Below are 56,362 nucleotides of genomic sequence, written 5' to 3' on the forward strand. Positions count from 1 at the left end.
CAGCCCGTCGGGATCCAGCTCATGACCAACGAGGCGTGCTTCGACCTCGGCGTGCCGTTCATCGCCGGTGGCTTCAAGCTCTCCACCCTGTTCTACTGGTCCGTCGAGCCCGGGCACACGCCCTGCCGACTCTGCCTGGAGCTGCACCGCGACGACGACCTGCGCGGACGCGACGAGTGGGTCCGCAGCGGGCTACGGCTGGAGGCCGACCCGGTGAACCGCACCACCGGGCCGGTGGCGCAACTGCTGTCCGGGCTCATCGCGCTGGAGGCGCAGCGCTACCTCGCCCGGACGGAGGAGCCGGTCGCCGGTGGCACGTACCAGACGATCGAGATCGGCGACCGCATGCGCGTCGACGCGACCGGCTGGGAGCGGCACCCCGACTGCGCGTTGTGCCACCGGAGCGCGGACGGTGGCCGGTGACCGCGCCCACCGCCGAGCGGTTCGCCACGCTGACCGTGGTGCCCGACGGCGACGTCTACATCGTCGGCAGCCTGCACTCGGCGGAGTACCTCGCCGTGCCGGAGATCGGCGCGACGGTCATCGGCTGGTTGCAGGCGGGCGAGAGCATCGAGCGGTGCGCCGCCCGCGCCGAGGAACTCGCCGGCGAGCCGGTGGACGTCGCCGACTTCGTCGACACGCTGGTCGAGCACGGCCTGCTCACGGAGGCGGGCGACGACGCCACCGACGGCGCGGGCGACACCGGGTCGGCCGCCGCCGGCTGGCGGGTCGTCGGTCGGGTCCTCTTCCATCCCGTCGGCTGGGCCGTCCACGCGACGCTGGCCGTCGCCGCCGTCCTGCTGCTGGTCGCCCGCCCGCAGCTGCGCCCCCACTACACCGACCTGGTGCCCACCCGGTCGGCGCTGTCCAGCCTGCTGCTCGTCTCGCTCGTCACCGTCGCCTGCATCCTCGTGCACGAGGCGGGACATGTCGCCGCCGCGGCCCGCCTCGGCCTGCGCAGCTCGCTATCGGTCAGCCGGCGGCTCTACTTCGTGGTGTTCCAGGCCGACCTGACCCGGCTGTGGAGCGTGCCGCGCCGCCAGCGTTTCGGGCCGCTCCTGGCCGGGATGGCGCTGGACGCCGGGACCCTGGGGGCGTTCCTGATCGCGCAGGAACTCCTCGCCCCGAGGCTCGACCCGACCGTCGTGCAACTACTCCGCACGCTCGTGCTCGTGCAGATCAGCGGAATCCTCATCCAGACGTGGATATTCATGCGGACGGACCTGTACGCGCTGTTCGCCGCCGCCACGAGCAGTCGGAATCTGTGGGTGCTGAAAGGGGCGGTGCTGCGCCGCTGGCTACGCCGGGACACCGCGGCCGACCGCGCCACGCTGAGCGACGCCACCGCGCGGGAATTGCGCTGGGCGAAGCTGTTCGTCTGTCTCTACGTGCCCGGTCTGGTCTACGCACTCGGATATCTCGCGTATTTCGGGATACCCGGATCGTTGCGCATTCTCGGAATGGCGATCGGCGCGATCCGCGACCCTGGCCTGACCACCCTGGCGGGCTGGTCCGGCGTGGCGGCGCTGGTCTTCGTCTTCCTGCCCGCCTCGCTCGCCCTCGGTGGCGCGGCCCGCAGCGGCCTGCGGCTGTTGCGCACGGCGGCGCGACGGCGCGCGCCCGTCGCCTCCGACGCCTAGCAGCCGGGCTCACCCACCAGGAGTACGCCGCCCGTGCCGCCCGCGCCGGGTCGGGCAACGGCTCACGGGTGTGCGCCGGGATCCTCGCCTGACCGCAGGCCGTCGAGGATCCCGGCGTCACCGCCGTCCGCGACCGACCGTCACGCCCGGCCGGGAACGAGTTCGCGGACCAGCTGCCGCACCCGGTCACGGATGTCGTCACGGATGGGGCGCACCGCCTCGACGCCCTTGCCGGCCGGGTCCTCGAGCTTCCAGTCCTCGTAGCGCTTGCCCGGGAAGACCGGGCAGGCGTCGCCGCAGCCCATCGTGACGATGACGTCGGAGGACTGCGCCGTCTCGTACTCCAGCAGCTTGGGGGTCTGGTCGGTGATGTCGATGCCGACCTCCCGCATCGCCTCCACCGCGGCGGGGTTGACCGTCTCGGCGGGGGCGGAGCCGGCGCTGCGCACCTCGACGGCGTCCCCGGCGAGGTGGCGCAGCCACCCGGCGGCCATCTGGGAACGGCCGGCGTTGTGGACGCAGACGAACAGGACGCTGGGCTTGTCGCTCATTTCTCGGGCTCCTTGTCGGCGGTGACGATCAGGTGGGCGGCGGGACGGAGGATCCGGTGCGGTCGCATCACCGCACCGCCGACGGCGCGGTGACGGCGGGGAAGAGCCGACGCCGCAGGCCGAGGCTGACGTAGACCAGCGCGACCAGCACCGGCACCTCGATCAGCGGGCCGACCACACCGGCGAGGGCCTGGCCGCTGGTCACCCCGAACGTGCCGATGGCCACGGCGATCGCCAGTTCGAAGTTGTTGCCGGCGGCGGTGAACGCGAGGGTGGTGGTCCGCTCGTAGTTCAGCCCGATCGCCCGGCCCAGCGCGTACGAGCCGGCCCACATCACGGCGAAGTAGACCAGCAGCGGCACCGCGATCAGCGCCACGTCCCAGGGGCGGGAGGTGATGGCGTCGCCCTGGAGGGCGAAGAGGATGACGATGGTGAACAGCAGGCCGTACAGGGCGACGGGGCCGATCTTCGGCAGGAAGCTCGCCTCGTACCACTGGCGGCCCTTGGCCCGCTCCCCGAGCCGGCGGGTCAGGTAACCGGCGAGCAGCGGGATCCCCAGGAAGATCAGGACGTTGACGGCGATGTCCCAACCGGAGACGGTCAGTTCGGCGCCGGGCAGGTCGAGCCACTGCGGCAGCAGGGTCAGGTAGAACCAGCCGAGCAGGCCGAACGCGAGGACCTGGAACACCGAGTTGAGGGCGACCAGCACCGCGGCGGCCTCCCGGTCACCGCACGCCAGGTCGTTCCAGATGATCACCATGGCGATGCAGCGGGCCAGCCCGACGATGATCAGGCCGGTGCGGTACTCGGGCCGGTCGGCCAGGAAGATCCACGCCAGGGCGAACATCAGCGCGGGGCCGACGATCCAGTTGAGCAGCAGCGAGGAGAACAGCAGCCGCCGGTCACCGGTGACGGTGTCCAGGCGGTCGTAGCGCACCTTGGCCAGCACCGGGTACATCATGATCAGCAGGCCGAGGGCGATCGGCAGGGAGATGCCACCGATCTTCACCGCCTCCAGGGCGCTGTTCAGGCCGGGAACGAGACGGCCGAGCAGCAGGCCGGCCACCATCGCCAGGCCGATCCAGATCGGCAGGAACTGGTCGAGGCGGGACAGCCGGGCCATCACCGGGGACGTCCCGACCCCGCGCTGGTCGATGTCGGTCATGGGCACTCCCTGCGCGCCTCGGCCCGGGCCCGGGCACGTCCGGCCAGGTCGGCCAGGTGACCGGCTGCGGCTTCGAGCACCTCGGGCACCAGGCGGTAGTAGGTGAACCGGCCGTACGGTTCGCTGACCACGAGGCCAGCTTCGCGCAGCAACCGCAGGTGGTTGGAGATGTTCGGCTGCTTGGCCCCGGTGTCCTCCACCAGGTGGCAGGTGCAGGCAGGGCCGTCGGCGAGCAGCGCGACGATCTGCGCCCGCAACGGGTCCGCCAGCAGCCTGATCACATCAGGCGACGGTGATATCAGCACACCATGATGAAAGCACGGCGTGCCGCCCCCGTCCACACCGGGGGCAGGTCACCTGTGGGCTGGCCCGGGCACGCCGCCGGCGCTCGACAGGCCGGCCGGCGCGACCCTCGCGGATCAGGCTCCCCACGCCGTCGGCACAACGGGTCACCGAGGTCGTCGCGTACCGGCGACCGCCTCGCTGCCGGCCGGCGGTCGCTACGGGGTGGGACTCGACAGGGCCGCCGGCGGCAGGTCCGGCACCAGCCGGAACCCGGTGACCAGGCGCGGCTGGAGCGTGATCACGTGGTTCGGCGTGCCCACCCACGGGTGCAGCAACTGCCGGTACCGGTCGGCCAGGGCGGACTCGCCGACCCGGGTCGCCAACCCCGTCACGACCACGCTCCAGCCGGTGCGGCTCGCCACGTCGATCTCGTCGGCCTCGTACGCGATCACGATCCCCCGGGCCCGGCCGACCTCCGTCGACACCGACGAGTCGTCGTGGGTGCCGAACACGACAAGACCGTCGATCACCACGTGGTTGACGGGGCGGATGGCGGGCAGCGCCCGCTGGGTGAAGACCACCCGGCCCACCGCCACCGAGGCCAGCAGGCGCAGCGCATCGGACCGGGACAACTCCCGCAGGGTGCGTCGGTCCTCCACGCCGGTTCCTCCTCGGCCGCTCCGGTGTGCGATCAGCAGGTCAGAGCCACGATGCCGACGCTCACTCCGGCCCGGGTAGGGCCTAAGGTCCCGCGTCACCCGGGCCTGTGCCCCGGCCGGCACCCCGGCGGTCCGGGACGGCACCGTAACCCGATCGGCCACGGTCGTGCGGCCCCGATCCGGGGGGACCTTCCGCGCTGCCGCGACGGGGTTTCCCCGGGTCACGCTCAACCATGATCTCGGTACGCCAGGCGGCCTTCGACATCTTCCGCTCGCACCACCTCACCACCGTGTTCGGCAACCCCGGGTCGACGGAGCTGCCGATGCTGGCCGACTTCCCCACCGACTTCCGCTACGTCCTCGGTCTCCAGGAGGGCGTGGTGGTCGGGATGGCCGACGGGTACGCCCAGGCCACCGGTCGCCCCGTCCTGGTCAACCTGCACAGCGCTCCGGGCGTGGCGACCGCCATGGGGGCACTGGTCAACGCGGCGGCCGCCCGCAGCCCGCTGGTGCTGACCGCCGGTCAGCAGGTGCGCGCCCTGCTGACCGGCCCGGCGATGCTGACCAATCCCGAGCCGACGGTGCTGCCCCGCCCGCTGGTCAAGTGGAGCGTCGAGCCACCACGGCCGCAGGACGTGCCGGCCGCGCTCGCCCGGGCGGCGCACCTGGCCGCGCTGCCGCCGCGCGGCCCGGTGCTGGTCTCGCTGCCCATGGACGACTGGGCCGCCGAGGTCGACGAGGACGACGTACGGTCGCTCGCCGCGCGGCGGGTGGCCGTCAGCGCCGTGCCCTCCGCGCAGGTGCTCGCCGGGCTGGCCACCCGGATCACCGCCGCCCGCTCCCCGGTGCTGCTGGTCGGGGCGGGACTGGACAGCCCGGCGGGCTGGGCGGCGGCGGTGGCGGTGGCCGAGCGGTGCCGGCTGCCGGTGTACTGGGCCCCGCTGGAGCCGCGCTGCGGGTTCCCGACCACCCACCCGGCCTTCCAGGGGGTGCTGCCGCCGAGCCGGGCGCGGGTCGGCAAGGCCCTGGAGGGCCACGACCTGATCCTGGTGGCCGGCGCCACCGCCTTCCGCTGGTACCCGTACGTGCCGGGGCAGCTGCTCGGTGGCGAGGCGGAGCTGGTGCTGCTGACCGACGACCCGGACGAGGCGGCCCGGGCCGAACTCGGGGAGGCGGTGCTGACCGATCCGGTGGCGGCGCTCGCCGGGCTGGCCGACGAGGTCGCGGCGGCGGGGCGTCCGGCCCCCGCACCGGGGCCCCGACCCGAACCGGTCGACCTGACCCGGCGGCCGATGACCACGGCAGCCGCGTACGCGACGATCGCCCGGGTGCTGCCGGCCGAGGCCGCGCTGGTCTGCGAGGCGGTGTCGAGCATGCGGGACTGCCAGGACCAGATCCGCATCGCCCGGCCCGGTGGGTACTACAGCCCGGCGGGGGCGAGCCTCGGCTTCGGCGTCCCGGCGGCCATCGGGGTGCGGCTGGCCCGACCCGACCGGCCGGTGCTGGCGGTGGTCGGTGACGGCGCGTTCCAGTACGCCGTGCCCGCGCTGTGGAGCGCCGTCCGCTATCAGGTGGGGCTGACGGTGGTCGTGCTGCGCAACGACCGGTACGCGGTGCTGGAGGACTACCGCGACCTCCTCGGGCTGGCCGGGGTGCCGGGACTGCAGGTGCCCGGCATCGACACGGTGGCGCTGGCCCGGGGCTACGGGGTGACGGCGCTGCGGGTGGAGGGAGCCGACAAGCTGGCCACCGCGTTGCGGGACAGCCTCGCCCGGCCGGGGCCGACGCTGATCGAGGTGCCGGTGGGCGGCTGCTCCGGGAGCCACTGGTGAGGGGGGACGAGGCCGCCGCGCCCGCCCCGATCCGGCAGCGCCGCGGCGCGCGGGCCGATCAGCCGGTCGTCTACTCCTGCTCCGGGTGTTCCAGCGCCGCGCAGACCGCCAACGCGCTGGCGCTCGGGCTGGACCGCCTGGGTGAGGCCGAGATGTCGTGCATCGCCGGGCTCGGCGGTGACGTGGCGCCGCTGCTGCGCCTGGCCCACTCCGGCCGGCCGATCGTCGCGCTCGACGGCTGCCCGCTGGTGTGCGTCGTCGCCACGCTGCGCCGCCACGGGCTGGCCCCCGACGCCCACGTGGTCCTCAGCGAGCACGGCGTACGCAAGCGCCGGCACGCCGACCCCGACGGCGAGGACGTCCACCGGCTGCTGCCGCTGGCGGTCGAGGCCGCGCGGTCGACCCGGCGGGCCGGCGGCGGCCCGGCGGACTCCGGCGCGACGCCGGTGGCGGGCGAGCGGCACACCGGCCCGCCACCGCCCTGACCGTCGTCGCGTCCGTCGGCTACGAGGCCGACTGCCCCGCGGCGACCTCCTCGATCCAGCCCAGCGCCGCGATCGCGGTGGGGAAGCCGCACGTGGTGATGGCGGCGAGCGCGACCGCGCGGACCTCGTCGAGGGTCGCCCCGTGCTGCAGGGCCTTGCGCACGTTGGAGCGCACCGCCCCCTCGGCCTCCGCGCCGATCGCCATCGCCAGCTTGATCAGCCGGTCGGTCCGGTCGTCGAACGGATTGCGCTCGCGCACCGTGCGCGCCAGCGCGCCCTGGGCCTGCGCGACGTCCGGGAAGCGCTCCAGGAACTGCACGTAGATGCCGGGCAGGTAGTCCTCGTCCATCTTGCCTCCAGTACCGATCATGCCCATACCGTAGTCAGGACGTCGGCACCGCCACGCCCTGACCACGGTACGGGCAGCACGGTCAGCGCCTCGACGACACCGGGTGGCGGGCGGCGTCGCGGACCGCCGCCGGGGTCGGCTGCGGCGCCGGCGGCGCGCCGCGCCGGCTGCGGTAGACCACGTACGGCCGCCACAGGTACGCCAGCGGCGCCGACCAGACGTGCACCAGCCGGGTGAACGGCCAGAGCGCCAGGAACAGGAACCCGCCGATGGCGTGCAGCTGGTAGACCAGCGGCGCACCGGTCATCAGCTCGGTGTGCGGCTGGAACCAGAAGATCCCCCGGAACCAGACCGCGATGCTCTCCCGGTAGTCGTACCCGTCGCCGAGCAGGTTGGTGCCGACCGTGGCGGTCATGCCGAGCGCCACCATCGCGGCCAGCGCCACGTACAGGACCTTGTCCATGGTGGTGGTGACCCGCCGGACCCGGCCGTTGACCAGCCGGCGGGCGATCAGCAGCAGCAGGCCGAGCACCAGCATCAGACCGGTCACCGTGCCGCCCCACACCGCGGTCAGGTGGTAGAGGTGCTCGCTGATCCCGATCCGCTCGGTGACCGACGCCGGCACCAGCAGGCCCATGGCGTGTCCGCCGATGACCCCGAACGCGCCGAGGTGGAACAGGGGCGAGCCGAGACGCAGCAGCCGGCTCTCCAGGAGCTGGCTGGTGTGCGTGGTCCAACCGAACTGGTCGTGCCGCCACCGCCAGACGTGGCCGGCGACGAACACCGCCAGGCACAGGTACGGCAGGACGATCCAGACGAGGATGTTCATCGCGCAGCCTCCGACGAGGAGCAGACGGGGTACGGGGCGAGGCTCGCCCCGTGCAGATCGGGGCCGTGCCCGAGCGACTCCAGGCCGACGGTCTCCACCGGCGGCCCGTCGACGGCGAGCGCGGCGACGGCGGCCCGGTCGGCGTCGGTGAGTTCGGGCAGCACGGCGCAGACGGCGTCGAGCAGCAGCCGGTACGGGGTGCCCGACTCCGCCAGCGCGCTGCGCAGCAGCTCGATGCCCTGGCGGTGCTGGCGCAGCGGCGCCTCGCCGTCGCCGGGCCCGACGGTGGCGGCGAACTCCAGCACCACCGGCAGCAGGTCCGGCAGCTCGCCGTCGGCCAGCCGCAGACCGTGCGCGCGGTAGCGCTGCTTGAGCACGAGCAGCGCCATGCCGCGCTTGCGGGTGTCGCCGTGCAGGTGGTACGTGAGGTAGAGCCCGCTGCGGCGGCGCAGGTCGAAGGTCTGCACGTAGTGCCGCTGCGCCTCGATCGGCGTGCTGGCGAGCAACCAGTCCAGGAACTCGTCCACCTGCCGCCGCGCCGGGTCGTACCCGATCGCGGCGGCGGCCGCGCGCAGTTCCTCGCCGGCGCCGAGCAGGTCGTCGTCGGGGTAGGTGAGCAGCACCGAGGCGAGCTGGAAGATGCGGGCCCGGTCCGCGGGTGAGGCGTTCACGACCGGCTCCGCAGCGGGTTGATGGTCAGCCCGCGCCGACCGTCCGCGCGTCGGGACAACAGCCCCGGCCGGCCGGGGCGTACCTCGTCGCCGGCGACCAGGTGGAAGCTCTGCACGGTGGCCTCCGCGCTCATGCCCGGACCTCCTTCGCAGTCGAGCGAGCAGCCTTCCTGCGTGGCGGCCTGCGCCTCCAACGCGGCGGCGTCCTTGCGGTACGCCTTCGGGATGACGTACCGCTCGTCGTACTTGGCGATGGCCAGCAGCCGGTACATCGCCTCGACCTGCTCGGCGGTCATGCCGATGCCGGCCAGCAGTTCCTCGGCGACGGTGCCGTCGAGGGTCCGCAGCCGCATGTAGGAGCGCATGACGGCCAGCTTCATCAGCACCCCGGCCGCCGCCTCGGCGTCGCCCGCGGTGAACAGCTCGGCGAGGTACTCCACCGGGATGCGCAGGTCGCGGATGGTGTGGAAGACGTCGTCGGCGTCGGTGTCGTCGCGGCCGGCGGCGCCGACCGCGTCCAGCACCGGCGACAGCGGCGGGACGTACCAGACCATCGGCAGCGTGCGGTACTCCGGGTGCAGCGGCAGGGCGATCCGGTACTCGCTGATCAGCTTCCACACCGGCGAGCGTCGGGCCGCGTCCAGCCACTCCTGCGGCATGCCGGCGTCGCGGGCGGCCTGCTGCACCGCCGGGTCCTCCGGGTCGAGGAACACGGCGCGCTGCGCGTCGAGCAGGTCGTGCTCGTCGGGCACCGACGCGGCGGCGAGCACGGCGTCCTCGTCGTAGAAGACGATGCCCAGGTAGCGCAGTCGACCGACGCAGGTCTCCGAGCAGATGGTGGGCTGCCCGGCCTCGATGCGGGGGAAGCACAGGGTGCACTTCTCCGCCTTGCCGGTGGCGTGGTTGACGTACACCTTCTTGTACGGGCACGCCGACACGCACATCCGCCAGCCCCGGCACTTGTCCTGGTCGACGAGGACGATGCCGTCCTCGGCCCGCTTGTACATCGCCCCGGACGGGCACGCCGACACGCACGCCGGGTTGAGGCAGTGCTCGCAGATGCGCGGCAGGTGGAACATGAAGGTCTTCTCGAACTCGAACTTCACCTTTGCCGCGGCCTCGGCGGGCATCCGGGCGATGTTGGGGTCGGCCCCGGCGTGCTCGTGCGCCCCGCCCAGGCTGTCCTCCCAGTTGGCGCCCCAGGTGACGGCCATCGGCTCGCCGGTCAGCGCCGAGTGGGGCCGCTTGACCGGGGTGTCGGTCAGCCCGGCGGGCGCGTTGACCAGGATGTCCTTGTCGAAGGTGGCCGGCTCGTAGTAGTCGTCGAGCGAGGGCAGGTCCGGGTTGGCGAACAGCCGGGTGAGCCGCTTGACCCGGCCACCGGAGCGCAGCACCAGCCGGCCCTTGCCGTCCAGCTTCCAGCCGCCGTGCCAGCGGTCCTGGTCCTCGTAGTGCTTCGGGTAGCCGATGCCCGGCTTGGTCTCGACGTTGTTGAACCAGACGTACTCGGTGCCCTCCCGGTTGGTCCAGGTCTGCTTGCAGGTGACCGAGCAGGTGTGGCAGCCGATGCACTTGTCGAGATTCATCACCATGGCGACCTGCGCACGGATACGCATCAGTACTCCACCTCCTGCGTGCGGCGGCGGATCACGGTGATCTCGTCGCGCTGGCTGCCGATCGGGCCGTAGTAGTTGAACGCGTACGTGAACTGCGCGTGCCCACCGGCCAGGTGGGTCGGCTTGACCAGCAGCCGCGTCATCGAGTTGTGGTAGCCGCCGCGGCGGTTGCTCTGCTCCGCCTTCGGCACGTTCACCGTGCGTTCCGGCGAGTGGTACTGGAACACCGTGCCCTCGGGCATCCGGTGGCTGACCACCGCCCGGGCCACCACGACGCCGTTGCGGTTGTGCGCCTCGATCCACTCGTTGTCCCGGACGCCGATCTTCGCCGCGTCCTCGATGCTCATCCAGATCACCGGGCCACCGCGCGACAGCGCCAGCATCAGCTCGTTGTCGTGGTACATCGAGTGGATGGACCACTTGGCGTGCGGGGTGAGGAACCGGACCGTCACACCCCCGTCCACCAGCTCACCGGGGCGGCCGAAGTGCCGGGCCATGTTCAGCGGCGGGCGGAACGCCGGCAACTGCTCCCCCAGCTCGGCCACCCAGTCGTGCTCGACGAAGAAGTGCTGCCGGCCGGTGATCGTGTGCCACGGCTTGAGCCGCTCCACGTTCAGGGTGAACGGCGAGTAGCGGCGTCCGCCCTTCTCCGACCCCGACCACTCCGGACTGGTGAAGACCGGTTGCGGCGCGGCCTGCGTCTCCGGGTAGGTGATCCGGTCGCTCTCGTGTCCCTCGACCAGGTCGGCGAACCGCTGCCCGGTGCGCTTCTCCAGGGCCGCGAAGCCGGCCGCGGCCACCCGGCCGTTGGTGGTGCCGGACAGCGCCAGGATCGCCTCGCACATCCGGTCGGCCGTGGCCAGCGACGGCCGCCCCACGAACGGGCCCTCGGTGACCACCCCGTTCTCGTGCCGCAGGTACGCCACCTCGTCGGTGACGTCGACCGTGAGCGCCTTGGTGGTGGTGCCCAGCGTGTCGAGCAACGGGCCGACGGCGCGCATCTTCGCGCCGATCAGCGTGTAGTCCCGCTCGATCTCGACCAGCTTCGGCATCGTCCGCCCCGGCACCGGCGCGCACTCGCCGGCCTTCCAGTCGCGCACCCGCCCGCTCGGCATCGCCAGCTCGTCCGGGGTGTCGTGCTGCAGCGGCGCGGCCAGCACGTCGCGGCGTACGCCCAGGTGCTCCACGGCCAGCTCGCTGACCCGGTCGGCCAGGGCCAGGAACGTGTCGTAGTCGGTGTGCGCGTCACCGGGCGGCTCGACGGCCGGGCTGAACGCGTGCACGAACGGGTGCATGTCGGTGGTCGAGATGTCGTGCTTCTCGTACCAGGTGGCGGCGGGCAGGACCAGGTCGGCGTGCAGGCCGGTGTTGGTCATCCGGAAGTCGATCGCGGTGAGCAGGTCGAGCTTGCCGACCGGCGCCTCCTCACGCCACACCACGTCGCGCGGCCGGTGCTCCGGGTCGCACTCGCTCGCCGTCGCCGACGAGTCCACTCCGAGCAGGTGACGCAGGAAGTACTCGTTGCCCTTGCCGGACGAGCCGAGCAGGTTGGCCCGCCACAGGGTCAGGCAGCGGGGGAAGTTCGCCGGGTCGTCCGGGTCCTCCGCCACCGCCCGCAGCCGGCCGGCGGTCAGCTCGGCGACGACGTGCTCCTGCACGCTGATCCCGGCCGCGGCGGCCTCGTCGGTCAGGTCCAGCGGGTTGCGGTCGAACGCCGGGTGCCCCGGGCTCCACCCCATCCGCTGCGCGGCGGCGATCGTGTCGGCGAACGCCATGCCGGCGAAGCGGCCGGTGCCCAGGGGCGAGGACAGCTCGTCGGCCGGCACCCGCTCGTAGCGCCACTGGTCGGTGTGCAGGTACCAGAACGGGGTGCTGGCCTGGTGCCGCATCGGACGCTGCCAGTCGAAGGCGAACGACATGTGCTGCTGGCCGGTGATCGGCCGCGCCTTCTCCTGGCCGACGTAGTGCGCCCAGCCGCCACCGTTGACGCCCTGGCAGCCGGTCAGGGTGACCAGCGCGATGAACGCCCGGTACGTCATGTCCGAGTGGAACCACTGGTTGGCGCCGGCGCCCAGGACGATCATCGAGCGGCCCCGGCTGCGCTCGGCGTTGCGGGCGAACTCGCGGCCGATCCGCGCGGCAAGCGAGGCCGGCACCCCGGTGATCCGCTCCTGCCAGGCCGGGGTGTTCGGCGCGTCCGCGTCGTCGTAGCCGGTGGGCCACTCCCCCGGCAGGTCGCCGCGGCGCACCCCGTACTGGGCCATCAGCAGGTCGAACACCGTGGTGACCAGGTGCTCGCCGACGCGCCGCACCGGCACGCCGCGGCGCATGGTGGCCCCGCCCTCGGTGTCGCCGACGTCGAACCGGGCCAGGTCGACCTCCACCGTGTCGTCGCCGTGCCCGAGCAGGCCCAGCGCCGGGACCACGTCACCGAGGTCCAGGTTCCAGCGGCCCTCACCGGCGTCGCCGTACCGGAAGCCCAGCGACCCGTTCGGCACGACCGGCTCGCCGGTGCGCTCGTCGACCAGGACGGTCTTGTGCGCGCCGTCGGCCTCACCGAGGTCGGCCGCGGTGAGGAAGCGGTCCGCCGCCCAGGCGCCGGCCGGGCCGGGACGCAGCGTGACCAGGAACGGCAGGTCGGTGTAGCGGCGCACGTAGTCGGTGAAGTACGGCACCTGCCGGTCCCGGAAGAACTCGGTGAGCACGACGTGTCCCATGGCCATGGCCAGGGCGCCGTCGGTGCCGGGGTGCGGGGCCAGCCAGTCGTCGGCGAACTTGACGTTGTCGGCGTAGTCCGGGCTGACCGCGACCACCTTGGTGCCCTTGTAGCGGGCCTCGGCCAGGAAGTGCGCGTCCGGGGTACGGGTCACCGGGATGTTGGAGCCCCACATCATCAGGTACGTGGCGTTCCACCAGTCGCCGGCCTCCGGCACGTCGGTCTGGTCCCCCCAGATCTGCGGCGAGGCGATCGGCAGGTCGGCGTACCAGTCGTAGAAGCTGAGCAGGGTGCCGCCGAGCAGCGCGTGGTAGCGGGTGCCGGCGGCGAACGACGCCATCGACATCGCCGGGATCGGCGAGAACCCGACGACCCGGTCCGGCCCGTACGTCTTGGTGGTGTAGACGTGCGCCGCCGCCATCATCGTGATCGCCTCGTCCCAGCTGGCCCGGACGAAGCCGCCGCGACCGCGCTGACTCTTGTACGCCCGCGCCTTGAGCGGGTTCTCCACGATCTCGGCCCAGGCCAGCACCGGGTCACCGAGCCGCTGGAGCCCTTCGCGGAACATCTCGGCCAGCACGCCCCGCAGGTAGGGGTGGCGCACCCGCGACGGCGAGTACTCGTACCAGGAGAACGACGCCCCGCGCGGGCAGCCGCGCGGCTCGTAGTCGGGCGCGTCGGGGCCGGTGGTCGGGTAGTCGGTGGCCTGGTGCTCCCAGGTGATCAACCCGTCCTTGACGAAGACGTTCCACGAGCAGGAGCCGGTGCAGTTCACCCCGTGGGTGGACCGGACGACCCGGTCGTAGCGCCAGCGGTCCCGGTAGAACGACTCCCACCCGTTGCCGTCGACCTCGTGCAGGGTCCGGCCGTGGTCGCCGACGGTCTCCCTGGTCAGGAACCGACGAGCGGCCAGCAGCGGCGCCGTCCCGGGCACCTGGTCCGTCGCGGGAGTCCTGGCGGCGTCCGGCGAGCGCTGTGGCGACACGGCGGTCACTCCTTCGAAGATGAGCGGTCGACGGGTCGTCCCCGTCGGGGACGCGCAGGGGCGCGTCCGGCCCATTCAGCCTCCGCCCTCGAAGTCCGCAGGTCGTGAGGCTGCGGTCCCGAGCTGGCGGGACCAAAGTCCGTACCCGCACGGGGTTGTACGGCCCGCCCGGCCCGCGCCGCGGCGGACCTGGCCCGGCGACCGCACCGCCGGCCCGGGCCCATCGGGCCGCAACCCGGGTCCCCGGTCCCTGCCGGCCGGCATTTTCCGCACGAAGCCTGAGGGAATGACCGATGAGCAGACGCAGGAGCCCCCGCAGCCGCCGGACGCCCGACGCCACCGCCCCGGCCGCCTGGTCGCCGGCGGCCTGGCCCTCGTGCTGCTGCTCGGGACGGCCTACGCCGCCGGCGACCGGTTCGCGGGCGGACCGGCCACCGCGCACGCCCCGGGACACGAGGCGTCCGGCGAGCCGAACCTGGGCACCGAGGACGGGCACGACCACAGCACCCACGAGGGCACCGAGGGCGACCCGGCGGTGTACGACCCGGGCGCGACCCCCGGCCCGCGGTTCCGCGCCCGCGACGCGACGCTGCCGCCCGCCCCGCCCGGCCGGGAGCACCGGATCACGCTGACCGTCCGGGAGTCGGTGCGCGAGGTCGCCCCCGGCGTACGCCAGCGGACCTGGACGTACGACGACATGCTGCCCGGTCCCACGCTGCGCGGCCGGGTCGGCGACCGGTTCGTGGTGACGCTGGTCAACGAGGGCTCGACCGGCCACTCGATCGACTTCCACGCCTCCCAGGTGGCCCCGAACGCGCAGATGCGCAGCATCGAACCGGGTGAACGGCTCACCTACACGTTCACCGCACAGCGGGCCGGCGCGTTCATGTACCACTGCGGCAGCGCCCCGGCGGTGCACCACATCGGCAACGGCATGTTCGGCGCGATCATCGTCGACCCACCCCGGCTCGCGCCCGTGGACCGGGAGTTCGTCCTGGTCCAGTCGGAGCTGGCGCTCGGCCCGCAGGACGGGCTCGCCCGGCTGGGCAAGCTCTACCGGGCCGAGTACGACGCGGTGGCCTTCAACGGCTACGCCGGTCAGTACCGCTTCGCGCCGCTGACCGCCACCACCGGCACCCGCACCCGGATCTGGGTCGTCGACGCCGGGCCGTCGGCCCCGACCTCGTTCCACGTGGTCGGCACCGTCTTCGACACCGTCTACAAGGAAGGCGCCTACGTGCTGCGTCCCGACGCCGCCGCCGGTGGCGCCCAGTCGCTGGACCTGGCCCCCGCGCAGGGCGGCTTCGTCGAGTTCGCCTTCCCCGCACCCGGGCAGTACCCGATGCTCACCCACCGGTTCGCCGACGCCACCCGCGGCGCCGACGGCCTGTTCCAGGTGACACCGTGACGACGCCCCGACCGGCCGAGCGCCCAGGAGCCCTCCGATGAGCACCAGGACCCGCCGCCGCACCGCCCCGTCGACCCGGACGACCGGCAGCCCGGCCCGCCGTGCGCGCGGCCGGTGGGCCACGGCCGTGGCGGTGGCGGCAGCCGGCGCGGTGCTCGCCGCCGTGGTCGCCGCGACGGTCCTGCTCTCCGGCGCCGACCCGGGCGACGACCGGCAGGCCCGCGCCGGGGACTTCGGCCACGTCCACGCCCTCGCCGTCGACCCGGGCACTGGCCGCGTGCACCTCGCGACCCACCACGGCCTGTACCGCGTCGACGGCGCCAGGTCGGCGGTGCGGGTGTCGGCGCACACCTCGGACCTGATGGGGTTCGCCGTGACCGGCCCGGGCCGGTTCGTCGCCTCCGGGCACCCCGGCGAGGGCGACGACGGGCCCGGCAACCTCGGCCTGGTCGAATCGACCGACGCCGGCGGCACCTGGACGGCCACCTCGCTGTCGGGTCGGGCGGACTTCCACGGCCTGCGCGCCGCGCACGGTGCGCTGTACGGGTACAACTCCACCGACGGCGCGTTCATGGTCAGCACCGACCGCCGTACCTGGGAACACCGCTCGTTGACCGCGATCGGCGCGTTCGACGTCGACCCCGCCGACCCCGACGAGGTGCTCGCCGTGGGCCGCAACGGGCTGCAACGCTCCACCGACGGCGGGCGCGGCTGGCATCCGCTGGCGCCGGCGCCGCCGCTGGTCGTGCTCACCTGGCCGGCCGGGCAGGACCTGTACGGCGCCGACGCCGAGGGCGTCGTCTGGCACTCGGGCGACGCCGGGACGACCTGGCAGCGGCGCGGCCGGGCCGGCGCTGCCGCCCGCGCCATGACCGGGCACGGGGCGTCGCTGTACCTGGCGACCGCGGACGACCGGGTCCTGGTCAGTGACGACGGGGGCGCCTCCTGGCGAACCCACTACGAGCCGGCATGACACCCCTGCCGTCCGGTCCGGAGCCGGTGGTGCTCGACGGGGGCGACCGTGGCTGCGTGCGGCTCCTGCTGGAACTGCGCGCCCTGGTCGCCGACGTCGCCCCGGGCACCGTCGTCCACCTGCGCACCACCGACCCCGCCGCGCCGCTCGACCTGCCCGCCTGGTGCCACCTGACCGGCCACGGCTACCTCGGGCCGATCCCCCACCACGGCGCCCCCACGTACGGCATCCGCACCCACCGGACCGCGGGCGTGGGCACCGACCCGGACAACCCGTGGCGTCCGGCCCGGCCCCGGTGACGGGGCCCGCCGCGACGCGACACCGGTGCTCGGCGGTCGCGCGGCGCAGTGCCGGGGTGCCCCGCCGGGGCGCGCCGCGGGGCGGGACCTAAGGCTCTGTCCCGGCGCGAAGCACGGGCACAGGCTGACCGTGATCACCGCGCCGGAGGCCGGTGGTGAGAACCGCGTCGGTACACCGGTGGCGCCTGGTCGGCGCGCCGGCAGAGGGAGGGTCGAGATGACAGACGGCGTCGTGCATGCGGCGGTGCCCGGCCGTGGCAGGGGCGTGCTGGCGGACGTGTGGGGTCGTTCCGTGGCCCGCGACACGGCCCTGGTCGTCGGCGCCGCGCTCGGTGTCGGTGTCGCCGCGCAGGTGGCGCTGCCGGTGCCCGGCTCGCCGGTGCCGGTCACCGGACAGACCTTCGCCGTGCTGCTCGCCGGGGCGACCCTCGGCCCGGCGCGGGCAACGGTCGGCATGCTGCTCTACCTCGTGGCCGGCGGCCTCGGCGTGCCGTGGTTCGCCGGCGGCACGGCCGGCTGGCCGACCGCGACCATGGGCTACCTGCTGGGCTTCGTGCTCGCGGCGGCGCTGGTCGGCCGGCTGGCCGCGGCCGGGGCGGACCGGCGACCGGCCCGCGCGCTGGGCATGATGGCCGCCGGCGACGCGCTGATCTACCTGACCGGCGTGCCGTGGCTGGCCGCCACGACGGGGATGTCGTTGTCCCGGGCGGTGGCCGTGGGAATGCTGCCCTTCCTCGCCGGGGACCTGCTCAAGGCCCTGCTGGCGGCCGGCCTGCTGCCCGTGTCCTGGCGTCTGGTGGGCCGGCTGCCCGACCCGTCGGCCCCGGCACGGGCTCCCCGGTGACCGCCGGAGGCGACCCCGGCGTCCCGGTGGTCATCCAGGGTGGCATGGGGGTGGGCGTCTCCGGGTGGCGGCTGGCCCGGGCGGTGGCCCGCACCGGCCAGCTGGGCGTGGTCTCCGGTGTGGCCCTCGACGCGCTGCTCGCCCGACGCCTGCAGGACGGCGACCCGGACGGGCACGTACGACGGGCGCTGGCCCACTTCCCCGACCCCACGCTGGTCGACCGGACGCTGCGCCGCTACTTCGTGCCCGGCGGGACCGACCGGACCCGGCCGTACCGGCCGGTGCCCCGGCTCGCGCTGCGCTCGCACCGCCACGGGCAGGAACTGGCAATGCTGGGCAACTTCGTCGAGGTGTTCCTCGCCAAGGAGGGCCACCACGGGTCGGTCGGGGTGAACTACCTGGAGAAGGTCCAGATGGCCACCCCGGCGGCGGTGTACGGCGCGATGCTGGCCGGCGTGGACCACGTGTTGATGGGCGCCGGACTGCCGACCGAGATCCCCGGTCTGCTCGACACCCTGGCCGCGCACCGCCCGGCCCGGCTGTCGGTCACCGTGCAGGCGGCCTCGGCGGGTCACCGTTCCCACGTCACCGTCGACCCGGCCGACCTGCTCCGGGACATCCCCGCACCGGTACGACGTCCGCGCCTGCTGGCCATCGTCTCGTCCGCCGTGCTCGCCGCCTACCTCGCCCGTGACGACACCACCCGACCGGACGGCTTCGTGGTGGAGACACCGCTGGCGGGCGGGCACAGCGCCCGCCCACGGGGCGCGTTGCGACTCACCGCCGACGGCGAGCCGGTGTACGGGCCCCGCGACGGGGTCGACCCGGCCAAGGTGGCTGCGCTGGGTCTGCCGTTCTGGATCGCCGGCGGCCGGTGCGGTCCGGACCACCTGGCCGCCGCGCGGGACGCGGGCGCCACCGGAGTGCAGGTGGGCACGGCGTTCGCGCTGTGCCGGGAGTCGGGACTCGACCCGACGTTGCGCCGCCGCATGCTGGCCCGGGCGGCTCCCGGCACCCTGGTGGTACGCAACCACGCCGGCGTGTCGCCCACCGGATTCCCGTTCAAGCTGGTGCACCTGCCCGGCACCGCCGCCGACGACGACGTCTACGCCGACCGGCCGCGCCACTGCGACCTCGGCTACCTCCGCACGCCGTACCAGCGCCCGGACGGCAGGGTGGGGTACCGCTGCCCGGCCGAGCCGGTGGACGACTACCTGCGCAAGGGCGGGGCGGTCGAGGACACCGTCGGCAGCCGCTGCCTGTGCAACGGCCTCGTCGCCGCCGTCGGTCTGGGGCAGCGCCGGCCGGACGGCTACCGCGAACCACCGCTGCTGACCCTGGGACAGGATCTGTCCTTCCTGGCCCCGCTGATGGGCGAACGGGACGACTACGGCGCCGCCGACGTCGTCGACTACCTGCTCGGGGCGTCCCCCGCCTGAACGGCGACGGGGCCCACCCGACCCGGACCGCTGTCGGGGCCCGCTCCCTCCGGCGGGCGCCGCAGCGGTCCCCCCGCAAGACCGATGGCCGTGACCGGCGATCCTGCCGGTCACGGCCATCGGCCGGTTCGGTACGGTCCGACCCGAGCCGGCGCCGCGACTCGCGGTGGACCCACCCGACGGCTCAGCCGCAGTTGCCCCAGCTGTACCGGCCGGCGCCCTGCCAGCTGGTGCCGTACAGCACCTCGCCGCTGTACATCACACACCGATCCCGGGCGGAGCGCTGGATCGCGGCGTAGTACTTGAAGCTCCCGGAGTCGTAGACCCAGGAACTGCCCTCCACCCGGATTCCGGCGGACACCCCGGTCGTCGAGCCGACGGCCACCCGCTTGAGGGTGGCGACGCAGTTGTACGCGGTGGCGCTGTTGTACATCAGGTAGACGTCGCCCACCTTGGTGCCGTCCGAGGCGTAGATCGACCGGTGGCCGTCACTGGCGTAGGCCCACGAGCCACCGAAGTCGTTGTTGCACGCCTGCGCCGCGGTGAACGGATTCGCCGCCGCCTGTGCGGGCGAGGCGAGTGACACCGCCGCCACGGTCGCGGCGATGATCGAGACGGCCAGTCGTCGTGCTGATCCGCGCATGCAGTCCCCCAATGCTGTGACGCGAAGATCGCGCTGTCGAGCCGCCATGATCCCACAATGGAGGGTCGCCAAGATCAGGGGCGGCACCCGCCCGGCGGGCAGTAGGATCACGACCGGCGGCGCCGTCGCCTCCGCCACCCCGGAGCGCCCATGTCCGAGCAGCCACCCGCCGCCGGTGCGGCCCGAAGACGCGGTGTCCGTCGCGCCCTGGCCGTCGCGTGGCTGGTCGCCGTCGCCGCGCTCCCGGCCGGGGCGTCGGTGGCCGACGCGCCCGGGTCCACGACGCTGCGGGTGCTCCAGATGAACCTGTGCAACAGCGGTCGCGCCGGCTGCTACACCGGCCGGTCGGTGGCCGAGGCCGTCGCGGTGATCCGCGCCGACGCGCCGGACCTGGTCACCCTCAACGAGATCTGCCAGGACGACGTGGCCGTGCTGGAACGCGCGTTCGCCGAGGTCCGCCCCGGCGGCAGCGTCGGGTCGGCGTTCACGGTCGCCGGTGACCGCCCGAGCGGCGACGCCACCCGGTGCCGCAACGGCAGGCCGTACGGGATCGGACTGCTGATCCGCTTCCCGCAGCCGTACCGGGGGCACTCGGTGCACAGCGGGATGCACCCGGCGCAGGACCTCGCCGACCCCGAGCAGCGGGCCTGGCTCTGCGTGCACGTCCCGGACGTCGTGCACGCCTGCACCACGCACCTGGCCGCCACCAGTGGCGCCGTCGCGCTGGCCCAGTGCGGCCACCTGCTCCACACGGTCGTGCCGACGATCCGCAGCGGCGCCGGGTACGCGCCCACCGTGGTCGGCGGCGACCTCAACCTCCGGCACGGCGGCTCACCCGACGTGCGCTCGTGCCTGCCACCGGGCTACCGGCGCGTCGACGACGGCGCCGTGCAACAGATCCTCACTGACGTCACCGTCGGCGCCCGCCGATCGGTGGGCCTGCGCGGGGCGACCGACCACCCGGGCCTGCTGGCCACGCTCACGGTCGACCCCGCGCGGTCCCCGTCGGGGATCGCAGGGCACGGGCCAGGCGGCGCACGGCCTCGTCCATGAGGTCGGCGGGGGCGGCGGCGTAGGTGAGGCGCAGGTGCGCGGCCGGGGGTTCGGCGGCGTACCAGGGGCGGCCGGGGAAGACGACGACCCCTTCGGCGGCGGCGGCAGCCGCCAGCGCGACGTCGTCGACGCCGTCGGGCAGGCGGACCCAGAGGTGCATACCCCCGCGCGGGACCGGCTGCCCGGCGAGGTCCGGCAGGTGCCGGCGGAGCGCGGCCAGCAGCGCCTCGCGCCGGGCGCGCAGCGCGGTGCGCAGGGTGCGGCAGTGCCGCGCCCAGGCCGGGGCGGTGACGAACTCGACGGTGGCCTGTTGCAGGGGACCGGCGACGAAGAAGTCGTCGAGCAGCCGGCCCGCCCGCAGCCGGGCCCCGGCCGGGCCGCGGGCGCCGATCGCGGCCACCCGCAGCCCGGGCGCGGTCGACTTGGTCAGCGAACGCAGGTAGACGACGTGCCCGTCGGGGTCGTCCGCGGCCAGCGGTGGCGGGGCCTGACCGTCGAGGGTGAGGTCGCGGGCGTAGTCGTCCTCGATCAGGAACGCCCCGGCCTCGCGTACGGCGTCGGCGACGCGCGCCCGGCGATGCTCGGCCAGCGTCGCGCCGTGCGGGTTGGCGTGCAGCGGTTGGCAGTAGAACAGTCGGGCGCCGGTGTGGGCGAACGCGGCGGCGAGGTGGTCGGGGCGCACGCCGTCGACGTCGGCGGGCACCGGCACCACCCGCAGTCCGGCGGCCCGGGCGGTGGCCAGCGCCCCCAGGTAGGTGGGCGACTCGACGAGCAGCGTGTCGCCGGGCGTGGTGAGCGCCCGCAGCGCCGTCGACAGCGCGGCCTGACCGCCGGGGCAGATCACCATGTCGTCGGCGCGCAGCCCGGCCCCGGCCTCGCGGGCGAACCAGGCGCGGAGGTCCTCGCGCCCCTCGGTCGGACCGCGCTGCCAGGACGCGGGCTGCCGGGCGGCGCGGGCGAGTGCGGCGCCGAGCGCGGCGGCCGGCTGCAGATCCGCGTCCAGGTAGCCGCCCGACAGGGGGATCGCTCCGGCGGGCGGCAACGCCAGCAGGGCCTGCATCTCCTCCTCGCCCGGCCGGCGCGGGCCGAGCGCCACGGTCTGCCAGGACAGGTCGGGGACGTGCCGCTCCTGCGGCGGGGCGGCCACGAAGGTGCCCCTGCCGGGCCGCGTCTCGATCAGCCCCTGGGCGACCAGCTGCCGGATGGCGTCGGCGACGGTGACCGGCGACGCCTGGTGCCGGGCGGTCAGCTCGCGCACCGAGGGCAGTCGCGTGCCGGGATCCGCGCCCGCCGCCAGCCGACGGAGATCTTGGATAACGCGGACCGCTGCGTTACCGTCATTCATGAGTGGACAGAGTAGCGCTACTGCGGCGCGGACGGTAACGGCGGATCGGACGGCCGGGCTCGCCCTCGGCGCGCTGGGCGTGCTCGCCTTCAGCATGTCGCTGCCCGCCACCCGCGTCGCCGTGCAGGAACTCGACCCGTGGTTCGTCGCCTTCGGCCGGGCCGTCGGCGCGGCGGCGCTGGCGTGGGCGTACCTGCGTCTCACCGGCGCGCCGCCACCCAGCCGCGGCCAGTGGCGGCGGCTGTCGGTCGTGGCTCTCGGCGTCGTCGTCGGCTTCCCGCTGTTCACCTCGCTGGCGTTGACCACCGAGACGTCGGCGCACGGCGCGGTCGTCATCACCGTGCTGCCCGCCATGACCGCCGTGTTCGCGGTGCTGCGGGCCGGCGAGCGTCCGCCACCGCTGTTCTGGGCCGCCGGCCTCGGCGGGCTGATCGCGGTGCTCGCCTTCCTCGCCGTCGGCGGCGCGGTGTCCGGGGCGGTCTCCCCCGCCGACCTGTTCCTGCTGGTGGCGGTCGTGCTCTGCGGCCTGGGCTATGCCGAGGGCGGCGCGCTCGCCCGCGAGCTGGGTGGCGCGCGGACGATCTGCTGGGCGTTGCTGCTCTCGCTGCCCGTCACCGCGCCGGTCACGGTCGTGGCCGCCGTGGCCGATCCCCCGCACGCCGGCCCCGTCGCCTGGTCGGCGTTCGGCTACCTCTGCGTGGTCTCCATGTTCCTGGGCTTCTTCGCCTGGTACGCGGGACTGGCCCGGGGCGGCATCGCCCAGGTCGGTCAGCTCCAGCTCGCCCAGCCGGTGTGCACCCTGGCCTGGTCGGCGCTGCTGCTGGGCGAGCGGGTCACCCCGGCCTCGATCGCGGCGGCCCTGGTGGTGCTGGTCTGCGTCGTGCTGACCCAGCGCACCCGCGCCGCCGCGCCGGCGCCGCACCGGTCCGTCGCGTCGACGAGGCCCCCGTCGGTGACTCCTGACCGCGCCACCGCCGTCCGGCCGGTCGCGCCGGCCGATGCCATTACCGGGCACGGCCGCGCCTCAGCCGGAGGCGTCCGCGCCCGCCCCGCGCACCGTCCGGCCGACCCGGTGCGCCTCGGCCAGGATGTGCCGTCCCCAGCGTCGCCACAGCGGCGTCATCCGGGAGGTGTCCAGCACGACGTCGACGGCGTTGTCGGGTAGGACGGTGCGGATGCCGAGGCTGTGGCGGATCTGGTGCCGCGAGCCGTGCGGCAGGCGCCGTAGCAGCTGCTCGTCGAAGTCGAGCAGCACCGCGGGCGGGAAGTCGGCCGGCAGCGCCGGGCCGCAGCCGAAGACGGCGATCCGGGCCCCCGGCGGCACGTCGTCGCGCAGCCGGGTCAGCTCCGCCGTCACGTCCCTGGTCCGGACCCTGCCGATCGCGCGCTGGATGGCCGGCAGTTCCTGCCGCACGTGCCAGGCGCGGGTGTCGCCCACCTGCGGCAGGTGCCGGGAGAACCACGCCCACAGCAGTTCGGTCACCGGTTCGGGGTGCTTGTGCAGGATGGTCAGCACGTTACTGCGATTGTCGCCGGCGTCCGGCGTCACCGAGCGCGGGTGCGGTGTGTCCACCGCCCACGCCTCCCGGCGCACCTCGAACGCGAGACCGCGCCGGTGCAGCCGGATCCCCAGTTCCATGTCCTCGCCGCCCCAGGTCCGGAAATCCTCGTCGAAGCCGCCGACGGCCCGGAAGTCCTTGGTCGGCACGGAGCAGTTGAGCGACCAGAACAACTGCCACGGCAGGGGTACGCGCGAGAGGTCGAACCGGCTGGCGGCGAAGGTCGGATGGCGGGAGTCCTGGAAGGCGGGGGCGGTGCCGAAACGCCGGACGACCTCCTCCGGACCGTGGGAGCGCAACGCGGCGTCCAGGCCGGGAGTCGGATCGTCGGGCCGGTAGCCGTAGGTGTACCCGATCACCGCCCGCGACGGGCCGGGACTCCGGTGCGCGGCCAGGTGGGCGGTGAGGAAGTCCGGGCCGGGCAGCACACCGGTGTCGACGAACACCAGCACGCCCGCGCCGGCCAGCCGGGCGCCGGTGTTGCGGGCCGCGGCGGCCCGGAAGCCCAGGTCCTCCTGGTACGCGTACCGGACGCGCAGCCGGTCGGCGAAGGCGTGCACGCGGTCCCGGGTGTCGTCGGTCGAGCCGTCGTCCACCACGACGACCTCGAAGCACGCGGCCGGCAGCCGCTGCCCGGCCAACGCGGTCAACGTGCCGCGCAGCAGTTCGGCCCGGTTGTACGTGGGAACGACGACGGAGATCAGTGACGGGACATCCTGCGTGGACAATTCGGAACTCCGGAGGTGAGGAATCACCACCGTAAATGTCCGACGGTCGATGTGCCCGGCCGTCGACCGCGATTAGGGGTCGGCACTGGGGTCCCGGCGGTTCCCCCACTCCGGGGGCACGCCGTCCATGCCTACGGACAGCCCGAGGTTGCCGGCACTCCGGCGGGTTTGCCGCCGCACCTCGCGGGAAATCGGCTGGCCCGTCGGCGAGAGGGAGGGCCCGAAGGTGAACGACAACGAGTTCCTCGCCCTGGTGGCGACGCGTTCCGGCCTGTCGCCCGAGCAGGCCACCGCCGTCACCCGGGCCACCCTGACCACCCTGGCCGAACGCATCGACGGTGGAGAGGCCCGCGACCTGGCCGGTCAGCTGCCCGAAGGACTGCGGGCGCACGCCTTCGGCGGCAGCGAGGCCGCCGAACGGTTCGGGCTGGACGTGTTCGTCAGCCGGGTCAGCGGCCGCGCGGACGTCGACGGCGACCGGGTCAGGGACGGCGTGACCGCGGTCTTCGACGTCCTGCGCGAGGCCGTCGAACCCGCCGCGTACGAGCAGGCCGTCGCCCAGCTGCCCGCCGAGTACGCCGACGTCGTGGACCAGTCCGCGCCGTTCGTCCGACGCCGGTCCTGAGCCGGGACGGCCGGGCCGGCCCGCCGGCCGCAGCGGCCGGCCCGGCAGGGCGAGCCGGCGACGCCGGTCAGCGCGGAGTGAGCAGGTAGTCGTCGACCTCGGAGTTCCAGGCCAGGTCGACCACCCCGTCGGTGGCGGCGGCCTTGCAGAACTGCAGGAAGCTGCGGTACCCGAGCTTCTGCTCGCTGAAGTCCGGCCGGGCCCGGCGGAGCTGGTTCTTCAGGCCGGAGAGCGCGACCGGGCCACCGGCCGCGGCCAGCTCCCCGACCACGGTACGCAGCAGCCCGAAGGCCACCTCCCGGTCACCGTGCTCGGGCAGGCTCACCTCGGGATCACCCTTGGCCGGGCCCTCGGCCAGCTCGACGACGTTGTGCGCGGCGAGATGGCGCAGCAGCTCGCCGAAGGTGCGGAACCCGTAGTCGGACTCGCTGAAGGTGGGGTCCTTGCGCAGCAGGGTGAGCTTGAGCCGGGAGGCGGTCACCGCGCCCCCGGCGCCGCCCTGCAGACCGGCCACCGTCTGCGCGACGACCACGGCGAGGGCGTCCACGTCGCGTACCGGCTCCTCGGCGGCGACCACCTGCTCCAGGTCCTGGTCCGCCGGGGCGGCGGCCTCGGCCGCACGGGTGGGACGACCCCGGCGGGCCCGCGCGGGCGGGATGTCGACCCCCTCCAGCCGGTCGTAGTACAGGAACTCGTCGCACGCGGGCGGCAGCAGCGCCGAGGTGGACTTCTCCACGCCGACGCCGATCACCCGCTTGTTGAGCTCGCGCAGCTTGTGCACCAGCGGGGTGAAGTCGCTGTCGCCGGTGCAGATGACGAAGGTGGAGATGTAGCCACGTTCGAAGGCCAGCTCCACCGCGTCGACCGCCATCTTGATGTCGGCGGCGTTCTTGCGGGAGGCGCCCATCCGCTGCGGGATCTCGATCAGCTCGACGTGGGAGCGGGTGAGCATCCGGCGGTCCTCGTCGAAGTACGACCAGTCGGCGTACGCGCGCCGCACCACCACCCGCCCGCGCTCGGCGAGGGCGTCGGCGATCGGGCGGAAGTCGAAGGGCCTGCCGCCGTGGTGGTCGCGCGCCCCCAGCGCCAGGTTCTCGTAGTCGAGGAAGAGGGCAATCCGGTCTTCTTGATCCACCAGGTCAGCGTACGCCCGACCGGCCCGCCGCCGAGCCGGCGCGCTGAGCATGGGACCTGCACGGGGTGCAAATTGCCGATGTTGCGGAATGTGATTTCAAGATTACCCTGACTAGTTGTTCAGCTAATGGAAATAGACGCGCGTGAAGCGGCGCTGGCAGGCTGACCGAGGACGCAGGGCGGGTCCCGGCGCGCCTTCGGGTGCGCGGACCCCGACGATACGGGGGGTGGGCGTGACGGCGAAGCTTCTCGTCGTGGATCCGGTGGCGACCACTCGCGAGGGTGTCGCCCTCATCCTGGAGAGCTGCGGCTTCCAGGTCGACCGGTCGGACAGCGCCGACGCGTACCCCACTCACCGGCACACGGACGCCGTGGTGATGAACGTCCACACGGAGGACGACTTCACCGGTGTGCGCGCGTTGCGCGACCGCCACGACAGCGTCATCGTGGCCCTGCTGCGCTCCTCGGAGGCGCGTGACTACCAGGCGGCGCTGACCTCCGGCGCCCGCGCCGCCTGCGCCTGGGACACCTCGCCGCAGGACCTGGCGATGGTGGTCACCGCCGCGGTGGCCGGCCGGACCGTGCTGCCCACCGGGATCGTGGAACGGCTGGTCGGCCTGATGCAGGAGGCCCCACCCGAACCCACCGTGTCGGCGGAGGACCTGCGGTGGCTGCAACTGCTCGCCCGCGGCGGATCCGTGACCGAGCTGTCCACCATCGCCGGCTACTCGCCACGGGAGGTGTTCCGCCGGCTGCGCCAGCTCTACCAGCGCATGGGTGTCAGCAACCGGCAACAGGCGATCGCCCTGGCCGGCACCTGGGGCCTGGTGGACCTCACCGCCACCGGTGAGCGACGGAGGCTGTCCCGGGTCTGACGATCGCCCGTTCGACCGGGGTCGCGATCGTCCCGGCTCGACGAGAATCAATTGCCTGCGAACGACGGGGGTTTCAGGTGATCGACGTACGGCGCCTTCGCTTGTTACGGGAACTGTCCCGGCTCGGCACCGCCTCGGCGGTCGCCGAGCTGTACTTCCTGTCGCCGTCGGCGGTGTCCCAACAGCTGGCCACGTTGGAGCGGGAGGTGGGGGTCACCCTCCTGCGCCGCATCGGACGCCGGCTGACCCTCACCGCCGCGGGAGAGCTGCTCGTGAAACACGCGGACCGGATCCTGATCGACCTGGAACGGGCCGAGGCGGACCTCGCCGCCCACCAGGCCGAGCTGCGCGGCCGGGTGCGCATCGCCGCGTTCCCCACCGCCTCCCGGCTGTTCATGGTGCCCGCCCTGACCGCCGCCGGACGGGAGCATCCGGAGCTGACGATCGCGTTCGAGGAGATGGAGACGCACGAGGCGGTGGAGGCGCTGCGCCGCGAGGACCTCGACGCCGCCATCATTTACGAGTACGAGGTCCTCGGCCCGCTCTCCGCTCCGGACCTGGAGATCGTCACGTTGTTCAGCGAGCCGCTGGTGCTGCTCGTCGGCCAGGACGAGACGCAACGGCCGACGCGGCTGGCCGAACTCGCGGACCGACGGTGGATCGCGCCGCGCGCCGACACCCTGTGCCACGCGGCGTTCGTCGCCGTGTGCGAGGCTGCCGGCTTCACCCCGCGCATCGACGCGCTGACCAACGACTACCTGCTCACCCACAACCTGGTGGTCGGCGGTCTCGGGGTCGCGCTCGTCCCCACCAGCGGCCTGGTGGGGATGCCGGTGACCCTGCGCTCGGTGGCGTTGGAGGACCCGGGGCTGATGCGCAGGGTCTGCTTCGCCTCGCGCATCGGCGGGCAGCGGCGTCCCGCGATCATCCGGATGTTCGACACCTTCCTGCGGCTGACCGAGGACTACCAGGACCTGTGAGGCTCCGGCTCACCCCCGGGTGTCCTTGACGGTACGCAGCGGGAAGAAGACCTCGGCCCGGCGTACCCCGCGCAGCGCGCGGATGTCCTCGCTGACCACGCGCAACAGCTCACGCTCGTCCTGGAAGCTGACCCAGGCCAGCACGTCGTACACACCCGTGCAGGGCACCACACCGTCGAGCCCGACCAGAGCGCCGGCGGCCTCCAGCACCGGGTCCGTGCTGCCCTCGACGGACAGTCCGATGACCGCCTGCCGAGCCCCCTCGACGACGTCCCGGTTGACCCGCACCGCGACGCGGGCGACACCCGTGTCGAGCAGGTGCTGCACCCGCCGCCGGGCGGTGTAGGGCGACACCCCGGCGTCGGCGGCGAGTTGCAGGTAGGAGCGGCGTCCGTCGGCGCGCAGGCCGGCGAGCAGCGCGCTGTCCACGTCGTCGAGCAACCGGTCACCGCCCATCGGCGACCCTCCCTCCGCTGGTCGTGGCCGGTGGCGTGGCCGCTGCCAGGGCCACCGGGGCCGGCGGCGCCGGGGCCGGCACCACCGTGGTGTCGTCGCGGCCGTGCGGGAAGGCGGCCAGACCGGCGACGATGAGCGCCGCCCCGATGCCCTGGGTGAGGCTGAACGACTCGTTGAGCCCGATGATGGCGGCGAGCACGCCGAAGACCGGGATGAGGTTCAAGGTCATTCCGGCTGCCCCGGCCGGGACCTTGCGGATCGCGAAGTTGTAGAGCAGGAAGCTCATCGCGAAGCCGAGCCCACCGGCGGCCACGGCGGCTGCCCAGTGGCCGCCGTCCGGTGTCATCCCGGTGAGCCGCTCCTGACCGGACATCCACTGCACGCCGGCGACCGGCAGGGTGAACATCAGGCCGAAGCCGAACTGGTAGGTGGTCATCTCGACCGGGTCGACGTGCGGCGCCAGCCGGCTGGCGAAGATCACGTAGATCGCCGCCGACAGCGCGCCGCCCATGATCAGCATGTCGCCGAGGCTGACGGCGTTGACGGAGTCGGCCCGGTTGAGCACGGCCACGCCGATGACGGCGAGGGCCAGGCCGAGGGCCGAGCGGCGGCCGATGCGCTCACCGAGGAACAGCGCGGCCAGGATCACCACGAAGCAGGATTCGAGGCTGGACAGCAGCGACGCGTTCGCCGCCGTGGTGTAGCCCAGCCCGAGGGTCAGACCGGTGTAGGCGAGCGCCGGCTCGAAGAAGCCGAGCAGGGCGAAGCGCCACGGCGCCGAGGGGCGGCGCATGCCGCGTACCACCAGGGCCGGCCAGAGGATCAGGTTGGCCACGACGAGTTGCACGACCAGCAGCGTGATCGGGGGGAAGCCGTCCAGGGCGTGCTTGGTGAACGCCGCCGAACTGCCCCAGCCGAGCGCGGCGACGACGAGCGCGGCGAGGTGCCAGGGCCGCCTCATGCCACGGCCCGCTCGACCGGGCAGCGGTCCTGCGGGCAGATGACGTAGTCGCAGAGTCGGCAGATGCGGTCGGCGGAGTGTCGGTCGGTGCTCAGCTCCGCCAGGACCCGCTCCACCATCGTGCCCAGGACGGCACGCTCCTGCGGTCGCAGGCCGGCCAGCGCGTGGCGCAGCGTCTCCCGGCGTCGCGAGACGATCTGCAGGGCCACGGCGGAGCCGGCCGGGGTGAGGTGGACGGCGATGCTGCGGGCGTCCCTGCCCGGCCGGCGCTCCACCAGACCGGCGCCGGCGAGCCGGTCGACGAGGCGGACCGCACCCGAGTTGGTGATGCCCAGGACGCGACTGAGGGACTCGACACTCTCCCCCGGACACGCCTGGAGGGTGGCCAGCGCGGCCGGCGCGGACGCGCCGAGGCCACTGACCTGGGTGCCCGCGTCCGCCATCCGGTCGTGCAGGGCGTCGACGAGGGCGCCGAGAAGATTGAGGGCACGGCCATCCATGGCCGTAAGATACATGACTGCGTCAGTCATTGATACTCCCGTCAGTGCCCGCCGCGCCCTCCGGGCGCGGCGGGCGGCGCGACGTCAGGACACCAGGAAACGCTCGAACGCCCAGCTCTCGCCGTCCGTGGCGGCGCCGGCGTACCGGGCGAACGGGTCGTAGCTCGACGGCGTCCAGTCGGTCTGCACCGACGGACACGGGCCGAGGTACGGGTTGGCGACGGCCAGCACCTGCTCGTGGTCGAGGTCGTCCGGCACGCACAGCCCACGGCGCGGGTTGCGCACGATCCAGTGCACGGCGCCGAGCACCGACGCGGCCACCTGCAGCGTGGTCGCGTTCTGCCCCGGCACCAGGCGGCGGGTCTCGTGGATGTCCAGCTGCGAACCGACCCACCAGCCGTTGAGGTCGTGCCCGAGCAGCAGGACGCCGAGCTCGTCGGCGCCGTCGACGATCTCGTCGGCCATGATGCGCTGGTCCTGCTGGAGCTCGTAGCCACGCATCCGGCACTCGTGCAGGGAGGCCATCGCCGCGTCGGTCGGCAGGTAGGCGTAGTGGACGGTGGGCCGGTAGCGGGCGGTGTCACCGTCCCACACGGTCAGCTTGTCGCTGATGGTGAACGCCTCGCCGTGGCGGATCACCATGCCGATGATCGGGCCGCCGATGGGCACCCACGAGCGCACCAGCGTCGTCATGCCGGTACGGGCGATGCAGATCTGGTTGCGCGGGCCCGTCTCGTGGGTGAAGGCGCCCTGCGGCAGGGCCGGTTCGTGGGTGCCCCACCCGAGCTCCGCCGGCGCGATGCCCTCCTCGTAGAAGCCCTCGATCGACCAGGTGTTGACGAACTCGCCCACCCGCTTCGGCAGGTTGCCGATCTGGGTGTCGCGCTCGGAGATGTGGATGACCTTCGTCCCGGTCAGCATCGCCAGCTGCGCGTGGTCACGGTCGCCGAGGGCCGATTCGAGGGCGGTCGCCCGCTGCGGCTCCAGCGGCGCGGGGAGCCGGTCCGGGTCCTTGAGCATCGCCGTGGCGATGTCCTCCAGCGCCACCTTGGTCCAGTGGCTGACCAGGCCGGGGTTCGCCCCGTGCTCGACCACGGCGGTGCTGCCGTCGGCGCCCCACCGCCGCGCGTGCTCGCGCAGCCGCATGTGCCGGGCGTAGAGCGTCCGCTCGCTGGGGTGCTTGGCCGCCTGGTCCTCGTACGGGTCCCACAACTCGACCGAGGTGTCGACGTAGAGCACGTCGTTGCGCTGGCACCAGTCGATGATGTCGATGGTGTCGATGTTCCAGCTCAGGTTGATCAGCAGGTCGCCCCGGCCGAGGTGCTCGCCGAGCGTCGTGGCGAGGTTCTCGGGGGTGATCCGGTGCCGGACGTAGCGGGCGCCCGCGGCGAGGGTGTCGGGGATCTTGTCGGCCAGGTCCTCGAAGTCCATCACGGTCAGCCGGGTGAAGTCCATGTCCAGGTGCCGCAGGAGCAGCGGCTGCAGGCACTGCGACACCGATCCGCTGCCGAGCAGCAGGACGCGTCCGGGGAAGGTGAGCTTTCCGGGCAGGTTCACTCGTCGTCTCCAATGCAGACGGTTGGCAGGGGCGGGAATCCGTTGAACCCGACAGAGGCGTAGGTGGTGGTGTAGGCGCCCGCGGCGAGGATGTCCACGGTGTCGCCCTGGCGCAGGGCCAGCGGCAGCCGGTACGCCGCGCGCTGGTAGAGGATGTCGACGCTGTCGCAGGTGGGGCCGGCCAGCACGACCGCGCCGTCGGGTCCGCCGTCGTGCGGGGTGACGAGCCGGTAGCGGATCGCCTCCCCCTCCGTCTCGGCCAGCCCGCCGAAGCGCCCCACGTCCAGGTAGACCCAGCGGGTGTCGTCGTCGAAGGTCTTGCGGGAGACCAGGACGACCTCGGTGCGCAGCACGCCGGCGACGGCGGCGACGTAGCGGCCCGGCTCGGTGGCCAGCCGGGGCCGGGTGTCGAAGTGCCGCCCGACCGCCGCCGTGATCGCCTCGGCGTACCGCTCGATCGGCGGCACCGGGGAGGTGTACTCCACCGGGAACCCACCGCCGACGTTGAGCATGGTCAGCTCGATGCCGGCGGCGGCGAGCTCGCCGGACACCCACGCCGCGGTGGCCACGCTCGGCTCCCACCGGCCGGGGTCGAGCTGCTGGGAGCCGACGTGGAACGACACGCCCACCGGCCGCAGGCCGAGCCGGGGCGCCTGGGTCAGCAGGTCGACCGCCATCTCCGGCGTGCAGCCGAACTTGCCGCTCAGCGGCCACTGCGCGCCGGCGCTGCTGGCGAGCAGCCGGCAGAACACCGCCGAGCCGGGGGCGTGCTCCGCCAGCTTGAGCAGCTCGTCCTGGCTGTCGAAGACGAACAACCGCACGCCGCTGCGGTAGGCGTACCGGATGTCGGACGCCTTCTTCACCGTGTTGCCGTACGACAGCCTCGACGGGTCCGCCCCCTCTGCCAGGCAGAGCGCGATCTCGGCCGGGCTGGCCACGTCGAAGAAGGCGCCGGCGCGCACCAGCCGCCGGATCAGGCGCGGCTCCGGGTTGGCCTTGACGGCGTAGTAGGAGTCGGTGTCCGCGAACGCCGCGCGCAGCCGCTCGTACCGCTCGACGGCGACCCCCGGATCGAGGTAGAGACACGGGGTGTGGGCCGGCACGTCCCGCTCGCCGACGGCGTCGGCGACGGCACGGCGCTCGACGATCTGCAGACCGCCTCGGGGCTCAGTCATGACCGCCGGCTCCGGAGGGCAGGACGGTGTCGAGGGTCAGGGTGAGGCAGCGGACGCCGCCGCCGGCCTTGAGGAACTCGCCGACCGGGCGGACGACGACCTCGAATCCCCGGCGGCGCAGCTCGGCCTCCAGCCGGGCGGAACAGGCCGGCATGATCACCACGTGCCCGACCACGATGGAGTTGGCGCTGAACGCCAGCGCCTCCTCCATCGTCAGCAGCACCGGGTCGGGCACGAGGTCGGCCAGCGCGCGGCGGCCCTCGCGGTCGAAGGCGTCCGGAGCCACCAGGGCCTGCCGGTCGTCGAGCGGGCAGAAGGCGATGTCGACGTGGTACAGCCGGGGGTCGACCAGGCGCACCGGCAGGACCCGCCAGCCGGTGCGGGCGACGATGTCGTCGTAGGCGGCCCGCTCGGACCGCAGGCCGTACCCGGCCACCAGGACGTCACCGAAGGCGAGCGCGTCACCCGCGCCCTCCTGGACGCCGGCCGGCGGGTCGAGCACCTTGCACCCGAACTCCTCGAACCAGGCCCGCAGGTGGGGCGTCTCGCCCTGCCGCTCGGGGTGGCGCATGGCGGCGGGCAGGAAGAAGTCCCCACTGACGATGCCGCCGTTGGCGACGAAGACCATGTCCGGCAATTGCGGTACGGCCGGAATCTGCTCGACCAGGCCGCCGACCTCACGGATCGTCTCGACCAGGCCGCGCCACTGCTCGTGGGCCGACTGCTCGTTCACCGCGACGTCGGTGTCCATCCACGGATTGATGGAATACGACACCTCGAAATAGTCGGGTGGGCACATCAGATAGTGCCTGCCCCGCGTGGATTCCTCCGTCGTCATGTGCTGTCCTCCACCTTCACCGGGGATCGCCCGGCTCGTCGGGTCAGTAGCGGAACTGCTCGTCGTTCCATGCCTCACGCGCCTGCCAGGGGTTGTGGTACCGGTTGCAGTCGTCCACGGGATGGCCCTGGAACTGCCCGTAGTTCTCGTGGTCGGCCGGGAAACGCTCGTCGGTGATGTAGTCCAGGAGCAGGTTGGGCCAGACCTCGACACCGCTCGACTCGTACGGCCCGCCGACCCGCGTCCCGTCGACGGTGACCGCGGTCGGGACGAGCACGTCGGTGTGGTAGAGGGCCGAGTAGCTCTGCGGGTCGAAGTCCGGCGGGACGTAGGACGGCAGCCGGCGCACCGGACACCCGTCCTGTTGCTCGCGCCGGCGGTTGTGCCAGCTCTGACTCGGCACGTCGCTCGCGCCCAGCCCGCCGTTGCCGATGGACCGGAACGCCGTGTCCCGGACGAACTCGATGGCGTCCGGCAGCGAGTCGAAGAAGCCGCGGGCGTGCAGCGAGTTGGCGTAGTGGCCCGGCGAGTTCATCGAGAACATCAGGCCGCCGGGGACCCTCCGGTCGTGGTTGCGGGTGCCGTGCGCCCCCGAGTAGAAGATGTTGCAGCCGACCTTGAACAGGTGCAGCCGGCCCTCGATGCGCAGTGGCGCGGCCTCCGTGTAGATCACGTCCGGCCGGATCGGGGCGTGCTCGATCAGGTACAGGTCGGACAGGAACAGGCACAGCCGCAGCAACTCCTTGCCGGGGGCGGCGAAGGCCAGCCGGCGGCTGTTGAACATGATCAGGAAACCGCTGGCCAGGCCCTGCTCGGCGCGGTCCTTCCAGCGCCGCCGGGCCTGCTGGATCGTGGCGCTGACGTGGTCCGCGCCGCGGGCCAGGTCGTCGTCGGTCAGCCAGCAGATGTCCGCCTCGAGGCCCTTGGCCGCCGCCGGGCCCTTGGCCGCGTGCGCCGCGAGGCGCCCGAACAGGCAGGGCTGCCAGCGGCCCACCCACTGGAAGAACACCCGGCGCTTCTCCTCGACGTCGGCGTCCGAGAGCAGGGTGTGGTGGGCGCGCGCGATGTCGTCCCCGAAGTCCGCGTTGGGCGGCAGGCTGGGCAGGTCGTCGATCATTTCCGACAGGCTGGGCAATGGTTCCCGCAGACCGTTCAAGGTCCCGATCAAGCTCACTTTCCGGCCTCTTCTCCTGACACTTTTCATCGGCTCCCGCCAACCGAACGGGAGATCGCCATATTTGTATCTCCTGCGACCGCGCGCGGGTGTGATGAATGTTCGGCCGGACACCGCCGCATATGTGGCACGGTCGTGCCAGGAATTCGTCACGACCACGCCAGGAACAGCCGATCGACGCCCGCGGCCTCGACGCGTCACGCATTCGGCTGCTATCAATTAGTGCGTTTCGAAGAAGAAGGGCCGACACTTTCAGAGGCGGAGAGAATGCGGATCGGAGACGGTGTCGTCGTCCCCGCGGTGCTGCGCGACCTGCCCCAACTACCCGCCGGCGTCTCCTTCGGCGCGGACATCGACGCCGCCCACGAGGTGCTGCTCCGCCCGGACAGCACCGAGGCGCAGCGCCGCGCCGCCCTGCACCGCTGGCTCGCCCGCAGCCAGCCGTGCCTGTTCGGTCGCCTCGCCACCCGGCAGGACGACGGCGCACGGGCCAGCCGAGGGCTCGGCATGGACGTGTGCTGGATCGACGACGACGACCTGTCCCGAGGGCTGGACGCGGTGACCGGGAAGGTCCAACGCGCCCGGCGCCGATGGAAGGACCGGGCCGTCACCGGCCACAGCAGCGCCTTCCTGATCATGTTCAACAGCCGGCGGCTGGCGTACGCCGCGCCGGGACCCGAGCTGGCCGCCGCGGCGCTCACCCTCGCCGGCACGTACCTGGTCGAACACGCCCCGATCCGGCCGGACGTCATCTACACCGAGGCGGTGCCGCTGCGCCACCCCGACGGCGCGCTGCGCGTCTACAAGGCCAGCGCCCAGCTGTTCCACACCTCGGCCCACCTGCGCCGCCACCACGACCGCCGGGTGCCCGGCGGGCTGCTCATCTCCATGAACGCGCCGGGGCACTACGCCCAGGCCCTGGTCGCCCGGGGACTGATGCCCGACCTCACCGAGGCGATGGCCTTCGTCCGGCGGATGGCGCTGCGCTCCATCGGCGCCGGCGGCATCGGCCACCCCCGGGCGACCGGCTCGAGCTGGCGCAACCCGGCGCCGCACGCGGTCGACGGCGGCTGCCCCCGCGACGGGTTCGACCCGGACCGCTACTCCGCCACGTACCAGATCGACGTCCTGGTGCAGCCCGAGGTGATCACCGACGCGCGGGTCCGCACCGACGGATCGTGGGCGCCCGAGGAGATCTGGCCGTCACTGCACCTGGACTACCTGGACCCCGCGCCGACCGACCCCGGATCCCCCGAGCACGGCTGGGTGCACGGGCTCGACGTGGACGAGACAGCCCGCCACGACAACCCCTGGCCGGCCTGGCCGGCGGTCAACGCACCGGACTTCGACTACTGAGGAGGCGCCGTGCTCGTCCGACCGATCGGCGACGACCAACTGCAACCCGGCTACGGGGTGCGGTACCAGCAGATCTATCCCCACGGCGGGGAGGACCTGGCCGACTGGGGCGTCGGGCGCGCGGTGCTCGACCGCGGCGAGGCCACCGACGCGCACGCCCACCCCGAGCACGAGATGTTCCTGATCCTGTCCGGACGCGGAGACATGACCGTCGGCACGGAGCAGCGGCCGGTCGTCGCCGGGGAGGCCGTCGTCATTCCCGCCGACACTCCCCACCGCCTCGTCAACACCGGCGCCGACCCGCTGGTGCTGCTGTCCGTGTACTGGCCGCCGGCGTACGGCCGGTCCGACCTGTAGGGAGCACGCATGCCACCGGCCGAGCGCGGCACGGACCCGGCCCTGAGCGTCGTCACCGCGGCGCCACCCACCCCGAACGGCGACCTGCACCTCGGGCATCTCTCCGGGCCGTACGCCGCCGCCGACATGTACACCCGCGCCCGCCGGCTCACCGGGCACGACGCCGTCTACCTGACCGGCTCGGACCTGCACCAGAGCTACGTGCCGGTCAAGGCGCGGGCGAACGGCGTCGACCCGTACCGGATGGCCGACGGCTACGCCGACGACATCGCGCGGGTCTTCGCCGCCATCGGGTTCGCCACCGACGCGTGCCCCCGGCCGGCGCGCGACGAACGGCACCGCGACATGGTGGTCGAGTTCATCGCGATCCTGCACGCACGCGGCGCCCTCGTGCCGCGCACCGGCGAGGGGCTGCACTGCGCACCCTGCGACCGCTACCTGTTCGAGGCGTACGTCTCCGGCGGGTGCCCGCACTGCAAGGCCGACAGCGACGGCAACTCCTGCGAGGCGTGCGCCCAGCCGAACGTCTGCGTGGACCTCGTCGACCCGGTCTGCAACGTGTGCGGCACGTCGCCGACCCGCCGGCCGTACCGCCGGCTGGTCTTCCCCCTGCAGCGGTACGCGGACCGGCTGCGCGCCTACCACGCCCGTACGGTGATGAGCCCGCAGTTGGAGGCGCTCTGCGCGACGATGCTCGCCGCGCCGCTGCCCGAGATCCCGCTGACCCACCCCACCGACTGGGGCATCGCCAGCCCGGTGGCCGGCTTCACCGACCAGCGGGTGTACGTCTGGGCCGAGATGGTGCCGGGATACCTCGCCGCGCTCGCCGAGGCGCTCGCCGCCCGGGGCGGCGGCGACTGGCGGGCGGTGTGGGACGCGCCGGAGAGCGAGGTCGTGCAGTTCTTCGGCTTCGACAACGGCTACTTCCACACGATCCTGTTCCCGGCGCTGCTGATGGCCTACGACCCGGCGATACGGCTGCCCGACGCGCTGCTGACCAACGAGTTCCTGCACCTGGACGACGGGAAGTTCTCCACCAGCCGCGGGCACGCCATCTGGGCCCGGGAACTGCTCGACCACGTCCCGGCGTCCGCCGTGCGCTTCGCCCTGGCCCACGACCGGCCGGAGACCGGACCGTCGTCGTTCACCCTCGACCGGTTCCGCACGCTTGTCGACGACGAACTCGCCGGCCGGTGGCAGTCCTGGTTGGACGCCCTCGCGGACCGGGTGCCCCTGACCGGGGTGCCGCCGCTGGACGACCCGCTGCCCGGCCACCGCCGCTTCCTCGCCGACCTGGCCGACCTGGCCCGGCAGTGCCTGGCCGCCTACTCGGCCGCCGGGTTCTCGCCCCGCACCGCGACCCGGGTGCTCGTCGACATCGTCCGCCGGGCGACGGAGTTCGCGGCCGGCCAGTCCCGCCTGCGCGCCTTCGGCCCGTCGGCCACCTCGGACGCGGCGGTGGCGGTCGAGACGGCCGCCGCCCGGACCCTCGCCCAGCTCGCCTGGCCGGTGATGCCGGAGTTCGCCGAGCAGCTGTGGCACGCCCTCGGCGAGACCGGGAGCCCTCGCTGGGACGGGGTCCACCCCGCGGCCCCGGGCCGACGACTGACCCGGACCTCGCCCTTCTTCCGCCCGCTGCCGGCCGACCTGGAGCAGTCGGTGTGGCCGGGCTGACCGTCGGGCGGGCCACCGTGGTCGGCGCGGGCGTCTTCGGACTCTGCGTCGCCCACGAACTCGCGGTGCGGGGCTGGCAGGTGCAGGTCGCCCACCGCGATCCGCTCGACGACTCCGGCGCGTCCACCGCCGAGTCGCGCATCCTGCGCACCTCGTACGGGGCCGACGACTGGTACACCCGGTCGGCGTGGCGGTCACGGGAGCTGTGGCTCCGGATCGGTCGGACCGCCGGACGGACGGTGCTGGCACCGACCGGTGTGCTCCTGCTCGGCGCGGCCGACCGGTGGACGCACGACACCGTGGCCGCGGCCCGGCGTGTCGGGGTGCCGCTGTGCGAGGTCGACCGGGCCGAGGCGGCCCGCCGGTTCCCGTGGTTCACCCCCGGCCCCGCCGACCACCTGCTCTTCGAGCCGTCCGGCGCCGTGCTGCTCGCCCGGGAGGCGATCCGCGCCGTGGCCGCGCGTGCCGTCGACCGGGGCGTCCGGCTGCGCCGGGCCGAGGTGCGCGCGGACGACGCCCGACCGGTCACCGACGGGCGACCGCTCACCGGGGACGTCACGGTCTGGGCGGTCGGCCCGGGCCTGCCGGCCCTGTTCCCCGGCCTCACCTCGGCGCGAGTGGTCGCCCAGGACAGCATGTACCTCGACCCGCCGGCCCCGGGGCCGGGTCACCCGCCCCCGCCCGCCTGGATCGACCGCGACGCCGAGTGGTACGGCGTGCCCGCCGTCGGCGCGGGCGGCGTCAAGGTGGTGGCGGACCGGACGGTCGCGCCGGACGCCGACGTCGTGCCGGTCGACCCGTACCCCTACCTCCGCCGCCGGGTGCCCGCGCTGCGGGACGCCCCGGTGCGGCGGCACGAGCGCTGCCGCTACGTGGAGATGCCGGACGAGCACTTCCTGCTGGACCGGCACCCGGCCGACCCGACCGTCTGGCTCGTCGGGGGCGACGGCGGCCACGGCTTCAAGCACGGCCCGGCCTGGGCGGCGTTCGTGTGCGACGCGGTGGAGGGACGGATCACCGTGCCCTCCCGGTTCCGGATCCGATGACAGGTGGTCACCGTGGACATGGCGCTCCTGCACCAACTGGCGCCCGGCACGCAGGTCGGGCTGCACGGGACCCGGTGGACGGTGCGCGCTCGGCTGCTGGCCTGCGACGACATCGACGAGTGGGGCGAATATCTGTTGGGCAGCGGCCGGGCCGGCATGTGGCTCGCGCTCGAACCCGGCCCGGACGGGCTGCGGGCGTCCTCGTGGATCCGCCGGCCGGTCACCGACGACGAGTACGACCCGGCGCGCGGCCGACTGCGCGACACCGCGCTGACCGAGACCGGCCGGGGGCGGGCGGCGTACCGGGCCGACGGGGACCTCGGCGTCGTCCCCGGCGCGGCGGCCCGGGGACACCTGCACTACGTCGAGTACCGCACCGACGCGGGTGTCCACGTGGCGGCGGAACGACTCGCACTGGACGCGCCCTGGCTGATCGGGGTGGACTGTGCGTTGACCATGACGGACCTGCGACTGCTCTCGGAGGCTGCCCCGTGACGTCCGCGCTGCACCGGACCATCCACACCCAGGCCGACGCCATCGAGGCGATGGCCGGCGCGGACCTCGCCGAGCCGGCGCGACGGCTGCGCGACGCCCGGCGGGTGCTGCTGGTCGGCACCGGCACCAGCCGGCACGCCGCCGACCTGGGGGCGCTCCTGCTGCGCGACGCCGGCCTCGACGCGTACGGCTTCGCCGCCGAGCAGTTCGTCACCTGGGGCCCGGCGCTACGCCCGGACGACGCCGTGGTGGTCATCTCGCACACCGGGCGGACGGCCTACAGCCGCCGGGCGCGGGAGGTGGCCCGCTCGGCGGGCTGCCGCCTGCTGTCGATCACCGGTGAGCGGGCCGGCTGGCCGGAGGCGATCGTCACGGTCGGGCCGGAGGAGTCCGAGACGTACACGGTGAGCTACACCGCCTGCCTGGCCGCGCTGGCGAACCTGGCGCACCGCCTCGGCTGCCCCGACGTCGGCCCGGCCGACCTCACCCGGGCGGCCCGGCACGTGCGCGCCGTGTGCGCCACCCACGAGCCGGGCGCCGTGCCCGCGCCCGAACGCGCGCTCGGGCTGGTCGGCGCCGGGCCGTACGCGGTCACCGCCGCCGAGGGCGCGTTGAAGATCCGGGAGGCCGCCGGGGTGCTGGCCGAGGGGTTCGACGCGGAACGGTTGCTGCACGGCGCCGCCGTGCCGTACGGCCCCCGGGACCGGCTGCTGCTGGTCGCTCCGGACAGCGACGCCGACGGGCTGGTCGCCGCGATCGGCGACGCCGCCGCTGCCGAGGGCGTCCCGGTGAGCGTCGTCCCCGGCGTCGCCGGCCTGCACCCGGTGCTGGCGCAACTGCCGGTCACCGTCGGCCTGCAACTGCTGGCCGACGAGCTGGCCGAGGTGAACCGACACGATCCCGACCAGGTGATCGTCGGCGCGTGGGCCGAGGAGAGCCTGTGGGAGCGCGGCGCCGTGCCGAGCCCGGGGCACTGACACCCGACCCGACCAGGACCGGGCGACGTCGCCGGCGCGGGTCTCGGCGGGGCGGTGCGGTGGCGTCGGCGAAAGCGCGAGCCGGTGGCCGGTGAGGGCACGGGCCGTCCGGGCGGCGGTGCCGTCCCGCCGACCACCGCGATCCGGCTCCGCCGGGGACGGTGGCGCGGCGACCGGTGTGCGCGGCGCCGCCGAAAGTCGGTTGCCCGGCGCGGCGGGCTCCGCGAAGGTGGAGCGCATGACGTTCTGACGGACACCACCCGCGTTGCTCCTGCCGCCCCACGGCGCCGATGGCGCCGTGCTGCCGTCCGTCCACACCCGTCACGCGAGAAGCGAGCGTCTCCTTGTCCGTGCACCCTTCCGTGCCGCAGTCCACCTCCGCCACCGTCGCCGTGTTCGCCTCCCCCACCAGCTGGATCGAGTCCGACGCCGTCGCGCAGTGCCATCAGGTCGCCGCCCTCGACGGCATGATCCACGTCGCCGGCATGCCCGACCTGCACCCGGGCAAGGGCGCCCCGATCGGCGCGGCCATGACGTCGACGGTGCTGTACCCGTTCCTGGTGGGCTCCGACATCGGCTGCGGCATCGCCGTGTTCCCCATCCGGCTCAAGCGCGCCGTACCCGAGAGGCTGGCCGCCCGGTTCCCCGATCTCGACCGCCCGCTCGATCCCGAGCAGGACGCCGACGACCCGGCCTGGGCCGTCCTCGCGGGCGACATTCCCGCCGGTCACGTCGAGGGCCTCGGGACGGTCGGCCGGGGCAACCACTTCGTCGAGCTGGCCCGCGTCGACACCGTCGTCGCCCCCGACCACGCGGAGCGTCTCGGGCTCGCCGCCGGTCAGCTCGTGCTCATCGTCCACAGTGGCTCGCGCGGGCTCGGTGAGCGGATCCTGCGGGCGCACACCGAGGTCCACGGCGCCGGTCCCGCCGCCGATCCCGCCGCCTACCTGGCGATGCACGACGCCGCGGTGCGGTGGGGATCGCTCAACCGGCGGCTGATGGCGGCCCGGGTCGCGCACGCCCTGGGCGCCGAATCCGGCGACCCGATCGTCGACGAGTGCCACAACCTGGTCGAGATCCGCGACGGCGTCTACCTGCACCGCAAGGGCGCGGCCCGCGGCGACGGCCGCGACGTGCTCGTCGCCGGCACCCGCGGCACCCCCTCCTACCTGGTGGCCGCCCACGCCGGCGCGGAGGCGAACCACTCGGTGGCGCACGGCGCGGGCCGCAAGATGTCCCGCGCCGACGCCCTGCGCCGGGGCCGGGCCAAGCACACCGTCGAGGAGCTGCGCCGGACCCCGGTGGGCTCGCTGGTGGTCTGCGGTGACCGCCAACTGCTCTTCGAGGAGGCGCCGACGGCCTACAAGCGCATCGAGCAGGTCGTCGCCGACCTGGCCGCCCACGGTCTGGCCACGCCGGTGGCCACCACGGTGCCCCTGGTCACCTACAAGACGCCCGACGTGGGGAGCACCGGCCGCCACGAGCAGCGCCGCAGGCGGGGCCGGGCATGAGCGTCGACCTGCTGCTGTCCGCCGGGCGGGGCCCGCAGGAGTGCGCGTGGGCGCTGTCGGAGCTGCTGCGCCGGTTGGAGGCCGACGCCACCCGGCACCACCTGACGACCGAGCGGCTCCGGGCCGTCGCCGGTGACCGCTCCGGCACCTACCGCTCGGCGCTGGTGCGCATCCTGGGCGCGGGCGCCGAGGAGTTCGCCGCCGCCTGGACCGGCACCCTGTGCTGGCAGGCGCACAGCCCCTACCGGGCGAGCACCGACCGCAAGAACTGGTACGTCACCGCCCGCCCGTGCCAGGTCGACGCCCCGCGTACCCCGTTCGCCGAGGCGGACGTGCACGTCGTCGCCTGCCGTACCGGCGGCCCGGGCGGGCAGCACCGCAACAAGGCCAGCACGGCGGTGCGGGCGACCCACCGTCCCTCCGGTCTGGTCGTCGTGGTCGACACCGAACGGCAGTTCAGCCTCAACCGCCGTCTCGCCGTACGACTGCTGCGGCAGCGCGTCGAGCAGGGGGACGACGCCGTGCGGCGCGACGTCGACACCGCCCGGTGGCGCATCCACGACGACCTCGTTCGCGGCGATCCCGTCCGGGTCGAGCGTCCGGGGCCGGCGGATCAGGACCCGACCGCGCCGCGACGGGCGCGCCGGCGACGATGGTAGGCCGGATGGGCAATCGGTGCTTCCGACGCGGATGGCCTCGCCGTCCACCAGTCGCTGCCGGATCAGTCCTGCGCCACCGGGTCGAGCGACGGCGGCGCGCTCCGCGGTGGGAGCGGGGAGTCGTCCCGCTCCCACCGCACTGCCCGCGACGAGCCTCGTCGGCTCAGAAGCGGGCCCCGACGTCCGCGCCGTTGCTCGGGCGCAGGAAGGTCGAGGACGGGATGGAGCCGTCGGCGGTGCGGGCTCCGGTGATGGTGCCGGGGTTGGTGCTCTGCAACGACCAGCTGCCGCCGATGTTCCAGGAGTTGCCCGAGCCGCCGGACTGGGACCCGAGCGAGACGTTGGTGCCGTTGGCCACGGCGAGGTTGTCGGTCAGGGTGCTGTCCGAGCGGTTGACGTTGAATCCGGTGCCCGGGTTGTCCCACGCGGTGCAGTGGTCGATGACGTGCTGCCCGGGGTTGTTGTTGTCGATGAACCCACCGACCGCGTTGTCCCACGCCATGCTGTTGCGCACGGTGTGGTTGGCGGACACGCCGTTGCCGCCCAGCTTGAACCCGTTGCCGTCGCCGGTGAAGTCGGGCAGGTTCCAGCGGTTGAACCCGTTGCCCCAGGCGAGGCTGTTCTCGATGCGGATCGGCGAGGAGAACATCCAGAAGTCGAGGCCGTCGTCGGAGTTGTTCCACAGCCGGGCGCCCCGTACGACGTTGCCGCTGCCGGAGCCCTCCTTGATGGCCAGGCCGTCGGCGCTCTCACCGTTCTTGCGCGGGTCACGGTTGCCGTAGCTGTCCAGGTTGATGATCTGGTTGTTGCTCGACGACAGCACGAGGTGCAGGCCGGACTCGTAGTTGTCGCGGGTGATCAGGCGTTCGAAGACGTTGTTGTTGGTGTCCAGGCCGAAGATGCCGTACGGGCCGTGGATGATCTCCAGGCCGATCAGTCGCCACCAGTCGCCCTCGATGTGGATGGCGCCGCGCTCGGAGCGGGGGATGGTGGAGTCCACCGCGCCGGGGGTGTGGGGCATGTTCTCGCCGTCGATGACGACCCGCTCGCCCTCGTGGTTGCGCATCGTGATGGGCGCGCTCGGCGTGCCGTTCTTGAGGATCTGGATGTTCGTGCTGGGCGCGTACGTGCCACCCCGGATGACGATGGTGTGCCCGGGCTGGGCCAGGTCCACCGCGCGTTGGATGGTCCTCAGCGGAGCGCTCAGGGTGCCGGTGTTGCCGTCGTTGCCGTTGGTCGCCACGTAGAGCGTGTCGGTCGGCGGCGGGGGCGGGCTGGCGCCGGTCTCGACGTCGAGGAAGTCGACGTTGGGCAGCCCGGCGGAGCTGGTCGGGTCGAGCCGGATGGTGTTGGTCCCCGCGGTGAGGCTCACCGTCAGGGTCCTGGTCGCCCAGGTGCTCCACGCGCCGGTGCCCCCGAACGAGACGGTCTGCGCGCCCGCGCCGTTGACCACGAGCGCGGCGGGTCGCGTCGTGGTGGTGCCGTTGGCGAAGCGGACGCCGATCGTCGCCGTGCCGGCGGCCGCGGCGGTGACGGTGAACTGTGCCCAGCCGCCGGTGGAGTTGTCGCCGTTGCAGAATCCGGCGCCGGAGAACCCGGACCAGTTGCTGTCGATGGTGCCGGTGCAGATCGCCGGCGAGTTCTCCGCCTCGTAGCGGGTCGGCGCGGCTGTCGCCGGGGACGCGGGCATCGCGAGGGCCACGCCGGCTGCCAGGGCAGCGCCTGCCGTGAGCGCCGTGAGTCTCATCAGGTGTCTCCCATGCTGTTGGTGACGGGGCGCGGGCGCAGCGCCGCGCTGCCCGTACGCGACAGGCGACACCGCCCGACGGACCCTCGCCCGGAAGGGACCGACGCATCGATGGATCGCAGTGTAGGAAAGCGCTTTCCGATTGGCAAGAGGGTGAGCGAAGGCCTCCTTCGGCCTCACCGGCCCCGGCGCCCCCTCCGCGCCGACGCGGAGCTGCACCGCGACGGCGTGAGCGTGGCCGGGGCCGTGACCGCCGCGCCGGTCACGGCCTCGGCCGACATGCCACGCCCCATCCGACGGCCAGCACCCGCACGCCGACCCTCGCGTCGCCGCGACACCGGCCGGCGGTTCGACGCGCGCCGAACGACTGGTCACGCGGCATTCGCGAGTTCAAACTCCGCCATTGTCACGACTTCGGCATGCGATTCTCACCATCAGTCCATGACTCATCACACTGTGCACAGTCCATGTCCGTCAGCAGGATTGACCTCAACCGATCAGGCGGTGGAGGCAGGCGACATGGATGAACGGTACGACTCGTACTGTGCGGTCGATCCGCTCTTCTACGACTCGTTGGCCAGCGCGAGCACCGAGGCCGCCGGCTACGCGGCGGACCGCCCGCTCCCGGACGGCTGGGAGTGCGAGGTCAAGGACGACTGGCTGATCCACGCCCCGGTCGACGGCACCCTCCCCCAGCAGGGCTGGAAGATCCACGTCTCGGCCCGACTGGAGAACGCCGAGCGGGTGCTGGCCCGGGTGATGGACTACTGCCAGCCGCGCGGCATCCCGTTCAAGCACCTGCGCGGGCCCCGGATGCTGCTCATGCGCAACAGCAAGTACGCCCGCCGGGGCGGCAGCGGCAAGTTCGTCACCGTCTACCCGCGCGACGACGCCGAGCTGGAGCTGACCGCCAAGGAGCTGGCGGCACTGCTCGACGGCGAGCAGGGGCCCTACGTCCTCAGCGACCTGCGCTACGGAGACGGTCCGGTCCACCTGCGCTACGGCGGCTTCGCCGCGCGCTACTGCGTCTCCGACGACGGCCAGGTGGTGCCGGCGATCGAGGACCCGAGCGGCACCCTGGTGCCCGACCGCCGCGACCCGGTCTTCCACGTGCCCGACTGGGTCACGCTGCCGGACTTCCTCGCCCCGCACCTGGCCGCCCGCAACGCGGCGAGCACCACCGAGCTGCCGTACCGGATCGAGAAGGTGATCCACTTCTCCAACGGCGGCGGCCTGTACGAGGCCCGCGACACCCGTACCGGGCAGCGGGTGGTGCTCAAGGAGGCCCGCCCGTACGCCGGGCTGGACGCCACCGGCGCGGACGCGGTGACCCGGCTGCGCCGCGAGGCGCAGACGCTGCGCCGCCTCGCCGACGTGCCGCACCTGGTCCGGGTGCACGACGAGTTCCACTTCGGCGGGCACGAGTTCCTCGCCCTGCGGTTCGTCGAGGGACGCCCGCTCAACCAACTGGTGGTGGACCGCTATCCGCTGGTGCACCTGGACGCCGACCGCGCCGAGTACACCCGGTGGGCGCTGGACGTGCACCGGCAGGTGGCCGAGGCGGTCGAGGCCATCCACGCGCACGGCATCGTCTACGGCGACCTGCACATGTTCAACATCATGGTCGGCGAGGACGGGGCGGTCACGCTGATCGACTTCGAGGTCGCCGCCCCCGTCGAGGAGGCGTCCCGGCCGGCGCTGCGCAACCAGGCCTTCGCCGCGCCCCGCGACCGCACCGGCGTCGACGTCGACCGGTACGCCCTGGCGTGCCTGCGGCTCGCCCTGTTCCTGCCGCTGACCGCCATGCTGCGACTGGCCCCGGCCAAGGCCCGGCACCTCGCCGACGTGGTGGCCGAACATTTCCCCGTCCCCCGCGACCTGCTCGACGCCACCGTCGCCGAGATCGCCGGCCCCACGGCGCACGACCGCACCGCAACGCCCGTCGACGACCACGACCACGCCGGGGCGCCCGTCGACGACCTCGTCCGGATCGAGCCGGACGACTGGCCGGCGCTGCGCGACCGGCTCGCCGCCGCGATCGCCGCCAGCGCCACGCCGCACCGCACGGACCGGCTCTTCCCGGGCGACATCCGCCAGTTCAAGGGCGACGACGGCGGGCTGGGCCTCGCGCACGGCGCGGCCGGGGTGCTCTGGGCGCTGCACGCCGCCGGCGCCGCCACCGACCCCGCGCACACCCGGTGGCTCGTCGACCGGGTCCGCGAACCGGCCTCCGGCAGCCGGCTCGGCCTCTACGACGGGCTGCACGGCATCGCGTACGTGCTGGACCTGCTCGGCCACCGCGAGGAGGCGCTGCGCCTGGTCGACCTCTGCCTGGCGCAACCGTGGACCGAACTCGGCAACGACCTCACCGGCGGCCTGCCCGGGATCGCGCTCAACCTGGCCCACTTCGCCGACCTCACCGGCGAGCGGCGTTACGCCGACGCCGCCCGGCAGGCGGTCGACCTGGTCGTCGGCCGGCTCGGCGACGTCGACTCGGTCGCCGAGGTCAGCGGCGGACGGCACCCGTACGCGGGGCTGATGCGCGGCGGCGCGGGAGTGGCGCTGATGCTGCTGCGCAGCTACGAACGCGACCACGACCCCGTCCTGCTCGACCACGCCGCGACCGCCCTGCGGCAGGACCTGCGCCGGTGCGTCCTGCGCGAGGCCGGGCACCTGGAGGTCGACGAGGGCTGGCGCACCATGCCGTACCTCGCCGAGGGCAGCGTCGGCATCGGACTGGTGCTCGACCAGTACCTGCGCCACCGCCCCGACGACGACCTGCGCGCCCGCGCCACGCAGATCCGCCGTTGCGCCGACTTCCCGTTCTACGCCCAGCCCGGCCTCTTCGCCGGCCGCGCCGGGATCGTGACCTACCTGGCCGAACGGGGTGAGCACGAGGCCGCGCGGGAGCAGGCCCGGCTGCTGAGCTGGCACGCCCTGCCGTACCGAGGGCTCACCGCCTTCCCCGGCGACCAGTTGCTGCGGCTGTCCATGGACCTGGCCACCGGCACCGCCGGCGTGCTGAGCGCCCTGGCGGCCACCCGCCCGGAGCGTCCGGTCCGGCTGCCGTTCCTGGCGCCACCGACCGGGACGACGCCCACCGCCGGCGCCACGGCCGGTTGACCGGCCCACCGACTCCCCGGGGGTCACCCCGGGGCCGAATGACCCGACTCATGTGGAAGGAGGTGCAACGACATGGCTCTGCTCGACCTCCAGGGGATGGAGCTGCCGGCCGCCGAGCGTACCGGCGGTGGCAGCCAGGCCAGCCTGCTGCTCTGCGGCGACAGCTCGCTGAGCGTCACCACCTGCAAGTGACCGCCGGGTCGTCGACCCGACGACCCTGACCGATCCGCACCATCGACCAAGAAAGAGGAACCGACATGGCTCTGCTCGACCTCCAGGGGATGGAACTGCCGGCCGCCGAGCGTACCGGCGGTGGCAGCCAGGCCAGCCTGCTGCTCTGCGGCGACAGCTCGCTGAGCGTCACCACCTGCCGCTGACGATCGGTTCGCCTGGCCCCGGGCCGGTTCACACCGGTCCGGGGCCGCGCGACGTGAGAGAGGTGCGATGAGCCCCGCCGACCGGCTCCTGCTGCGTGCCGTCGGGTCCGCCGGCTGGTGGACCCCGGTACTCGCGGTGGTGACCGTGGCCGGCGTGGCGGCCGAACTGGCGCTGCCCGCGGCCCTGGGACGCGCCGTCGACGCCGCCGTCGGCGCCGCCCCGGACGGCTCGTCGCGTCGGTGGCTCGTCGCGGTCGTCGGGCTCATCACCGTCGTGGTCGCCACCGGAGCGGTCCGCGACTACGGCACCGGCACGGCCACCGCCCGCTCCGTCGCCGCCCTGCGGCACACGCTGGCCCGGCACATCTTCGCCCTCGACCCGCGCACCGCGGCCCGCCGCCCGGTCGGTGACCTGGTGGGCCGGCTGGCCGGGCAGGTCGCCGACGCCGGCCAGGCCGCCCCGACCGTCGTCCTGGCCGCCACCGTGCTGCTGCCGCCCCTGGGCAGTCTGGTGGCGTTGACCCTGATCGACCCCTGGCTCGGCCTCACCTTCGTCGCGGGGCTGGTGCTGCTGGGCGTGCTGCTGCGCAGCTTCGTCGCCGACGCCTCCGCCGCCGTCGCCGGCTACCAGCAGGCCCAGGGGGACCTCGCCGGCCGGATGGTGGAAACCCTGGCCGGGGCCCGCACCATCGCCGCCGCCGGCACCGCCGACCGGGAGGTCGAACGGGTGCTCGCGCCCGTCGCGGCCCTGCGGGCGTACGGCGCGCGCACCTGGACCGTGCTGGCCGGGGCGGCCACCCGCGGGGCGGTGCTCAACCCGCTGCTGCAACTGACCGTCGTCGCGGTCGGCGGGCTGTCGCTGGCCGCCGGCCGGCTCACCCCGGGCGAGCTGCTGGCCGCCCTCCAGTACGCCGCGCTCGGCGCCGGCCTGGGCACCGTGGTCAGCACCCTGAACAAGGCGGTGCGGGTCCGGGCCGGCTGCCGGCGCGCCGCCGACGTGCTCGCCGAACCGGTCCGCCGGCACGGCGCCCGGGCCCTGCCCCCGGGGCCGGGCGAGCTGGAACTGCGCGGCGTCACCGTCCGCGGCGACGACGGACAGGTCCTGCTCGACCGGGTCGACCTGCGGGTCCCCGGCGGGGCGCTGCTCGTCGTCGTCGGCGCGTCCGGCGCGGGCAAGTCCCTGCTCGCCGCCGTCGCCGGACGACTGCGCGACCCGGACTCCGGCCAGGTACGCCTCGACGGCGTGCCGCTGCCCGAGCTGAGCGCGACCGCGCTGCACACGGCGGTCGGCTACGGCTTCGAACGGCCGGTGCTGGTCGGCGACACCGTCGGCGAGGCCGTCGGCTGCGGGGCCGACCCGGTGCCGGTGGCCACCGCCGCGGCCATCCACGACTTCGTCGACCGGCTGCCGCAGCGCTACCGCACCCCGCTGGTCGACGTCGCCATGTCCGGCGGGGAGCGCCAACGTCTCGGGCTGGCCCGCGCGCTGCGCGCCGAGCGGCTGCTGATCCTCGACGACGCCACCTCCAGCCTGGACACCGCCACCGAGTACCGGGTGACCCGGACGCTGACCACCGCGCAGGACCGGCGTACCCGCGTCGTGGTCGGCCACCGCGTCGGCATGGCCGCCCGGGCGGACCTGGTGGCCTGGGTGCACGGCGGACGCGTGCGCGCGGTCGCCCCGCACCGGGTGCTGTGGGACGACCCCGACTACCGGGCGGTGTTCCGGGCGTGAGCACGGTCGGCGAGGTGACCCGGGCCGCGCTGCGGCAGCGCCGCGCCGAGCTGTGGCGGCTCGCCGGCTGGTCGCTGGCCGAGGCGCTGCCGGCGATGCTGGCCGGGCTGATCACCGCGCGGGCCGTCGACGACGGCTTCCTCGCCGGCCGCCCGGCGACCGGGCTGCTCTGGCTGGGCCTGCTCGCCGTCGCCGTGCTCGTCGGCGCGGTCGGCACCAACCGGGCGTACGCCCTGCTCGGCGACGTGGTCGAACCGTTCCGCGACGACCTGCTGCGCCGGGTGGTCGCCGGTGCCCTGGCCGGCGCGACCGGCGGCCGGGGCGACGACGCGGCGGTGGCCCGGCTCACCCACCAGGTCGAGATGGTCCGCGACACCTACGCCGGCCTGCTGATGGTGGTACGCGGCTTCCTGTTCGCCGCCGGCGCCGCCCTCGTCGGCCTGTTCTCGCTGGCCGCGCCGGTCGCGCTGCTGGTGGCGGTGCCGGTGCTGGCCGGGCTGGGCCTGTTCGCCGCGGCCCTGCCGGCGATGGTGGCCCGGCAACGCGAGTACGTGCTCGCCGACGAGGACCTGGGCCGGGTCGCCGTCGCCGCGGTCACCGGGCACCGCGACGTCACGGTCAGCGGCGCGCGCGAGCGGGTCACCGGCTGGATCGGCGGGTACGTCGACGCCCAGGCCCGGGTGGAGCGTCGGCTGGCCACGATGGCCGTCACCCGGGGGCTGACGCTGGCCGTCGGCGGATGGCTGCCGGTGCCGGTGGTGCTGCTGGCCACCCCGTGGCTGCTGCGGCAGGGGCTCGGGCCGGGCGCGGTGCTCGGTGCCCTGGTCTACGTCGTGCGCGGGGTGCAGCCCGCCCTGCACGCCCTGGTCCAGGGGATCGCCGCCGGTGGGCTCCGCTTCGCCGTCACCCTGGACCGGCTGCTGCGCACCGGCGCCCCCGACCCGGCGCCCACCGGCGCGCCGGCCACCGCCGCCCCGGCCACGCCCCGCACCGACGCGGCGCTGTCCCTGCGCGGCGTGACCTTCCGCTACGGCCCGCACGCCGAACCGGTGCTCGACCGGCTCGACCTCGACGTGCCGGCCGGCGACCACCTGGTGATCGTGGGCGCGAGCGGGATCGGCAAGTCCACCCTCGCCGGGCTGATCGCCGGGGTGCTGCGCCCGCAGGCCGGCACCGTCCACCTCGGCGGACGGCCGGTGGCCGGTGCGACCCCGGCCGAGCTGGCCGGCCGGCGCGTCCTGATCCCGCAGGAGGCGTACGTCTTCACCGGCACGCTGCGCGACAACCTCACCTACCTGCGCCCGGACCTGCCCGACGCGGCGCTCGCCCGGGCGGCGGCCCGGCTCGGCCTCACCGGGCTGCTGGAGCGGCTCGGCGGCTACGACGCCACGCTGCGCCCGGCGGGCCTGTCCGCCGGGGAACGCCAGCAACTGGCGCTGCTGCGGGCCTGGCTGTCGCCCGCGCCGCTGGCGATCCTCGACGAGGCGACCTGCCACCTGGACCCGGCCACCGAGGCCCGGCTGGAGGCGGCCTTCGCCGAGCGCCCCGGGACGCTGGTGGTCATCGCGCACCGGCTCAGCTCCGCGCTGCGCGCCCGCCGCGTCCTGCTGCTCGACGGGCGCACCGCGCTGGTCGACACCCACCAGGGGCTGCTCGACCGCTCGGCGGCGTACCGGGAACTCGTCGGCTACGGGACGGCGGGCGTCGACGAGGTCAGATCCAGCCCGCCTCGCGGGCGATCCGCACCGCTTCCAGCCGGGTACGCGCCCCCGTCTTCGCCATGATCCGGGACAGGTGGTTGCGCACCGTGCCGGCAGACAGGGAGAGCTTCACCGCGATCTCCCGCACCGGATGACCCTCGGCCGCCACGTCCAGCACCTCCCGCTCGCGGGGCGTCAACGGGCTGTCGCTCATCTCCAGCACCGCGACGACCAGCTCCGGGTCGAGGACCACCTCGCCGGCCGCCAGCTGACGCACCGCCTCGGCGATGCGCCCGGGCGGCACGTCGTGGCTCAGGAAACCGATGCGCCGGCCGTGCTCGGCGAGCACCGGCGCCAGGCGGGCGGTCCGCCGCTGCTCGATCAGGACCAGCAACCGGGTGGTCGAGTCGGTCCGGCCGGTCGGCTCGGCGGACACCAGCTCGGTGAGGTGTTCCAGGGTCAGCGTGTCGACGTCGACGACGGCGACGTCGGGACGCTCGGCCCGTACGGCGGCCCGGAACTCGTGCGGCGTCTCCACCTCCCCGACGACCTTGATGTCGTCCTCGGCCGCCAGCAGGCGGGCGAGCGCACCCCGGACCAGCCCGCCCTGGAGCGCGAGCAGCGTGCGGACCATACAGGACTCCCCGTCAACAACCCCCGCTGCCTGACGTGCCGTGCGCAATTGATGACGCACGGTCAGGAATCCTATTGAAAGGACTCCCTACACGGAAGCCACGGTCAGGATGTCGTCAGATCCAGCCCGCATCCTGGGCACGCTGGACCGCCTCCCACCGGTTGCGCCCACCGGTCTTGCGCAGCAGCGCCGAGACGTGGTTGCGCACCGTCCCGGGCGCCAGGTGCAGCTGGGCGGCGATCTGCCGGTCCGGCAGCCCGCGCGCCGCCGCGGCGGCCACCTCCCGCTCCCGCTCCGTCAACGGGTTCACCGCCGCGTCCAGCGCGGCCAGCGCGGCCTGCGGGTCGATCGTCCGCTGCCCGTCGGCGACGGCACGCAACTGCTCGACCAGCTCCTCCGGCGGCACGTCCTTGCCGATGACGCCCCGCACCCGGCACCGCAACGCCCGCCGCAGCGTCCGCGCGGTGCGCCGGGCGGTCAGCCCCACCACCGCGCAGTCGGGCAGCCGCGCGTACAGGCGGCCGGTCAGGACACCGAGGTCGTCCACCGTGTCCAGGTCGACCAGCACCAGATCCGGTCGCCCCGCCGCGACGGCCGCCACGGCGTCCTGGTCCGGGTCGCACTCCCCGACCGTCCGGAAGCCCGGCGTGGCGGCGAGGACCGCGACCACCAGCGTCCGCAGCAGGCCCGGCTCCGCGACCAACGCGACCCGCACCGCCGCGTCCGCGACGCCCGGTCGGTCCGCGACCGGCCCCGGGGCGTCCCGCACGTCGTCGTCCACAGCGTCACGATGCCCTGAGCTCATCGGCTCATCCCTTCCCGGCGGCCCGAACGACCGCGACGGCGTCGGCGGCCCGGGCGGGTCGAACGCCCGCGCCGGCCGCCCCAGCAGGTGGGCGGGCCGGCACGGGCACGATTCGTCAGATGGCGGTGGCGTGGGAGACCTTCCACTCCCCGTCGACCGGGACCAGGGTGAGCACCACCCGGTTCTGGTCGACCTTCTCCCCGGCCGTGCTCACGTTGCGCCGGTACTGGTTCAGGTACACCAGCAACTCGACCCGGTCGTCGGTGGCGGTGACCACCGCCGTGGCGGACACCTCCGCCGCGACGACCGCCTGCTGCTCGGCGGCGGTCTGCTTCAACGCCGAGGTGGTCTGCTCGTACTCCGCGCCGAACGAGCCGGTGACGAAGGTGCGGCCGTTGGCGATGCTGTCGTCGAAGGTGCGGTGGTCGTAGGAGAAGATGGCCTTGGCGGCGGCCGGAGCGGTGGCCAGCGCCTGACGCACCGCCGCGTCCCGCCGCTGCGCGCGGTGCTCGCCCCACCAGCCGAGGCCGGCGACCGCCGCGGCGACCACGATCCCGACGACCAGGGCGGGCACGAGCCCGACCCGGACGCGACGCCGCCGCAGGACGCGCAGCGGGCGCGCGAGGCTGTTCAGGATACCCACGGGTGCTGCCCCTCTCATCCGACGAACTGCAACCGGGACACCAGCCACCTGCCGGAGTCCCTGTCGTGGACCATGTCCATCTGGATCCGGTAGTGCGACGGCCGACCTTCGGGCGACTTGACGTTGCGGACGGTGGCGTCGACGGCCACCAGCACGACCGCCCGGCGGCGATCGCCGGAGACCAGCCCGGCCCGGAGCACCGCGCCGCGCGAGTCGACCTTGTTCTCCACGACCGCGGTGCGCACCTGCGACTGCCCCCGGGTGAACTCCTCCCGGAAGTCGCCGGTCGCCCCGGCCGTGATCCGCTGCATGTCCCGGTCGACGCTGCCCGCGCTGACCGAGACGAAGTTGACCGCGGCCTGCTTGGCGGCGGCGACGGCCTCCTGCCGCGCCTGCTGCGTCGCCTGCTCGACGTACCAGCGGTGACCGGTCATCCCGGCCACCGCGACCGTCGCGACGAGCACGACCACCAGCAGCGCCACCAGCGGTCGACGGCCTCTCCTCCGGTCGCCGTCGGCGGGCTCCTCGCGCGGGGCGACACCGCCGGCCCGCCGCGCCGGCTCGTCGGAGGCGGCCGGCTCGTCGAGGTCCGGCAGATCCTCCTCCGGCTCCCCTTCGATGCGCCGCAGCAGCTCCTCCAGCGGCTCCACGGGCGTGGGAAGTCGGCGGGAGACGACCCGGCGCGGCACCGTACGGCCGGGCGTCGCGGGCTTCGCCCCCTTGATCACTTTCAGCGTGTGGTTCCTGCGGGCCTGCATGGCCGCCTCCTTCTCCACGCTCGTCACGGCGTCACCCCGGCGAGCAGCAACTGCTTCCACGACTGGTCGCCGGCCATCCGGGCCTGCCCGCCGGTCCCGCCGAACTGCAACGGCCGGCCGTCGGCGCCGAGCGCCATGCCGGTCGCCGGGTCGTACCCGCCGCCCTCGACGAAGGTGTACGGCGCCGGTTCGGCGGTGTCGGCGGGCGCGGCCGGCCGGCCACCCGGCCGGGGCGCGTTGCCGGCCCCCCGCACGCTCGCGCCGGCCGCCTGCTCCCCCGCGCCGCACCGGGCGGTGCCGCCGCGGTACACGCACGACGGCGGGTCCCCGGCGTTGAGCACGAGACCGAGGTGGGCCGTGCCGTCGCCGGGGGTGACCGTGAATCCGCCGGCGACGGCGATCGGGAAGACCACCAGCAGTTGCTCGATGCCGGGCAGCCGGCGCGCGGCGATGCCGTTGACGGTCACCAGGTTGCCGAGCAGCGCGCCGATCGTCGGGTCCAGGCCACGCAGCAGCGCGACCAGCTCCTGCCCGGCCGGCGGTCCGGCCGCGAGCAGCCGCCGCAGGTCCGGATCGGCCTGCCGGACGGTGGCCGCCAGCCGGGCCAGGCCCGCGCTCCACCTCCGCAACGCCTCGGCCGACTCGGCCTGGGTGGTGAGCACGGTACGGGCGTCCCTGATCAGCGCGAGCGTCTCCGGCAGCCGGGCGTCGGCCTCGCGCAGCAGCGCGTCGCCGGCGTCGAGGATCCGGGCCAGCGCCTTCTCGTTGCCCTCGAACGCGGTGCCCAGTTCCGTGATCAGCACGCTCAGGTCCTCCGGGTCGAGGGAGCGGACCAGCGCGTCGAGGTTGCTCAGCAGCGTCTCCGGCGCCAACGGGACTCCGGTGCGATCGGCCGGGATCACCGCGCCGTGGCGCAGGTACGGCCCGCTGTCGCGCTCCGGGCGCAGGTCGACGTACTGCTCGCCGACGGCGGAGCGCTGCGCCACCACGGCCCGCAGGTCGTCGGGGACCTGGGTGCCGCGACGCAGCCGCAGGTCGGCACGGACCCCGTCGCCGCGCAGGGTCACCGCGGTGACCCGGCCGACCGGAACGCCCCGGTAGGTGACGGGCGCGTTGGTGAAGATGCCGCCGGCCCGGACCAGCTCCATGTGCACGACGTAGCTGCCGCCGAGCAGCCGGTCGCCGAGCCCGACGTAGCGCACCCCCACGTAGCCGACGCCCAGGACGCTCACCAGCACGAAGGCCAGGACCTGAAGTTTCGCGGTACGTCCGATCACGGCCGCAGCCCTCCTCCGAGGATGTCGGGCAGGTCCCCGATCCGTCCGGTCACCGCGCCGGTCACCGGCAGCACGCACTGCGCCGACATGACCGTGCCGGCGGGCAGCTCGGTCCCGGCGGGCAGGGCCGTGCCGGGCGGCACCACCCCCTTGGGCAGGATCAGCCCACCGACGGGCACCGGCGAGCCGGGTCTGAGCAGGACGCACCCCTCCGGCAGCAGGCAGTCGCGCGGCGGTGTCCAGGTCGCCGGGAAGTCCTCCGGGTCGGGCAGGCACCTGGTGAGCGGCAGCTGCGGCAGTGGACCGGCTCCCGGCGACGGGCCGGTCGCCGGGCCACCGGGCTTCGGCGCCGTCGCACCGGTCCTCGGCGGCGCCACCGGGCGGGCCGGTGCGGGCGCGGCGGCGACCAGGTTCGCCAGGATCGACGCCGAGTCGAGGTCGGCGGTGACGGAGAGGTTGACGAAGTCGCCGACGATCGCGCCGGTGACGTTCGGCGGGAACGGGTACGACAGCATGAAGTCCAGCGACTTCGGCAGGTCGTCACCGGCGCGTGCCAGCTGCTCCAGGATCGGTCGCAGGGCCTTGAGGTCGGCGAGGGTGTCGTCGCGGCTGCGGTCGACGACCCGGGTGCCGACCGTGCCGAGCTTGCCGAGCGCGGTCAGCGCGCCGGTCAGCTGGGCGCGCTGGCGGGCCAGTACGGTCAGGCCCGGGGCGAGGGAGTCCACCGCCTCGCCGAGCACCGTCTTCTGCCGGTGCAGCCGGGCGCTGAGCCGGTCGAGGGCGTCGAGGGCCCGGACCAGATCCGCCTTCTGCCGGTCCAGCCCGCCGATGAACTCGTCGAGGCGGCCCAACGCGTCCCGCACGGCCGGTTCCCGCCCGTCGAGCGCGGCGCCCAACTCCCGGTTGATGGTCCGCAACTGGGCGAGCCCGCCACCGTTGAGCAGCAGTCCCAGGGCGGCGAGGACCTCCTCCACCTCCGCGCCGCGCGCGGTGCGCGACAGCGGGATGACGTCGCCCTCGGCGAGCCGGTCACCGGACGCGCCGGTGGGTGGCGCGGCGACGGTCACGTACTTCTCGCCCAGCAGGCTGCTCTGCCGGACGGCGGCGGTCGCGTTGGCCGGCAGCCGCACGTCGGCGTC

Annotated in this window: 53 protein-coding genes and 1 pseudogene (2 of these 54 cut by a window edge); 27 read left to right on the forward strand and 27 right to left on the reverse strand. The window is 74.0% G+C overall.

Going from position 1 to position 56,362, the window contains the following annotated elements:
- Positions 1 to 423: the 3' end of a ThiF family adenylyltransferase gene (locus GA0070614_RS03505; RefSeq protein ID WP_088974616.1), read on the forward strand. 669 nt of this gene lie to the left of the window's left edge; the window shows 423 of its 1,092 coding nt (coding positions 670-1,092); the start codon falls outside the window, past its left edge; its stop codon occupies positions 421 to 423.
- Positions 420 to 1,640: a hypothetical protein gene (locus GA0070614_RS03510; RefSeq protein ID WP_157744923.1), complete on the forward strand. Its 1,221-nt coding sequence runs from the start codon at positions 420 to 422 to the stop codon at positions 1,638 to 1,640. The genes GA0070614_RS03505 and GA0070614_RS03510 overlap by 4 nt, the downstream gene beginning before the upstream one ends.
- Positions 1,641 to 1,780: 140 nt before the next feature.
- On the opposite strand, the gene GA0070614_RS03515 is transcribed toward GA0070614_RS03510, so the two are convergent.
- From GA0070614_RS03515 to GA0070614_RS03530, 4 genes are all read right to left on the reverse strand, one after another.
- A complete protein-coding gene (locus tag GA0070614_RS03515) occupies positions 1,781 to 2,191 on the reverse strand; it encodes an arsenate reductase ArsC (protein ID WP_088974618.1) in 411 nt (136 codons plus the stop codon).
- A 67-nt stretch (positions 2,192 to 2,258) separates the two neighbouring features.
- Positions 2,259 to 3,356: an ACR3 family arsenite efflux transporter gene (gene arsB, locus GA0070614_RS03520; RefSeq protein WP_269459471.1), complete on the reverse strand. Its 1,098-nt coding sequence runs from the start codon at positions 3,354 to 3,356 to the stop codon at positions 2,259 to 2,261.
- Positions 3,353 to 3,637 carry an ArsR/SmtB family transcription factor gene (locus GA0070614_RS03525; protein WP_088974619.1) on the reverse strand — a complete coding sequence of 95 codons (285 nt, stop codon included), beginning with the start codon at positions 3,635 to 3,637 and terminating at the stop codon, positions 3,353 to 3,355. Before GA0070614_RS03525 ends, arsB begins: the two co-directional genes overlap by 4 nt.
- Positions 3,638 to 3,856: 219 nt before the next feature.
- The gene (locus tag GA0070614_RS03530; protein WP_157744924.1) at positions 3,857 to 4,300 is read right to left on the reverse strand and encodes a pyridoxamine 5'-phosphate oxidase family protein; all 444 of its coding nucleotides are present in this window, start codon (positions 4,298 to 4,300) and stop codon (positions 3,857 to 3,859) included.
- A gap of 233 nt (positions 4,301 to 4,533) precedes the next feature.
- Between GA0070614_RS03530 and mdlC the strand changes: the two genes are divergently transcribed.
- Entirely contained in the window at positions 4,534 to 6,132 is a 1,599-nt protein-coding gene (gene mdlC, locus GA0070614_RS03535; RefSeq protein WP_088974620.1) for a benzoylformate decarboxylase, read from the forward strand.
- Entirely contained in the window at positions 6,129 to 6,617 is a 489-nt protein-coding gene (locus GA0070614_RS31390) for a putative zinc-binding protein (RefSeq protein WP_197701419.1), read from the forward strand. Before mdlC ends, GA0070614_RS31390 begins: the two co-directional genes overlap by 4 nt.
- 19 nt (positions 6,618 to 6,636) lie before the next feature.
- On the opposite strand, the gene GA0070614_RS03545 is transcribed toward GA0070614_RS31390, so the two are convergent.
- The 5 genes from GA0070614_RS03545 to GA0070614_RS03565 all read right to left on the reverse strand — a co-directional run bounded on the left by GA0070614_RS03545 (position 6,637) and on the right by GA0070614_RS03565 (position 13,714).
- A complete protein-coding gene (locus GA0070614_RS03545; protein ID WP_088974621.1) occupies positions 6,637 to 6,966 on the reverse strand; it encodes a carboxymuconolactone decarboxylase family protein in 330 nt (109 codons plus the stop codon).
- An 82-nt stretch (positions 6,967 to 7,048) separates the two neighbouring features.
- Positions 7,049 to 7,795, reverse strand: coding sequence for a respiratory nitrate reductase subunit gamma (narI, locus tag GA0070614_RS03550; RefSeq protein WP_088974622.1), 747 nt, complete (start codon positions 7,793 to 7,795; stop codon positions 7,049 to 7,051).
- A complete protein-coding gene (gene narJ, locus GA0070614_RS03555; protein WP_088974623.1) occupies positions 7,792 to 8,466 on the reverse strand; it encodes a nitrate reductase molybdenum cofactor assembly chaperone in 675 nt (224 codons plus the stop codon). Before narJ ends, narI begins: the two co-directional genes overlap by 4 nt.
- Positions 8,463 to 10,082, reverse strand: a complete 1,620-nt coding sequence (gene narH / locus GA0070614_RS03560) for a nitrate reductase subunit beta (protein ID WP_088974624.1) — start codon at positions 10,080 to 10,082, stop codon at positions 8,463 to 8,465. The genes narJ and narH overlap by 4 nt, the downstream gene beginning before the upstream one ends.
- Positions 10,082 to 13,714: a nitrate reductase subunit alpha gene (locus GA0070614_RS03565; RefSeq protein ID WP_197701459.1), complete on the reverse strand. Its 3,633-nt coding sequence runs from the start codon at positions 13,712 to 13,714 to the stop codon at positions 10,082 to 10,084. Before GA0070614_RS03565 ends, narH begins: the two co-directional genes overlap by 1 nt.
- 355 nt (positions 13,715 to 14,069) lie before the next feature.
- Here GA0070614_RS03565 and GA0070614_RS03570 point away from each other — a divergent pair, with 355 nt between their 5' ends.
- From GA0070614_RS03570 to GA0070614_RS03590, 5 genes are all read left to right on the forward strand, one after another.
- Complete coding sequence (locus GA0070614_RS03570) at positions 14,070 to 15,191, forward strand: multicopper oxidase domain-containing protein (RefSeq protein ID WP_197701420.1); 1,122 nt, start codon at positions 14,070 to 14,072, stop codon at positions 15,189 to 15,191.
- Between the two features lie 37 nt (positions 15,192 to 15,228).
- Positions 15,229 to 16,164, forward strand: a complete 936-nt coding sequence (locus GA0070614_RS03575) for a F510_1955 family glycosylhydrolase (RefSeq protein WP_231933509.1) — start codon at positions 15,229 to 15,231, stop codon at positions 16,162 to 16,164.
- Positions 16,161 to 16,463: a sulfurtransferase TusA family protein gene (locus tag GA0070614_RS03580; RefSeq protein WP_088974626.1), complete on the forward strand. Its 303-nt coding sequence runs from the start codon at positions 16,161 to 16,163 to the stop codon at positions 16,461 to 16,463. The genes GA0070614_RS03575 and GA0070614_RS03580 overlap by 4 nt, the downstream gene beginning before the upstream one ends.
- A gap of 217 nt (positions 16,464 to 16,680) precedes the next feature.
- On the forward strand, positions 16,681 to 17,307 hold the full coding sequence (locus GA0070614_RS03585; protein WP_088974627.1) for a biotin transporter BioY: 627 nt from the start codon (positions 16,681 to 16,683) through the stop codon (positions 17,305 to 17,307).
- A gap of 44 nt (positions 17,308 to 17,351) precedes the next feature.
- On the forward strand, positions 17,352 to 18,746 hold the full coding sequence (locus tag GA0070614_RS03590; RefSeq protein WP_088979186.1) for a nitronate monooxygenase: 1,395 nt from the start codon (positions 17,352 to 17,354) through the stop codon (positions 18,744 to 18,746).
- 184 nt (positions 18,747 to 18,930) lie between these two features.
- On the opposite strand, the gene GA0070614_RS03595 is transcribed toward GA0070614_RS03590, so the two are convergent.
- Positions 18,931 to 19,389 (reverse strand): hypothetical protein, encoded by a 459-nt coding sequence (locus GA0070614_RS03595; protein ID WP_157744925.1) that lies wholly within the window; start codon positions 19,387 to 19,389, stop codon positions 18,931 to 18,933.
- A 150-nt stretch (positions 19,390 to 19,539) separates the two neighbouring features.
- On the opposite strand from GA0070614_RS03595, the gene GA0070614_RS03600 reads away from it, so the two are divergent.
- Positions 19,540 to 20,442: an endonuclease/exonuclease/phosphatase family protein gene (locus GA0070614_RS03600; RefSeq protein ID WP_231933510.1), complete on the forward strand. Its 903-nt coding sequence runs from the start codon at positions 19,540 to 19,542 to the stop codon at positions 20,440 to 20,442.
- On the opposite strand, the gene GA0070614_RS03605 is transcribed toward GA0070614_RS03600, so the two are convergent.
- Entirely contained in the window at positions 20,369 to 21,787 is a 1,419-nt protein-coding gene (locus tag GA0070614_RS03605; protein ID WP_088974629.1) for an aminotransferase-like domain-containing protein, read from the reverse strand. The genes GA0070614_RS03600 and GA0070614_RS03605 overlap by 74 nt on opposite strands.
- On the opposite strand from GA0070614_RS03605, the gene GA0070614_RS03610 reads away from it, so the two are divergent.
- Positions 21,786 to 22,952, forward strand: a complete 1,167-nt coding sequence (locus GA0070614_RS03610; RefSeq protein WP_231933512.1) for a DMT family transporter — start codon at positions 21,786 to 21,788, stop codon at positions 22,950 to 22,952. The genes GA0070614_RS03605 and GA0070614_RS03610 overlap by 2 nt on opposite strands.
- Before the next feature lie 438 nt (positions 22,953 to 23,390).
- Here GA0070614_RS03610 and GA0070614_RS30965 read toward each other — a convergent pair.
- Positions 23,391 to 24,104, reverse strand: a pseudogene (locus GA0070614_RS30965) (glycosyltransferase); the annotation flags it as partial.
- 196 nt (positions 24,105 to 24,300) lie between these two features.
- On the opposite strand from GA0070614_RS30965, the gene GA0070614_RS03620 reads away from it, so the two are divergent.
- Complete coding sequence (locus tag GA0070614_RS03620) at positions 24,301 to 24,699, forward strand: DUF2267 domain-containing protein (protein ID WP_088974631.1); 399 nt, start codon at positions 24,301 to 24,303, stop codon at positions 24,697 to 24,699.
- Between the two features lie 67 nt (positions 24,700 to 24,766).
- Here GA0070614_RS03620 and GA0070614_RS03625 read toward each other — a convergent pair whose 3' ends face one another.
- Complete coding sequence (locus GA0070614_RS03625; RefSeq protein ID WP_088979187.1) at positions 24,767 to 25,834, reverse strand: PIN domain-containing protein; 1,068 nt, start codon at positions 25,832 to 25,834, stop codon at positions 24,767 to 24,769.
- 232 nt (positions 25,835 to 26,066) lie between these two features.
- Here GA0070614_RS03625 and GA0070614_RS03630 point away from each other — a divergent pair, with 232 nt between their 5' ends.
- The gene (locus GA0070614_RS03630) at positions 26,067 to 26,708 is read left to right on the forward strand and encodes a helix-turn-helix domain-containing protein (RefSeq protein ID WP_157744927.1); all 642 of its coding nucleotides are present in this window, start codon (positions 26,067 to 26,069) and stop codon (positions 26,706 to 26,708) included.
- Between the two features lie 101 nt (positions 26,709 to 26,809).
- Positions 26,810 to 27,688 (forward strand): LysR substrate-binding domain-containing protein, encoded by an 879-nt coding sequence (locus GA0070614_RS03635; protein ID WP_157744928.1) that lies wholly within the window; start codon positions 26,810 to 26,812, stop codon positions 27,686 to 27,688.
- A 9-nt stretch (positions 27,689 to 27,697) separates the two neighbouring features.
- Here the strand turns inward: GA0070614_RS03635 and GA0070614_RS03640 are convergent, their stop codons facing one another.
- The 7 genes from GA0070614_RS03640 to GA0070614_RS03670 all read right to left on the reverse strand — a co-directional run bounded on the left by GA0070614_RS03640 (position 27,698) and on the right by GA0070614_RS03670 (position 34,292).
- Positions 27,698 to 28,144: an Lrp/AsnC family transcriptional regulator gene (locus GA0070614_RS03640; protein ID WP_088974634.1), complete on the reverse strand. Its 447-nt coding sequence runs from the start codon at positions 28,142 to 28,144 to the stop codon at positions 27,698 to 27,700.
- Complete coding sequence (locus GA0070614_RS03645; RefSeq protein ID WP_088974635.1) at positions 28,134 to 29,105, reverse strand: DMT family transporter; 972 nt, start codon at positions 29,103 to 29,105, stop codon at positions 28,134 to 28,136. Before GA0070614_RS03645 ends, GA0070614_RS03640 begins: the two co-directional genes overlap by 11 nt.
- On the reverse strand, positions 29,102 to 29,605 hold the full coding sequence (locus tag GA0070614_RS03650) for a MarR family winged helix-turn-helix transcriptional regulator (protein WP_157744929.1): 504 nt from the start codon (positions 29,603 to 29,605) through the stop codon (positions 29,102 to 29,104). Before GA0070614_RS03650 ends, GA0070614_RS03645 begins: the two co-directional genes overlap by 4 nt.
- Positions 29,606 to 29,689: 84 nt before the next feature.
- Positions 29,690 to 31,162 carry a saccharopine dehydrogenase NADP-binding domain-containing protein gene (locus GA0070614_RS03655; protein ID WP_172892359.1) on the reverse strand — a complete coding sequence of 491 codons (1,473 nt, stop codon included), beginning with the start codon at positions 31,160 to 31,162 and terminating at the stop codon, positions 29,690 to 29,692.
- Entirely contained in the window at positions 31,159 to 32,337 is a 1,179-nt protein-coding gene (locus GA0070614_RS03660; RefSeq protein ID WP_088974637.1) for a type III PLP-dependent enzyme, read from the reverse strand. Before GA0070614_RS03660 ends, GA0070614_RS03655 begins: the two co-directional genes overlap by 4 nt.
- Positions 32,330 to 33,088 carry a dimethylarginine dimethylaminohydrolase family protein gene (locus GA0070614_RS03665; RefSeq protein ID WP_172892360.1) on the reverse strand — a complete coding sequence of 253 codons (759 nt, stop codon included), beginning with the start codon at positions 33,086 to 33,088 and terminating at the stop codon, positions 32,330 to 32,332. The genes GA0070614_RS03660 and GA0070614_RS03665 overlap by 8 nt, the downstream gene beginning before the upstream one ends.
- 130 nt (positions 33,089 to 33,218) lie before the next feature.
- Positions 33,219 to 34,292 (reverse strand): hypothetical protein, encoded by a 1,074-nt coding sequence (locus GA0070614_RS03670; protein WP_088974639.1) that lies wholly within the window; start codon positions 34,290 to 34,292, stop codon positions 33,219 to 33,221.
- Between the two features lie 324 nt (positions 34,293 to 34,616).
- Here GA0070614_RS03670 and GA0070614_RS03675 point away from each other — a divergent pair, with 324 nt between their 5' ends.
- From GA0070614_RS03675 to prfH, 8 genes are all read left to right on the forward strand, one after another.
- A complete protein-coding gene (locus tag GA0070614_RS03675) occupies positions 34,617 to 35,705 on the forward strand; it encodes a hypothetical protein (protein WP_197701421.1) in 1,089 nt (362 codons plus the stop codon).
- A 9-nt stretch (positions 35,706 to 35,714) separates the two neighbouring features.
- Entirely contained in the window at positions 35,715 to 36,062 is a 348-nt protein-coding gene (locus GA0070614_RS03680; protein WP_088974640.1) for a cupin domain-containing protein, read from the forward strand.
- 9 nt (positions 36,063 to 36,071) lie between these two features.
- Complete coding sequence (locus tag GA0070614_RS03685) at positions 36,072 to 37,736, forward strand: methionine--tRNA ligase (RefSeq protein WP_088974641.1); 1,665 nt, start codon at positions 36,072 to 36,074, stop codon at positions 37,734 to 37,736.
- A complete protein-coding gene (locus tag GA0070614_RS03690) occupies positions 37,724 to 38,782 on the forward strand; it encodes an FAD-dependent oxidoreductase (protein WP_088974642.1) in 1,059 nt (352 codons plus the stop codon). The genes GA0070614_RS03685 and GA0070614_RS03690 overlap by 13 nt, the downstream gene beginning before the upstream one ends.
- 18 nt (positions 38,783 to 38,800) lie before the next feature.
- A complete protein-coding gene (locus GA0070614_RS03695) occupies positions 38,801 to 39,277 on the forward strand; it encodes a DUF4178 domain-containing protein (protein WP_231933652.1) in 477 nt (158 codons plus the stop codon).
- Positions 39,274 to 40,254, forward strand: coding sequence for an SIS domain-containing protein (locus tag GA0070614_RS03700; protein ID WP_088974644.1), 981 nt, complete (start codon positions 39,274 to 39,276; stop codon positions 40,252 to 40,254). Before GA0070614_RS03695 ends, GA0070614_RS03700 begins: the two co-directional genes overlap by 4 nt.
- 362 nt (positions 40,255 to 40,616) lie before the next feature.
- The gene (locus GA0070614_RS03705) at positions 40,617 to 41,765 is read left to right on the forward strand and encodes an RNA ligase RtcB family protein (RefSeq protein ID WP_408630730.1); all 1,149 of its coding nucleotides are present in this window, start codon (positions 40,617 to 40,619) and stop codon (positions 41,763 to 41,765) included.
- Positions 41,762 to 42,424 (forward strand): peptide chain release factor H, encoded by a 663-nt coding sequence (gene prfH / locus GA0070614_RS03710; RefSeq protein ID WP_088974646.1) that lies wholly within the window; start codon positions 41,762 to 41,764, stop codon positions 42,422 to 42,424. The genes GA0070614_RS03705 and prfH overlap by 4 nt, the downstream gene beginning before the upstream one ends.
- 163 nt (positions 42,425 to 42,587) lie before the next feature.
- On the opposite strand, the gene GA0070614_RS03715 is transcribed toward prfH, so the two are convergent.
- Positions 42,588 to 44,171, reverse strand: coding sequence for a right-handed parallel beta-helix repeat-containing protein (locus GA0070614_RS03715; protein ID WP_231933514.1), 1,584 nt, complete (start codon positions 44,169 to 44,171; stop codon positions 42,588 to 42,590).
- A 519-nt stretch (positions 44,172 to 44,690) separates the two neighbouring features.
- On the opposite strand from GA0070614_RS03715, the gene lanKC reads away from it, so the two are divergent.
- From lanKC to GA0070614_RS03740, 5 genes are all read left to right on the forward strand, one after another.
- Positions 44,691 to 47,294: a class III lanthionine synthetase LanKC gene (lanKC, locus tag GA0070614_RS03720; RefSeq protein ID WP_088974648.1), complete on the forward strand. Its 2,604-nt coding sequence runs from the start codon at positions 44,691 to 44,693 to the stop codon at positions 47,292 to 47,294.
- Positions 47,295 to 47,366: 72 nt separating this feature from the next.
- Entirely contained in the window at positions 47,367 to 47,486 is a 120-nt protein-coding gene (locus GA0070614_RS03725; protein WP_088974649.1) for a SapB/AmfS family lanthipeptide, read from the forward strand.
- Between the two features lie 65 nt (positions 47,487 to 47,551).
- Complete coding sequence (locus tag GA0070614_RS03730) at positions 47,552 to 47,671, forward strand: SapB/AmfS family lanthipeptide (RefSeq protein ID WP_088974650.1); 120 nt, start codon at positions 47,552 to 47,554, stop codon at positions 47,669 to 47,671.
- 67 nt (positions 47,672 to 47,738) lie between these two features.
- Positions 47,739 to 49,406: an ABC transporter ATP-binding protein gene (locus GA0070614_RS03735; protein WP_088974651.1), complete on the forward strand. Its 1,668-nt coding sequence runs from the start codon at positions 47,739 to 47,741 to the stop codon at positions 49,404 to 49,406.
- Positions 49,403 to 51,190 (forward strand): ATP-binding cassette domain-containing protein, encoded by a 1,788-nt coding sequence (locus tag GA0070614_RS03740; RefSeq protein WP_088974652.1) that lies wholly within the window; start codon positions 49,403 to 49,405, stop codon positions 51,188 to 51,190. The genes GA0070614_RS03735 and GA0070614_RS03740 overlap by 4 nt, the downstream gene beginning before the upstream one ends.
- Here GA0070614_RS03740 and GA0070614_RS03745 read toward each other — a convergent pair.
- From GA0070614_RS03745 to GA0070614_RS03770, 6 genes are all read right to left on the reverse strand, one after another.
- Positions 51,120 to 51,740, reverse strand: a complete 621-nt coding sequence (locus GA0070614_RS03745; RefSeq protein WP_088974653.1) for a response regulator transcription factor — start codon at positions 51,738 to 51,740, stop codon at positions 51,120 to 51,122. The genes GA0070614_RS03740 and GA0070614_RS03745 overlap by 71 nt on opposite strands.
- 115 nt (positions 51,741 to 51,855) lie before the next feature.
- On the reverse strand, positions 51,856 to 52,521 hold the full coding sequence (locus GA0070614_RS03750; RefSeq protein ID WP_172892361.1) for a LuxR C-terminal-related transcriptional regulator: 666 nt from the start codon (positions 52,519 to 52,521) through the stop codon (positions 51,856 to 51,858).
- A gap of 139 nt (positions 52,522 to 52,660) precedes the next feature.
- Positions 52,661 to 53,188 (reverse strand): hypothetical protein, encoded by a 528-nt coding sequence (locus tag GA0070614_RS03755; RefSeq protein WP_088974655.1) that lies wholly within the window; start codon positions 53,186 to 53,188, stop codon positions 52,661 to 52,663.
- Between the two features lie 14 nt (positions 53,189 to 53,202).
- Positions 53,203 to 53,973, reverse strand: a complete 771-nt coding sequence (locus GA0070614_RS03760) for a hypothetical protein (RefSeq protein ID WP_157744932.1) — start codon at positions 53,971 to 53,973, stop codon at positions 53,203 to 53,205.
- Positions 53,970 to 55,223 (reverse strand): MCE family protein, encoded by a 1,254-nt coding sequence (locus GA0070614_RS03765; protein WP_172892362.1) that lies wholly within the window; start codon positions 55,221 to 55,223, stop codon positions 53,970 to 53,972. Before GA0070614_RS03765 ends, GA0070614_RS03760 begins: the two co-directional genes overlap by 4 nt.
- Positions 55,220 to 56,362, reverse strand: partial view of an MCE family protein gene (locus GA0070614_RS03770; RefSeq protein ID WP_088974658.1) — the 3' portion only. The gene runs 234 nt beyond the window's last position; only the last 1,143 of its 1,377 coding nucleotides appear in the window; its start codon lies beyond the right edge, outside the window — the gene reads right to left on this strand; the stop codon is at positions 55,220 to 55,222. The genes GA0070614_RS03765 and GA0070614_RS03770 overlap by 4 nt, the downstream gene beginning before the upstream one ends.

Origin of the sequence: Micromonospora coxensis, assembly GCF_900090295.1 — a bacterium.
Taxonomy (GTDB): Bacteria; Actinomycetota; Actinomycetes; order Mycobacteriales; family Micromonosporaceae; genus Micromonospora; species Micromonospora coxensis.

Bases quoted from the DNA above. Each gene is read 5' to 3' on its own strand.
- GA0070614_RS03515 (WP_088974618.1), bottom strand. From the start codon at position 2,191: ATGAGCGACAAGCCCAGCGTCCTGTTCGTCTGCGTCCACAACGCCGGC.
- arsB (WP_269459471.1), bottom strand. From the start codon at position 3,356: ATGACCGACATCGACCAGCGCGGGGTCGGGACGTCCCCGGTGATGGCC.
- mdlC (WP_088974620.1), top strand. From the start codon at position 4,534: ATGATCTCGGTACGCCAGGCGGCCTTCGACATCTTCCGCTCGCACCAC.
- GA0070614_RS03545 (WP_088974621.1), bottom strand. From the start codon at position 6,966: ATGGACGAGGACTACCTGCCCGGCATCTACGTGCAGTTCCTGGAGCGC.
- narI (WP_088974622.1), bottom strand. From the start codon at position 7,795: ATGAACATCCTCGTCTGGATCGTCCTGCCGTACCTGTGCCTGGCGGTG.
- narH (WP_088974624.1), bottom strand. From the start codon at position 10,082: ATGCGTATCCGTGCGCAGGTCGCCATGGTGATGAATCTCGACAAGTGC.
- GA0070614_RS03570 (WP_197701420.1), top strand. From the start codon at position 14,070: ATGACCGATGAGCAGACGCAGGAGCCCCCGCAGCCGCCGGACGCCCGA.
- GA0070614_RS03575 (WP_231933509.1), top strand. From the start codon at position 15,229: ATGAGCACCAGGACCCGCCGCCGCACCGCCCCGTCGACCCGGACGACC.
- GA0070614_RS03580 (WP_088974626.1), top strand. From the start codon at position 16,161: ATGACACCCCTGCCGTCCGGTCCGGAGCCGGTGGTGCTCGACGGGGGC.
- GA0070614_RS03585 (WP_088974627.1), top strand. From the start codon at position 16,681: ATGACAGACGGCGTCGTGCATGCGGCGGTGCCCGGCCGTGGCAGGGGC.
- GA0070614_RS03590 (WP_088979186.1), top strand. From the start codon at position 17,352: ATGGGGGTGGGCGTCTCCGGGTGGCGGCTGGCCCGGGCGGTGGCCCGC.
- GA0070614_RS03595 (WP_157744925.1), bottom strand. From the start codon at position 19,389: ATGCGCGGATCAGCACGACGACTGGCCGTCTCGATCATCGCCGCGACC.
- GA0070614_RS03600 (WP_231933510.1), top strand. From the start codon at position 19,540: ATGTCCGAGCAGCCACCCGCCGCCGGTGCGGCCCGAAGACGCGGTGTC.
- GA0070614_RS03610 (WP_231933512.1), top strand. From the start codon at position 21,786: ATGAGTGGACAGAGTAGCGCTACTGCGGCGCGGACGGTAACGGCGGAT.
- GA0070614_RS03605 (WP_088974629.1), bottom strand. From the start codon at position 21,787: ATGAATGACGGTAACGCAGCGGTCCGCGTTATCCAAGATCTCCGTCGG.
- GA0070614_RS03640 (WP_088974634.1), bottom strand. From the start codon at position 28,144: ATGGGCGGTGACCGGTTGCTCGACGACGTGGACAGCGCGCTGCTCGCC.
- GA0070614_RS03645 (WP_088974635.1), bottom strand. From the start codon at position 29,105: ATGAGGCGGCCCTGGCACCTCGCCGCGCTCGTCGTCGCCGCGCTCGGC.
- GA0070614_RS03650 (WP_157744929.1), bottom strand. From the start codon at position 29,605: ATGGATGGCCGTGCCCTCAATCTTCTCGGCGCCCTCGTCGACGCCCTG.
- GA0070614_RS03660 (WP_088974637.1), bottom strand. From the start codon at position 32,337: ATGACTGAGCCCCGAGGCGGTCTGCAGATCGTCGAGCGCCGTGCCGTC.
- GA0070614_RS03665 (WP_172892360.1), bottom strand. From the start codon at position 33,088: ATGGACACCGACGTCGCGGTGAACGAGCAGTCGGCCCACGAGCAGTGG.
- GA0070614_RS03670 (WP_088974639.1), bottom strand. From the start codon at position 34,292: ATGATCGACGACCTGCCCAGCCTGCCGCCCAACGCGGACTTCGGGGAC.
- GA0070614_RS03675 (WP_197701421.1), top strand. From the start codon at position 34,617: ATGCGGATCGGAGACGGTGTCGTCGTCCCCGCGGTGCTGCGCGACCTG.
- GA0070614_RS03685 (WP_088974641.1), top strand. From the start codon at position 36,072: ATGCCACCGGCCGAGCGCGGCACGGACCCGGCCCTGAGCGTCGTCACC.
- GA0070614_RS03695 (WP_231933652.1), top strand. From the start codon at position 38,801: ATGGCGCTCCTGCACCAACTGGCGCCCGGCACGCAGGTCGGGCTGCAC.
- prfH (WP_088974646.1), top strand. From the start codon at position 41,762: ATGAGCGTCGACCTGCTGCTGTCCGCCGGGCGGGGCCCGCAGGAGTGC.
- GA0070614_RS03715 (WP_231933514.1), bottom strand. From the start codon at position 44,171: ATGAGACTCACGGCGCTCACGGCAGGCGCTGCCCTGGCAGCCGGCGTG.
- lanKC (WP_088974648.1), top strand. From the start codon at position 44,691: ATGGATGAACGGTACGACTCGTACTGTGCGGTCGATCCGCTCTTCTAC.
- GA0070614_RS03725 (WP_088974649.1), top strand. From the start codon at position 47,367: ATGGCTCTGCTCGACCTCCAGGGGATGGAGCTGCCGGCCGCCGAGCGT.
- GA0070614_RS03730 (WP_088974650.1), top strand. From the start codon at position 47,552: ATGGCTCTGCTCGACCTCCAGGGGATGGAACTGCCGGCCGCCGAGCGT.
- GA0070614_RS03735 (WP_088974651.1), top strand. From the start codon at position 47,739: ATGAGCCCCGCCGACCGGCTCCTGCTGCGTGCCGTCGGGTCCGCCGGC.
- GA0070614_RS03745 (WP_088974653.1), bottom strand. From the start codon at position 51,740: ATGGTCCGCACGCTGCTCGCGCTCCAGGGCGGGCTGGTCCGGGGTGCG.